Source organism: Plantibacter sp. PA-3-X8 (assembly GCF_003856975.1).
Classification (GTDB): domain Bacteria; phylum Actinomycetota; class Actinomycetes; order Actinomycetales; family Microbacteriaceae; genus Plantibacter; species Plantibacter auratus.
This window is the reverse complement of record NZ_CP033107.1, coordinates 279,348-332,942: the sequence shown is the minus strand read 5'-3', so window position 1 is coordinate 332,942 and position 53,595 is coordinate 279,348. Positions and strand designations below refer to the sequence as shown.

61 protein-coding genes and 1 tRNA gene (2 of these 62 running past the window's edge) are annotated in these 53,595 nt (G+C 69.2%); 34 read left to right on the top strand and 28 right to left on the bottom strand.

Going from position 1 to position 53,595, the window contains the following annotated elements:
* Positions 1–147 carry the 5' portion of a MarR family winged helix-turn-helix transcriptional regulator gene (locus EAO79_RS01645; RefSeq protein WP_124767545.1) on the bottom strand. The gene continues 345 nt to the left of window position 1, outside the view, so the window shows 147 of its 492 coding nt (coding positions 1–147); its start codon is at positions 145–147; the stop codon falls past the left edge of the window.
* Positions 148–185: 38 nt separating this feature from the next.
* Here EAO79_RS01645 and EAO79_RS01640 point away from each other — a divergent pair, with 38 nt between their 5' ends.
* Positions 186–428: a hypothetical protein gene (locus EAO79_RS01640; RefSeq protein ID WP_064296841.1), complete on the top strand. Its 243-nt coding sequence runs from the start codon at positions 186–188 to the stop codon at positions 426–428.
* A gap of 79 nt (positions 429–507) precedes the next feature.
* Entirely contained in the window at positions 508–1,545 is a 1,038-nt protein-coding gene (locus EAO79_RS01635; protein WP_124767544.1) for a DUF418 domain-containing protein, read from the top strand.
* Positions 1,546–1,603: 58 nt separating this feature from the next.
* On the opposite strand, the gene EAO79_RS01630 is transcribed toward EAO79_RS01635, so the two are convergent.
* A complete protein-coding gene (locus EAO79_RS01630) occupies positions 1,604–2,407 on the bottom strand; it encodes an NAD(P)H-binding protein (protein WP_124767543.1) in 804 nt (267 codons plus the stop codon).
* Between the two features lie 79 nt (positions 2,408–2,486).
* Here EAO79_RS01630 and EAO79_RS01625 point away from each other — a divergent pair, with 79 nt between their 5' ends.
* The 4 genes from EAO79_RS01625 (at position 2,487) to EAO79_RS01610 (ending at position 6,381) form a co-directional block, all read left to right on the top strand.
* Positions 2,487–2,900 carry a helix-turn-helix domain-containing protein gene (locus tag EAO79_RS01625; RefSeq protein ID WP_124767542.1) on the top strand — a complete coding sequence of 138 codons (414 nt, stop codon included), beginning with the start codon at positions 2,487–2,489 and terminating at the stop codon, positions 2,898–2,900.
* Between the two features lie 39 nt (positions 2,901–2,939).
* Complete coding sequence (locus tag EAO79_RS01620; protein ID WP_124767541.1) at positions 2,940–3,341, top strand: MmcQ/YjbR family DNA-binding protein; 402 nt, start codon at positions 2,940–2,942, stop codon at positions 3,339–3,341.
* A 95-nt stretch (positions 3,342–3,436) separates the two neighbouring features.
* The gene (locus EAO79_RS01615) at positions 3,437–4,975 is read left to right on the top strand and encodes a TMEM198/TM7SF3 family protein (protein WP_124767540.1); all 1,539 of its coding nucleotides are present in this window, start codon (positions 3,437–3,439) and stop codon (positions 4,973–4,975) included.
* A 23-nt stretch (positions 4,976–4,998) separates the two neighbouring features.
* A complete protein-coding gene (locus EAO79_RS01610; protein WP_124767539.1) occupies positions 4,999–6,381 on the top strand; it encodes an LLM class flavin-dependent oxidoreductase in 1,383 nt (460 codons plus the stop codon).
* A gap of 101 nt (positions 6,382–6,482) precedes the next feature.
* Here EAO79_RS01610 and EAO79_RS01605 read toward each other — a convergent pair whose 3' ends face one another.
* The 3 genes from EAO79_RS01605 to EAO79_RS01595 all read right to left on the bottom strand — a co-directional run bounded on the left by EAO79_RS01605 (position 6,483) and on the right by EAO79_RS01595 (position 10,635).
* A complete protein-coding gene (locus tag EAO79_RS01605) occupies positions 6,483–7,721 on the bottom strand; it encodes an acyl-CoA dehydrogenase family protein (RefSeq protein ID WP_124767538.1) in 1,239 nt (412 codons plus the stop codon).
* A gap of 185 nt (positions 7,722–7,906) precedes the next feature.
* Entirely contained in the window at positions 7,907–9,169 is a 1,263-nt protein-coding gene (locus EAO79_RS01600) for an acyl-CoA dehydrogenase family protein (protein ID WP_124767537.1), read from the bottom strand.
* Positions 9,166–10,635, bottom strand: a complete 1,470-nt coding sequence (locus tag EAO79_RS01595) for an LLM class flavin-dependent oxidoreductase (RefSeq protein ID WP_124767536.1) — start codon at positions 10,633–10,635, stop codon at positions 9,166–9,168. The genes EAO79_RS01600 and EAO79_RS01595 overlap by 4 nt, the downstream gene beginning before the upstream one ends.
* Before the next feature lie 191 nt (positions 10,636–10,826).
* Between EAO79_RS01595 and EAO79_RS01590 the strand changes: the two genes are divergently transcribed.
* From EAO79_RS01590 to EAO79_RS01570, 5 genes are all read left to right on the top strand, one after another.
* Positions 10,827–11,363: a TetR/AcrR family transcriptional regulator gene (locus tag EAO79_RS01590; protein WP_086475328.1), complete on the top strand. Its 537-nt coding sequence runs from the start codon at positions 10,827–10,829 to the stop codon at positions 11,361–11,363.
* Positions 11,360–11,722, top strand: a complete 363-nt coding sequence (locus tag EAO79_RS01585; RefSeq protein WP_124767535.1) for a multidrug efflux SMR transporter — start codon at positions 11,360–11,362, stop codon at positions 11,720–11,722. The genes EAO79_RS01590 and EAO79_RS01585 overlap by 4 nt, the downstream gene beginning before the upstream one ends.
* Positions 11,719–12,045 (top strand): multidrug efflux SMR transporter, encoded by a 327-nt coding sequence (locus EAO79_RS01580; protein WP_071260538.1) that lies wholly within the window; start codon positions 11,719–11,721, stop codon positions 12,043–12,045. The genes EAO79_RS01585 and EAO79_RS01580 overlap by 4 nt, the downstream gene beginning before the upstream one ends.
* 49 nt (positions 12,046–12,094) lie before the next feature.
* Positions 12,095–12,781, top strand: a complete 687-nt coding sequence (locus tag EAO79_RS01575) for a GNAT family N-acetyltransferase (RefSeq protein ID WP_124767534.1) — start codon at positions 12,095–12,097, stop codon at positions 12,779–12,781.
* Between the two features lie 106 nt (positions 12,782–12,887).
* Positions 12,888–13,403: a hypothetical protein gene (locus tag EAO79_RS01570; protein WP_124767533.1), complete on the top strand. Its 516-nt coding sequence runs from the start codon at positions 12,888–12,890 to the stop codon at positions 13,401–13,403.
* A 54-nt stretch (positions 13,404–13,457) separates the two neighbouring features.
* Here the strand turns inward: EAO79_RS01570 and EAO79_RS01565 are convergent, their stop codons facing one another.
* The 5 genes from EAO79_RS01565 to EAO79_RS18990 form a co-directional block, all read right to left on the bottom strand.
* Positions 13,458–14,264, bottom strand: a complete 807-nt coding sequence (locus tag EAO79_RS01565; RefSeq protein ID WP_124767532.1) for an ABC transporter permease — start codon at positions 14,262–14,264, stop codon at positions 13,458–13,460.
* Positions 14,261–15,097 carry an ABC transporter ATP-binding protein gene (locus EAO79_RS01560; protein ID WP_124767531.1) on the bottom strand — a complete coding sequence of 279 codons (837 nt, stop codon included), beginning with the start codon at positions 15,095–15,097 and terminating at the stop codon, positions 14,261–14,263. Before EAO79_RS01560 ends, EAO79_RS01565 begins: the two co-directional genes overlap by 4 nt.
* A 226-nt stretch (positions 15,098–15,323) precedes the next feature.
* Positions 15,324–15,686: a DUF1048 domain-containing protein gene (locus tag EAO79_RS01555; protein WP_124767530.1), complete on the bottom strand. Its 363-nt coding sequence runs from the start codon at positions 15,684–15,686 to the stop codon at positions 15,324–15,326.
* Between the two features lie 2 nt (positions 15,687–15,688).
* Positions 15,689–16,018, bottom strand: a complete 330-nt coding sequence (locus tag EAO79_RS01550) for a PadR family transcriptional regulator (protein WP_124767529.1) — start codon at positions 16,016–16,018, stop codon at positions 15,689–15,691.
* Between the two features lie 185 nt (positions 16,019–16,203).
* Positions 16,204–17,949, bottom strand: a complete 1,746-nt coding sequence (locus tag EAO79_RS18990) for a hypothetical protein (RefSeq protein ID WP_164486871.1) — start codon at positions 17,947–17,949, stop codon at positions 16,204–16,206.
* Positions 17,950–18,270: 321 nt separating this feature from the next.
* Between EAO79_RS18990 and EAO79_RS01540 the strand changes: the two genes are divergently transcribed.
* Positions 18,271–18,343, top strand: a tRNA-Arg gene (locus EAO79_RS01540).
* Positions 18,344–18,479: 136 nt separating this feature from the next.
* Here EAO79_RS01540 and EAO79_RS01535 read toward each other — a convergent pair.
* The 3 genes from EAO79_RS01535 to EAO79_RS01525 all read right to left on the bottom strand — a co-directional run bounded on the left by EAO79_RS01535 (position 18,480) and on the right by EAO79_RS01525 (position 19,830).
* On the bottom strand, positions 18,480–19,256 hold the full coding sequence (locus EAO79_RS01535) for an HNH endonuclease family protein (RefSeq protein WP_124767528.1): 777 nt from the start codon (positions 19,254–19,256) through the stop codon (positions 18,480–18,482).
* A gap of 68 nt (positions 19,257–19,324) precedes the next feature.
* Complete coding sequence (locus EAO79_RS01530; RefSeq protein ID WP_085513761.1) at positions 19,325–19,585, bottom strand: type II toxin-antitoxin system RelE/ParE family toxin; 261 nt, start codon at positions 19,583–19,585, stop codon at positions 19,325–19,327.
* Complete coding sequence (locus EAO79_RS01525; protein ID WP_124767527.1) at positions 19,582–19,830, bottom strand: type II toxin-antitoxin system Phd/YefM family antitoxin; 249 nt, start codon at positions 19,828–19,830, stop codon at positions 19,582–19,584. Before EAO79_RS01525 ends, EAO79_RS01530 begins: the two co-directional genes overlap by 4 nt.
* Before the next feature lie 337 nt (positions 19,831–20,167).
* On the opposite strand from EAO79_RS01525, the gene fdhA reads away from it, so the two are divergent.
* The 9 genes from fdhA to EAO79_RS01480 all read left to right on the top strand — a co-directional run bounded on the left by fdhA (position 20,168) and on the right by EAO79_RS01480 (position 26,891).
* Positions 20,168–21,388, top strand: a complete 1,221-nt coding sequence (gene fdhA, locus EAO79_RS01520; RefSeq protein ID WP_079706515.1) for a formaldehyde dehydrogenase, glutathione-independent — start codon at positions 20,168–20,170, stop codon at positions 21,386–21,388.
* A 322-nt stretch (positions 21,389–21,710) separates the two neighbouring features.
* Positions 21,711–22,745, top strand: a complete 1,035-nt coding sequence (locus EAO79_RS01515; protein WP_124767526.1) for a helix-turn-helix transcriptional regulator — start codon at positions 21,711–21,713, stop codon at positions 22,743–22,745.
* 168 nt (positions 22,746–22,913) lie between these two features.
* A complete protein-coding gene (locus EAO79_RS01510) occupies positions 22,914–23,333 on the top strand; it encodes an Asp23/Gls24 family envelope stress response protein (RefSeq protein ID WP_085513765.1) in 420 nt (139 codons plus the stop codon).
* Entirely contained in the window at positions 23,330–23,518 is a 189-nt protein-coding gene (locus EAO79_RS01505) for a DUF2273 domain-containing protein (protein WP_124767525.1), read from the top strand. Before EAO79_RS01510 ends, EAO79_RS01505 begins: the two co-directional genes overlap by 4 nt.
* Positions 23,515–23,868, top strand: a complete 354-nt coding sequence (locus EAO79_RS01500; RefSeq protein WP_064296820.1) for a hypothetical protein — start codon at positions 23,515–23,517, stop codon at positions 23,866–23,868. The genes EAO79_RS01505 and EAO79_RS01500 overlap by 4 nt, the downstream gene beginning before the upstream one ends.
* The gene (locus EAO79_RS01495) at positions 23,865–24,440 is read left to right on the top strand and encodes a DUF6286 domain-containing protein (protein WP_124767524.1); all 576 of its coding nucleotides are present in this window, start codon (positions 23,865–23,867) and stop codon (positions 24,438–24,440) included. Before EAO79_RS01500 ends, EAO79_RS01495 begins: the two co-directional genes overlap by 4 nt.
* Complete coding sequence (locus EAO79_RS01490) at positions 24,440–25,042, top strand: hypothetical protein (protein ID WP_124767523.1); 603 nt, start codon at positions 24,440–24,442, stop codon at positions 25,040–25,042. Before EAO79_RS01495 ends, EAO79_RS01490 begins: the two co-directional genes overlap by 1 nt.
* Positions 25,043–25,126: 84 nt before the next feature.
* Complete coding sequence (locus EAO79_RS01485; protein WP_124767522.1) at positions 25,127–26,476, top strand: Asp23/Gls24 family envelope stress response protein; 1,350 nt, start codon at positions 25,127–25,129, stop codon at positions 26,474–26,476.
* 1 nt (position 26,477) lies between these two features.
* On the top strand, positions 26,478–26,891 hold the full coding sequence (locus tag EAO79_RS01480; RefSeq protein ID WP_124767521.1) for a hypothetical protein: 414 nt from the start codon (positions 26,478–26,480) through the stop codon (positions 26,889–26,891).
* Between the two features lie 71 nt (positions 26,892–26,962).
* Here the strand turns inward: EAO79_RS01480 and EAO79_RS01475 are convergent, their stop codons facing one another.
* The 3 genes from EAO79_RS01475 to EAO79_RS01465 form a co-directional block, all read right to left on the bottom strand.
* Entirely contained in the window at positions 26,963–27,253 is a 291-nt protein-coding gene (locus EAO79_RS01475) for a DUF1905 domain-containing protein (protein WP_124767520.1), read from the bottom strand.
* A 163-nt stretch (positions 27,254–27,416) separates the two neighbouring features.
* Positions 27,417–28,952: a CoA-acylating methylmalonate-semialdehyde dehydrogenase gene (locus tag EAO79_RS01470; protein WP_124767519.1), complete on the bottom strand. Its 1,536-nt coding sequence runs from the start codon at positions 28,950–28,952 to the stop codon at positions 27,417–27,419.
* A 109-nt stretch (positions 28,953–29,061) separates the two neighbouring features.
* Positions 29,062–30,420 carry an aspartate aminotransferase family protein gene (locus EAO79_RS01465; protein WP_124767518.1) on the bottom strand — a complete coding sequence of 453 codons (1,359 nt, stop codon included), beginning with the start codon at positions 30,418–30,420 and terminating at the stop codon, positions 29,062–29,064.
* A gap of 26 nt (positions 30,421–30,446) precedes the next feature.
* On the opposite strand from EAO79_RS01465, the gene EAO79_RS01460 reads away from it, so the two are divergent.
* On the top strand, positions 30,447–32,009 hold the full coding sequence (locus tag EAO79_RS01460) for a PucR family transcriptional regulator (protein WP_124767517.1): 1,563 nt from the start codon (positions 30,447–30,449) through the stop codon (positions 32,007–32,009).
* Positions 32,010–32,585: 576 nt separating this feature from the next.
* On the opposite strand, the gene EAO79_RS01455 is transcribed toward EAO79_RS01460, so the two are convergent.
* From EAO79_RS01455 to EAO79_RS01445, 3 genes are all read right to left on the bottom strand, one after another.
* On the bottom strand, positions 32,586–33,965 hold the full coding sequence (locus tag EAO79_RS01455) for an NAD-dependent succinate-semialdehyde dehydrogenase (RefSeq protein ID WP_124767516.1): 1,380 nt from the start codon (positions 33,963–33,965) through the stop codon (positions 32,586–32,588).
* A 163-nt stretch (positions 33,966–34,128) separates the two neighbouring features.
* On the bottom strand, positions 34,129–35,562 hold the full coding sequence (locus tag EAO79_RS01450) for an FAD-binding oxidoreductase (RefSeq protein WP_124767515.1): 1,434 nt from the start codon (positions 35,560–35,562) through the stop codon (positions 34,129–34,131).
* A 48-nt stretch (positions 35,563–35,610) separates the two neighbouring features.
* The gene (locus EAO79_RS01445) at positions 35,611–37,086 is read right to left on the bottom strand and encodes an APC family permease (protein ID WP_124767514.1); all 1,476 of its coding nucleotides are present in this window, start codon (positions 37,084–37,086) and stop codon (positions 35,611–35,613) included.
* A gap of 243 nt (positions 37,087–37,329) precedes the next feature.
* On the opposite strand from EAO79_RS01445, the gene EAO79_RS01440 reads away from it, so the two are divergent.
* From EAO79_RS01440 to EAO79_RS01425, 4 genes are all read left to right on the top strand, one after another.
* Positions 37,330–38,787, top strand: coding sequence for an aldehyde dehydrogenase (locus EAO79_RS01440; RefSeq protein WP_124767513.1), 1,458 nt, complete (start codon positions 37,330–37,332; stop codon positions 38,785–38,787).
* 191 nt (positions 38,788–38,978) lie between these two features.
* Positions 38,979–39,431 (top strand): Lrp/AsnC family transcriptional regulator, encoded by a 453-nt coding sequence (locus EAO79_RS01435; RefSeq protein WP_056013555.1) that lies wholly within the window; start codon positions 38,979–38,981, stop codon positions 39,429–39,431.
* 54 nt (positions 39,432–39,485) lie between these two features.
* Positions 39,486–39,836: a cupin domain-containing protein gene (locus EAO79_RS01430; protein WP_124767512.1), complete on the top strand. Its 351-nt coding sequence runs from the start codon at positions 39,486–39,488 to the stop codon at positions 39,834–39,836.
* Positions 39,837–39,954: 118 nt separating this feature from the next.
* A complete protein-coding gene (locus tag EAO79_RS01425; RefSeq protein ID WP_124767511.1) occupies positions 39,955–41,220 on the top strand; it encodes a GNAT family N-acetyltransferase in 1,266 nt (421 codons plus the stop codon).
* Between the two features lie 37 nt (positions 41,221–41,257).
* Here EAO79_RS01425 and EAO79_RS01420 read toward each other — a convergent pair whose 3' ends face one another.
* Positions 41,258–41,503 carry a hypothetical protein gene (locus EAO79_RS01420; RefSeq protein ID WP_124767510.1) on the bottom strand — a complete coding sequence of 82 codons (246 nt, stop codon included), beginning with the start codon at positions 41,501–41,503 and terminating at the stop codon, positions 41,258–41,260.
* Positions 41,504–41,812: 309 nt separating this feature from the next.
* Here EAO79_RS01420 and EAO79_RS01415 point away from each other — a divergent pair, with 309 nt between their 5' ends.
* Both EAO79_RS01415 and EAO79_RS01410 read left to right on the top strand, forming a co-directional pair.
* A complete protein-coding gene (locus EAO79_RS01415; protein WP_124767509.1) occupies positions 41,813–42,457 on the top strand; it encodes a hypothetical protein in 645 nt (214 codons plus the stop codon).
* A 27-nt stretch (positions 42,458–42,484) separates the two neighbouring features.
* Entirely contained in the window at positions 42,485–43,237 is a 753-nt protein-coding gene (locus tag EAO79_RS01410; protein ID WP_124767508.1) for an SDR family oxidoreductase, read from the top strand.
* A gap of 3 nt (positions 43,238–43,240) precedes the next feature.
* On the opposite strand, the gene EAO79_RS01405 is transcribed toward EAO79_RS01410, so the two are convergent.
* Together EAO79_RS01405 and map are read right to left on the bottom strand one after the other, a co-directional pair.
* Positions 43,241–43,741, bottom strand: a complete 501-nt coding sequence (locus EAO79_RS01405) for a hypothetical protein (RefSeq protein ID WP_124767507.1) — start codon at positions 43,739–43,741, stop codon at positions 43,241–43,243.
* A 61-nt stretch (positions 43,742–43,802) separates the two neighbouring features.
* Positions 43,803–44,579, bottom strand: a complete 777-nt coding sequence (gene map / locus EAO79_RS01400; protein WP_079706538.1) for a type I methionyl aminopeptidase — start codon at positions 44,577–44,579, stop codon at positions 43,803–43,805.
* 111 nt (positions 44,580–44,690) lie between these two features.
* Here map and EAO79_RS01395 point away from each other — a divergent pair, with 111 nt between their 5' ends.
* The 3 genes from EAO79_RS01395 (at position 44,691) to EAO79_RS01385 (ending at position 47,006) form a co-directional block, all read left to right on the top strand.
* Positions 44,691–44,987: a helix-turn-helix domain-containing protein gene (locus EAO79_RS01395; protein ID WP_064296801.1), complete on the top strand. Its 297-nt coding sequence runs from the start codon at positions 44,691–44,693 to the stop codon at positions 44,985–44,987.
* Between the two features lie 286 nt (positions 44,988–45,273).
* Complete coding sequence (locus EAO79_RS01390; protein WP_124767506.1) at positions 45,274–46,434, top strand: AAA family ATPase; 1,161 nt, start codon at positions 45,274–45,276, stop codon at positions 46,432–46,434.
* Positions 46,431–47,006, top strand: coding sequence for a hypothetical protein (locus EAO79_RS01385; RefSeq protein WP_124767505.1), 576 nt, complete (start codon positions 46,431–46,433; stop codon positions 47,004–47,006). The genes EAO79_RS01390 and EAO79_RS01385 overlap by 4 nt, the downstream gene beginning before the upstream one ends.
* An 18-nt stretch (positions 47,007–47,024) precedes the next feature.
* Here the strand turns inward: EAO79_RS01385 and EAO79_RS01380 are convergent, their stop codons facing one another.
* Together EAO79_RS01380 and EAO79_RS01375 are read right to left on the bottom strand one after the other, a co-directional pair.
* Positions 47,025–47,483 carry a hypothetical protein gene (locus tag EAO79_RS01380; RefSeq protein ID WP_124767504.1) on the bottom strand — a complete coding sequence of 153 codons (459 nt, stop codon included), beginning with the start codon at positions 47,481–47,483 and terminating at the stop codon, positions 47,025–47,027.
* 30 nt (positions 47,484–47,513) lie between these two features.
* The gene (locus EAO79_RS01375; protein WP_124767503.1) at positions 47,514–48,146 is read right to left on the bottom strand and encodes a hypothetical protein; all 633 of its coding nucleotides are present in this window, start codon (positions 48,144–48,146) and stop codon (positions 47,514–47,516) included.
* A 239-nt stretch (positions 48,147–48,385) separates the two neighbouring features.
* Between EAO79_RS01375 and EAO79_RS01370 the strand changes: the two genes are divergently transcribed.
* Positions 48,386–49,342: an alpha/beta fold hydrolase gene (locus EAO79_RS01370; protein WP_124767502.1), complete on the top strand. Its 957-nt coding sequence runs from the start codon at positions 48,386–48,388 to the stop codon at positions 49,340–49,342.
* Positions 49,343–49,378: 36 nt separating this feature from the next.
* On the opposite strand, the gene EAO79_RS01365 is transcribed toward EAO79_RS01370, so the two are convergent.
* Positions 49,379–49,927 (bottom strand): hypothetical protein, encoded by a 549-nt coding sequence (locus EAO79_RS01365; protein ID WP_164486869.1) that lies wholly within the window; start codon positions 49,925–49,927, stop codon positions 49,379–49,381.
* A gap of 46 nt (positions 49,928–49,973) precedes the next feature.
* Between EAO79_RS01365 and EAO79_RS01360 the strand changes: the two genes are divergently transcribed.
* The gene (locus EAO79_RS01360) at positions 49,974–50,450 is read left to right on the top strand and encodes a GNAT family N-acetyltransferase (RefSeq protein ID WP_164486867.1); all 477 of its coding nucleotides are present in this window, start codon (positions 49,974–49,976) and stop codon (positions 50,448–50,450) included.
* A 75-nt stretch (positions 50,451–50,525) separates the two neighbouring features.
* On the opposite strand, the gene EAO79_RS01355 is transcribed toward EAO79_RS01360, so the two are convergent.
* The 3 genes from EAO79_RS01355 to EAO79_RS01345 all read right to left on the bottom strand — a co-directional run bounded on the left by EAO79_RS01355 (position 50,526) and on the right by EAO79_RS01345 (position 53,495).
* A complete protein-coding gene (locus EAO79_RS01355; RefSeq protein ID WP_124767499.1) occupies positions 50,526–51,173 on the bottom strand; it encodes an NADPH-dependent F420 reductase in 648 nt (215 codons plus the stop codon).
* A gap of 195 nt (positions 51,174–51,368) precedes the next feature.
* Positions 51,369–52,478: a DNA alkylation repair protein gene (locus EAO79_RS01350; protein ID WP_124767498.1), complete on the bottom strand. Its 1,110-nt coding sequence runs from the start codon at positions 52,476–52,478 to the stop codon at positions 51,369–51,371.
* A gap of 57 nt (positions 52,479–52,535) precedes the next feature.
* The gene (locus tag EAO79_RS01345; RefSeq protein ID WP_241160954.1) at positions 52,536–53,495 is read right to left on the bottom strand and encodes a ketopantoate reductase family protein; all 960 of its coding nucleotides are present in this window, start codon (positions 53,493–53,495) and stop codon (positions 52,536–52,538) included.
* Positions 53,496–53,546: 51 nt separating this feature from the next.
* On the opposite strand from EAO79_RS01345, the gene EAO79_RS01340 reads away from it, so the two are divergent.
* On the top strand, positions 53,547–53,595 hold the beginning of the coding sequence (locus tag EAO79_RS01340; RefSeq protein ID WP_124767497.1) for a TetR/AcrR family transcriptional regulator. Its footprint extends 500 nt past the window's final position; 49 of the gene's 549 nt are visible here — the first part of the coding sequence; the start codon lies at positions 53,547–53,549; its stop codon lies off the right edge, out of view.

Below are 53,595 nucleotides of genomic sequence, written 5' to 3'. Positions count from 1 at the left end.
CGGATGGGTGAGACCGAGCGGTTCGAGGATCGGCCTGTAGAGCGAGATGACGCTGCGCGACGCGACGGCGAGCGCGAAGCAGACCTGGTTCTCGAGCTGGAGCAGGTCGTCGGTCGTGGCGACGGTGGTGGATTCGTTGGCGGTCACGGTCCCATCGTACCCAAATGATTAGTACACTCATCAATATGAGCGAGAAACGATCCTTCCGGGAGTCCGTGCGCGAGGCCGGTGGTCTGTACGGCTGGGTGAACGGCCGCATGTGGAAGGTGCTCGGTCCGCCGCCCCTCGGTCCCTACAACGAGGAGCCGTTGCCTCCGGCCGCGCAATCGGGGTGCCCGATCTGCGGCCACGCCATGTCGGAGCACATCGTCGACCGCACGACCGGCCCGCGCACGCAGCTGCACTGCCCGAAGGCGCCGGCCGCCTGAGGGCGATCTCCATCCCGGGTGGCAGGACGTCATCCTCCAGGTGCATGCGGGCTTCCGCCACGCCTGCTGAACTGGTGATATGCCTCAGGTCAGCATTTCTTCCACGCCGCCGGTCTCGTCCACCGGCGGCGCCACCTCGCGTCGCTGGCACCTCATCGACGCCCTCCGCGGGTTCGCGCTCGTCGGCATCCTCTTCGTCAACGTCCCCGACATCACCCGGCTCGGTAGCGACATCCCGTTCGACCAGCGACAGTCCACGCTCATGGACACCGTGCTCGAGTTCGCGGTGCAGACGCGGTTCGTCCCCATCTTCGCCTTCCTCTTCGGGCTGAGCGCGATGCTCGTGATCCAGGGCGCCCGCCGTCGCGGCACCGGTGCGCTCGTCCCGATGCTGCTGCGGTTCAGTGCGCTGGCGGTGATCGGCATCGCGCACGGGTTCCTCTACCCGGGCGAGATCCTCCGCGAGTACGCGATCTGCGGGATCCTCATGCTCCCCCTCATGCTGTGGTTGCCGCGCTGGGCGCTGCTCGGGTCCGGTGTCGTGCTCACGATCGCCGCCTACGCGCTCACGGGCGGTGGGCTCGCGACCCTGCCCGGACTGTTCCTCGCCGGTGCGGGGGCGGCGGCGTACGGCTTGCCGAAGGTGCTCGACGCCGGGCGGCGGCCCGTGTGGATCACCTTCCTCGTGGCGGCGACACTCGCCGTCCCGGCCATCGTCTGGCAGACCACTGAGCCCGGCGATCCGCGGTTCACGACCGCCGGTGGGATCGCGGGCGGGATCCTCGCCGTCGTGTACGTCACCGGATTCGCGCTGCTCTGGCAGACGCCGATGCGTCGGGTGCTCGCGGCCGTCTTTGAACCTCTCGGTCGCATGGCCCTCACCAACTACCTCGCCGCGAGCGCCGTGTTCGCGGTCGTCGGGCTGGTCGTCCCCTTCCGGGAGATCGACGACTTGGCCGCGGTGAGCGTCGGGGCGCTCGCGCTCATCGCGGTGCAGTCGGTGCTCAGCCGCCTCTGGCTGCGACACTTCCGCTACGGGCCGGTCGAGTGGGTCTGGCGGATGGCCACTTGGCGTCGCGCCGTCCCGCTGCGGGGTGCTGCGCTGCCAGCCGCCTGAGCGCTGAGTCGCCCCGATCCGCACGATTTCGGCTCGGATTCGTGCAGATCCGGGCGACTCAGCGGGGCGGGAGCGAGGCGGCGGCGACCGCGACCGCGACCGTGTCCGCTGGTTCGCGTCCGAGCAGGGTTCGGAGGTCGTCACCCGTGCCGTCGAGGAATCCGTGCCGGACGCCGGTGAAGATCGACATGAGCATGGCGGGCTGGAACGGCTTGAGCGCGGCCTCGGCCAGCGTCGACCGCTGCTCGGCGAGGGAGACGCTGCGAAGCGGGACGGCCAAGCGATCGGCCACCTGCGCGGCCGTGATCGGTTCGCCCACGAGGTCGTAACTGCGACCGACGTGGTCCGACGGTGACTCTGCGACGACGGCGGCGGCCTCGGCGAGGTCGGCTCGTGCGACGGCGGCGAGCGCCCCGTCGCCGAACGCCGAACCGAGCGAGTCGCCCGACCACGCCAGGAGCGACCCGAACAGCTCGGCGTAGAGGCCGTTCCGCAGGATCGTCCAGGACAGGCTGCTGTGCTGCAGCCGACGCTCGGTCCACCGGTGCGCGAGCGCGAACGCGAGGTGGTCTCCGGCCGAGGTGAGGCTCGTGTACACGACGTGCTGTACCCCGTCCCGCTCAGCCGCGGAGATCGCCGTCTCGTGTCGGGCGATCACGACGTCGTCCTCGGCTTCACCCGCCGACACGAGGACGAGCGTGTCGACGCCGACGAAGGAGACGGTGTCGGGGTCGTCGAAGTCCATCCGTCGCGCGCCGTCCTGTCCGCTGCGGTTGCTCGCGAGCGGTGCGGGCCCACGGACGGTGAGCGCATTGAGGATCGCGCTGCCGAGTTGGCCGGTGGTTCCGGTGACGAGGATCATTTCAGGGCCTTTCGGTGTTCGGACTGATGACTCGGACGAGTCTGCGTCCCCTGTTCCGGCCCCACAAGAAGGCACTTCCATGTCACTCACGCACACCGCGGTAACCGCCGACCTCGAACCCTGCGGCAAGGAGGACCACCCGGACTGCGGCATCCGGGATGTCCTCGACCGCATCGGCGACACCTGGTCGGTCCTCGTCGTCGTCGAGCTCGCGTCGGGCGACCGCCGGTTCCGCGAGCTCCAGCGGGCGATCGACGGGATCTCCCAACGCATGCTGACGCTGACCCTCCGCCGCCTCGAACGCGACGGCCTCGTCGACCGGACCGTGTACCCGACGGTTCCCGCGCAGGTGTCCTACGCGCTCACCTCGTCCGGTGCTGGGCTCTCCCACCTGATCAAGATGCTCGCCGACTGGTCGCTCGAGCAGCGGCCGGTGATCGCGGCGTCGCGTTCGGCGTACGACGCCGCCCACCCGGGGCATACCATCCGGTGAGCACTGTCGCGTGACGCCCGCGCGGAGTAGCGTCGGCGCATGGAGCATCCGATCGTGCATGATCCCGACGATCCGTTCGTCGAACGCGTCAGGCGGTTGTGCCTCGCCTATCCGGAGGCCGTCGAGACGTTCGGCCACGGACGCCCGCGGTTCAAGGCGGGCAAGCGCGTGTTCGTGACCGTCGGGTCGGAGATGCGCATCCCGCACAGCATCACGTTCACGCCGGCCGAGGAGGAGCGCGGCGCCTGGCTCGAGGACGACCGGTTCTGGTCGCCGAAGTACGACGGCCCGTCGGGCAAGCTCGCGTTCGACGCCGGTCTCGACGGCGACGACAGCCGCACGCTCGACGACGTCGACTGGGCACTCATCGCTGAGTTGATCGACACCTCGTACCGGCAGGTCGCCCTCCAGCGGCAGCTCCGGGCGCTCGACGCGCGCTGACCCGGGACGGGCCCGGTCGCGGCAGCATCTCGAAAGGGTCGTGCCAGACTGACGACCGGGGGAGCGTCATCGAGACGCATCGGAAGTGGGGAGCCATGAGCGACGGGGGCGCAGCCGGGACATCGCCTGAGCGCGATGACGCCGAGGCCAGCGCCGCCGGATCCGTCCACGCGACCTCGACCGTGGCGACCTCGCCCGACCCCGACGACGCATCCGCGGATCCCCAGGATCCTGTCCGCCGGTCGCCCCGAGTCGCGTTCCTGATCGCGTATCTCATCCGCTCCGTCGACCTCGTCGTCTCGGCCGTCCTCATCATCGCCATCGGGGGCGTCGTCATGACGCTTTTCAACATCGTCGGCACCGCCATGCGCGTCGATCAGTCGACCGGGTCGTACGGCCCCGACGCGCCGCTCGTGCTCGGCGGGCCGTCGGGGGCGGAGCTCTGGTACCAGATGCTCGGCTCGCTCGGCGGGTGGATCCTCCTCGCCGTCGGCGTCATGCTCGTGATCGTCCAACCGGTGATGGAGGTCGTCCGTCGGAGGACCCCCTCGCGTGGGCTCGCCTACGTGAGCGGCCTGACGGCGGTCACGGTCGCCGGGATCGGCTTCGGTGTCCTGGTGGTCTTCGGGATACCGCCCGTGGGGTTGATCGCCAGCGGAGCCGCTGGTGGGCTGGTGAGCAATCTCGGATCAGCACTCGCGATACTCGTCTTCGGACTCGTCGTCTACGGAGCCCCCGTGCTGATCGTCGCCGCGCTCATCATGCTCCTCTCCTTCGCCATCGGTCGGCGACGGGTACGGGTCGTCACTGCGGTGCTCGCCGGTCTCATCGTCGTCGCCGTCATCGTGGCGTCGACCGGTGCGTTCCGCCCGCCACCCGCGCGTGAGGTCGCCGCGGCGCAACGGTCCGAAGCCGAGGACGGATTCACTCGGGCGCTCGCGGACATCGACGGGATCGCCGACATCGAGGTCGTCGGTCACGGCGCGACGGTGACGATGTCGCTCGATGCCGGCGTCGGGCAGGTGCTCGGCGCGGCCGACGCGGCGAAGCGTGCCGGGGAGGACCTCGAGGGCATCGCGATCGTCGTCATCCAGCGCGAGCCGGACCCGACGTCGGCCGCCCAGCAACAGGATCCACCACGGGGACCGTGGCGGGTGCAGCTCGTGCCGAGCGATCAGAGCATGGACGAGATCGCCGACGAACTGCAGCGGCTGATGCTGACGGAGCGGCTGCAGGTGTCGATCGCCGTCACGGAGGGGGCACCGCTCATCACCGTCTTCTCCATGGATGCCCTTCCCGCGGCGGTCCGGGAACTCCGCGGGATCTACCCGGACGGCGCGCACTACCGTGTGCCGGAACGCTTCTCCATGGCGGACGACCCGGCCGGGCTGAGCGTGCCGATGGTCGACGCCATCCTCGCCGTCGTCGAGGCCTACCCCGATGTCGAGATCGAGGTCAACGCCCAACCGAAGCTCTACGTGAACGACGTGACCCCGGAGGAGGCCGCAGCGATCGTCGCCATCCTGCAGGACCCGGCGCTCGCCGGAACGAGTCCATCGGGGTACCCCGCCGACTACCAGATCCACACCTCCGGCCCCGAGGGGGACGTCTACCTGGAGGGCACCTTCGGTTGAGCCCCTGCCGGTAGCGTGAGGGGATGACCGCCGCTCAGCCCTCCCGCCTCCAGTTCGGTGCCTTCGTGATGAACACCGGCTCCCACATGCAGCACGGCCTCTGGCGCCACCCGGAGGCGAAGCAGCACACCTTCGACGACGTGAACCTGTGGGTCGACCTCGCGAAGACGCTCGAGCGGGGTCGGTTCGACACGATCTTCTTCGCCGACGTCGTCGGGGTATACGGCGGTGCCGGGGCGTCCTGCGACGTGAACGCCCGCGAGGGCATGCAGCTGCCGAGCAACGACCCGTCGATGCTGCTGTCGGCGCTCGCGATCAGCACCGAGCACCTCGGCCTCGCGTTCACCTCGTCGATCCTGCAGGAGCACCCGTTCACCTTCGCCCGGAAGATCTCGACGATCGACCACGCGTCCGGTGGGCGGGTCGGCTGGAACATCGTCACGAGCTTCCTCGAGAACGCGGCGCGCAACTACGGGCTCGACCGCCTCGTCGAGCACGACGAGCGGTATGCGTGGGCCGAGGAGTACGTGGCGGTCGTCGGCAAGCTCTGGGAGGGGTCGTGGGACGACGGCGCGCTCCTCGCCGACAAGGCCAGCGGCGTCTTCGCCGACCCCACCAAGGTGCACCGGATCGACCACGTCGGCGAACGGTACCGCGTGGAAGGCCCGCACCTGTCGTCGCCGTCGCCGCAGCGCTCGCCGCTCCTGTTCCAGGCCGGCTCGTCCGGTGCGGGGAAGGCGTTCGCCGCGAACTACGCCGAGGTGCAGTTCATGATGGCGCCGAGCATCGAGGCCGCTCGGGCGTCCGCGGAGTCGACGCGCGCGCTCGTCGCCGAGACCGGCCGCGACCCGCGCGACGTCAAGTTCTGGCAGGCGATGTCGTTCATCGTCGGCAGCACCGAGGAGGAGGCGAAGCGCATCGAGGCCGAGTACGACGACCTCCTGTCGGCCGACGCGTTCCTCGCTCACTCGAACCTCGGCACCGACCAGGCGACCGGCAAGCCGATCGACCCGGACACCCCGCTCAAGGACGTCGAGACCCAGGGCGGGCACAGCATGCTCGAGGCGCTGCAGGCCCTCTCGCCGGACCGCGAGCCGACCGTCCGCGACCTCGCCAAGCTCACCGCGAAGCTGCGGGGTCGCGTCGTCGGCACGCCGGAGCAGATCGCCGACCACCTGGCCGAGTGGCGCGCGGCCGGGATCGACGGGATCAACGTCGCCAACTGGATGATCCCGCACTCCTACGAGGTCTTCGTCGACGAGGTCATGCCGGTGCTGCAGGAGCGCGGTCTCGCCCAGCGGGAGTACGCGCCGGGCACGCTCCGCGAGAAGCTCTTCGGTGCGGAGTCCACCCTCCCGGAGACGCACCCGCTGCGCGCCTACCGCGGCGCCTTCGCCGACCGCTGACCCGCGCCCGCTCGGCAGCAGGACATCCTCCCGAGAGCAGGACATTTCCCGTCGAAACGTCCTGCTCTCGGGCGGATGTCCTGTTCTCGTGCCGCGGCGGGCTACTCCGGCTTGGCCGTACCGACGGCCCAGACGAAGGGCGGCGGGGTGCCGTTGATGGACCAGTCGCCGACGATGCGCGTCTTGTAGATCACGGGGTTGTGCGACGCGACCGTGCGGGCGTTGCGCCAGTGGCGGTCGAGGGCGCTCGTGCGGCTGACGGCTGAGGCGCCGAGCGTGTTGAACAGCAGCGTCGCGGACCGTGGGACGAGCTCTGAGAGCACTACCTGCGCCTGGGCGGAACGGATCTCGGCCTCGATGTTCGCCTGCACGTCGTCCGCGGAATCGCGGTCGGCGGCGGTCTCCGATGCCCGCTCGATCGCAGCGGCGACCCCGAGCACGGTCTGCTTCGCGACGAACGCGATCGACGAGATCTCGCCGACCACCGCCTGGATCTGCCCGTCGTCCTTCACGAGTGGCGCGAGACCATGCGTGTAGACGCGGGTACGGGCGCGGATCTGCTCCCCGGCGTCGCGCTCGACCGCCGCCGCGATCCCCGCGTGCACGGCGATGAGCACGTGCTGGTAGAGCGCGGTCTGGTAGCGGAACCGATCGGTGAAGGGGTGCAGCTGGTCGGCGTCGACGACCGCGTCCTCGAAGACGATCGTCCCCGTGCCGGTGAGCTGCTGCCCGAAGCCGTCCCAGTCGTCGGCGATCGTCACGCCCAGCTGGTTCGTGCGGACGAGCACGGTGACCTCGGTGTCGGGCTGGCCCTCGACGACGAGTCGCGCGGTCGCGTCCGTCCAGTCGGCGTAGATGCTGCCCGTCGTGTAGAACTTGCGGCCGTTCACGACGTAGCGGCCGTCGCGCTCGGTGACGACCGTTCCGGAGACGCCGAGTGCACCGGAGCCGACCTCGCTCCAGGCGTTGCCGACGATCTCACCGGCGACGAACCGCTCGAGCCAGGCGGTGCGTCGGTCGCTCGGGGCCGCGACCAGCTGGTCCTCGACGAGGGCGATGTGCCCACGGAAGATCTGCGGGAGGTTCGAGTCCGCCGCCGCGAGCTCGATCAGGAGCTCGGTGAACTCCGGGAAGGTGAGTCCCGAACCGCCGAACTCGGCGGGGACCCGGAGCGCGCCGAAGCCGGCGGCGGCGAGCTTCCGCACCTCCTCCCGCGGGAGCCGGTGCTCGAGTTCGCGCTCCACGGCGCCGGCCTGGATCTCGGCGAACAGCGGCAGGAGCAGCTCCCGGGTGGCCGCGAAGCCGACCGGGCGGGCGGTGGTGGTGGGTGCGGAGGTCATCTGGTTCCGTTCCGGAGGCGGCGGTGGGCTGGTCGGGCGGTGGGCCCTTCGACAGGCTCAGGGACCGGTGGAGGTGCTCAGGGACCGGTGGAGGTGCTCAGGGGCCGGTGGAGGTGCTCGGCGACCGGGTTGGGCAGTCTGGGTTCGGTCCCTGAGCCTGTCGAAGGGGGGAGTGGCGTGAAGGCCTAGGTGTAGAGCGAGATCGGCTGCAGCTCGCCGTTCAGGTGGTTCGCGCCGACTTCGAGCTTCTTGTAGTCGACCGGGTCGTGGAGGGAGTGCGTGCGCACGTTCCGCCAGAACAGGTCGAGCCCCACGGAGGCCTTCGCCGAGCTGGAGCCGGTGACCTCAAAGATGCGGTTCGCGACCTCGATGCCGAGCTCGGTGGAGACGACCTTGAGCTTGGCGATCTCGATGGCGATGGCGCCGCGGTCCTCCGCGGTCACGTCCGCTCCCCGCTCGATGATGCGGTCGAAGCGGGCGTTCGTGCGGTCGGCGAGCGCCTCGACGGCGGCGATCGACGACACGAACTCGCCGACGACGCGCTGCACGAACGGGTCGTCGCGGTAGGTCTCGGCGCGGCTGAGGAACCAGGCGTTCTTCCGTGCCCGGACGAGCTCCGTGCCCTGCGCGAGCGCACCCTCCGCGATGCCGAGGTAGAGGTTGCCGAACGCGAGCTGGATGCCCGGCGTCACGAGGGAGGAGAACGGTTCGTCGCCGACGGTGCCGAGGATGTCCGCCTGCTCGACGAGCACGTCCTCGAACCGCACGGAACCCGAGGCGGAGAGCCGCTGGCCGAGCGCGTCCCAGTCGCCGAGGTAGGTGATGCCCGCGCGGTCGTGGTCGAGGACGAACTGGAAGATCGTGCCGTCGTGGTCGCCACCGCGGACGACCGCGTTGACGAGGATGACGTCGCCGGCCGAGGCGCCCGTCGAGAACCGCTTGAGTCCGTTGAGGCGGAACGCGTCGCCGTCCTGGGTGAGCGAGAGGTCGGGGTCCGTCGGGTTCACGGAGTCGCCCCAGATCCACCGGCCCTCCACGGTTTTGCGGTGCCACTCGGCCTGCGTGGCCGGGTCGGCGGTGAAGCCGATGTTGCCGGCGTTGATGTAGTGGTAGGCGAGCAGCTGGCCGATGGAGGCGTCGACGCGCGACAGGATGCGGACGACCCGGAAGGCGCTCTCCCAGTGTCCGCCACCCCCGCCGAACTCGGCGGGGTCGAGCAGGTTGACGAGGCCCGATTCGCGGAGGAGGTCGAGCTCGGTGGTGGGGTCGAGGTTCGCGCGGTCGCGTTCGAGGACGTCGACCGCGAGCTTGGTGGCGACCTCGGTGGCGACGGCGTCCCAGTGCGCGAGCTCGGCGTCGTCGGCGGTGCCGGACCAGTGCGTACGCCCTTCGGGGATCGGCTGCCCGGTCACTGAGCCTGTCGAAGTGCTGATCGTGTCGATGCTCATGCTGAGGCTCCTTCTGGGGCGTAGGCGTTGGTCTCGTCGGCGTTGTCGGTGTCGAAGAGGGAAGGCGCGGTGTCGTCGGCGGCGGACGGCTGCCCGACGTACGCACCGCGGTACCGGTGGGCCGGGTGCCACTCGGGCACGACGGGGGAGCCGGTGCCGTTCAGGCGGCCGCGGAGGGTCCCCTCCGGGTACTCGTCCCAGACTCGGCCACGGCGACGCAGCTCGGGCACGAGCAGGTCGACGACGGCCTCGAAGGTGCCGGGCGTGATGACGTAGGCGAGGTTGAAGCCGTCGGTACCGGCGACGTCGATCCAGCGCTCGATCTCGTCGGCGACCGTCGCGGCGCTGCCGACGAACACGGGCCCGATGCCGCCGATGCCGATGTAGTGGGCGATGTCGCGCGGCGTCCACTCGCGCTCCGGGTCGGCGAGCGTGAAGATCGCGAGCGCCGAGCGGGCGGAGTCGGTGTCGACGTACTTGAGCGGCTTGTCGGGGTCGAAGGAGGAGAGGTCGAGGCCGGACCAGCCGCCGTAGAGGGTGAGGGCGCCGTCGAGCGAGATGTACTGCTGGTACTCCTCGTACTTGGCCTGCGCCTCCTCGTCGGTCTCGGCGACGATCGCCGTGGCGAGGGTGAGGATCTTCACGCTGTCGCGCGGGCGTCCGAGGGCCTCGGCGCGTTCGCGGATGTCGTCGGTCGTCTTGCGGGTCAGCTCCGGGACGAGCCCGTTGATGAACACCGCCTCGCCGTGGGTGGCTGCGAACTGGCGACCGCGGGCCGAGGCGCCGGCCTGGAAGATGACCGGGGTGCGCTGCGGCGACGGTTCCGAGAGGTGGATGCCGGGCACCTGGAAGTGCTCGCCCCGGTGGTTGATCGGGTGCACCTTCGTGGGGTCGGTGTAGACGCCGTTCTCCCGGTCGATGACGACCGCGTCGTCCTCCCAGGAGCCCTCCCACAGTTTGTAGGTGACGTCGAGGAATTCCTCGCCGATGCCGTACCGGTCGTCGTGCTTGATCTGGGTGGTGAGCCCGAGGTTGCGGGCGGCGGAGTCGAGGTAGGAGGTGACGACGTTCCAGCCGACCCGACCCTTCGTGAAGTGGTCGAGCGTCGAGAAGCGGCGGGCGAGGGCGTAGGGCAGCTCGTAGGTGGACGCGACGGTGACGCCGAAGCCGAGGTGCTCGGTCGCCTTCGCCATGGCCGACACCTGGATGATCGGGTCGCCGACGGGCAGTTGCGCCGAGTCGATGAGCGCGGGTGCGGAGGAGTGACGGTAGACGTCGTAGATGCCGACGACGTCCGCGATGAACAGGGCGTCGAAGGTGCCCCGCTCGAGGAGTCTGGCGAGGTCGATCCAGTAGTCGATGTCGTTGTAACGGTGCGCCTGGTTGTCGGGGTGCTTCCACAGGCCGGGCGCCTGATGGGTCACGCAGCTCATGTCGAACGCGTTGAGGATGATGCGCTTGCTCACAGGGATACCACCGGGTCGTCTCGTCGAGGCTGGGTCCGACGGCGATCACGGCGCCGTCCAGCACGACGGTACTCGGGGGCTCGGGTGCTCGCGAGGGGCCCGAAACAGAGCGTCACATGGGCCGCTGGGCGTCCGTTCCTCACGGTACCTTCCCAGAGTTACTTTACCTTACGTAAGGTAAAGTAACTTCCATGAGACCCAGTGCGCGGAACGAGATCCTCGATGCGGCCGTCCGCGTCGTCGACGCCTCCGGAGAGGCCGACATCACCTACGAGGCGGTGGCGCAGGAGGTCGGTCTGACGAAGGCCGGCCTGCGCTACCACTTCCCCTCACGGGACGCGATGATGATCGCGGTGATCGAGCACGTGGTCGCTCGCTGGCAGCGCGAACTCGTGGAGGAGTTGGGGGCGCCGCTCGAGACGTCGACGCTCGAGGAGCGGGTGCGGGCCTTCGTCGCCTTCGCAGGGGAGGGTGGGGCGAGCCAGGGCGAGTTCGTCGTCTTCGCCGAGGCGGTCAGGCGTCCCGAACTCGCCGCTCCCTGGCTCGAGTACCTCCGGACCTGGTTCGGGTTCGGCGAGGACACCGATTCGACCTCCCTCCTGCTCGTCTGGTTGGCGGCGAACGGCCTCTGGATCGCCGAGGCGACCGGCATCCTCGACGTCGGCCGCGACCAGCGCGCCGACCTCGTCTCGCGACTCCTGGCCCTCGCTGGAGGTGAAGCCCGATGAAGAAGTGGCTGATCCTCTCCGCCGCCATCCTGTTGGAGGTCACGGCGACCCTCTCGCTCCGCGGCACCATCGAGAACCCCTGGTGGTCGATCCTCGCCGTGGTCGGGTACGCGGGTGCGTTCATCGCGCTGTCCCTGCTGCTCCGCATGGGGGTGCCGATCGGGGTGGTCTACGGCATCTGGGCCGCTGCGGGCGTCGCGCTCACCGCGGTGCTCGCGTCGCTCGTGTTCGGCGAGCAGTTCACCTTCACGATCGGGCTCGGCATCGCGATCGTGATCGCCGGCGTCGTGCTCGTGGAGACGGGCCACGCGCCGGAGTCGCCGACGCCCGCCGCGACCAACGAGGAGGTCGGCGCATGACCTGGTTGCTCCTGGCCGGCGCCATCGTCACCGAGGTCGCCGCGACGCTCTCCCTGCGCGCGTCGGAAGGCCTGCGGAAGAAGCGGTGGATCGCTCCCGTCGCCGTGTTCTACGTGACCGCCTTCGGACTGCTGACCATCGCACTCGCGAACGGGATGCCCGTCGGGATCGCCTACGGGATCTGGGCCGCCTGCGGGGTCGCCCTCACGGCCATCGGTGCGCGCGTGCTCTTCAAGGAGAAGCTGACGCCGAAGATGATCGTCGGCATCGGCCTGATCGCGGTCGGTGTCCTCGTCATCGAGCTCGGTTCCCAGGCGCACTGACCCGCGCAGGTCGTCGCCCCACACTCACTCTCCGCCCGAAAGGAAACGCGTGTTCACCATCGCTCCCGCCTCGCCCGCCGACCTCGAGGAGGCCGCGGCCGTGCTCGCGACCGCCTTCCGACAGGACACGGTCACCTCGACGCTCGTCTCCGGTTCTGACCGTGAGCGCCGGCTCGCCCTCCTCTTCGAGGCGATGCTGTGCTCGGGTGCGGCATCGAGTGGCCGCGTCGACCTCGCTCGCCGGGACAGCGACGGCGTCGTCCTCGGTGTCGCCGTCTGGGAGCCGCCGGACGCCCGCCACTCCGTGCTCGACCAGGTGCGGCAGCTGCCGAGGTTCGCCCGTGCGCTGGGGCTGCGCGGACTTCCGCGAGCCATGCGCCTGCAGCGGACCCTCGCGCTGCACCGTCCGGCCGAACCGCACTGGTACCTCGCACAGATCGGCGTCGGCGACGGCGCTCGCGGGGCCGGTGTCGGGGGTGCGCTCCTCGAGTCACGCCTGCGCGCCATCGACGCCGCCGGCCTCCCCGCGTACCTGGAGTCGTCGAACGAGCGCAATCGGGCGCTGTATCGGCGAAGCGGATTCCGGAGTATCGCCTCCATCATGGGCATCCCGGGCGTGACGCCGGCTGCGATGTGGCGGGAGGTCGCACGGTCCGCTCCTGCGTCGACCGTCTCGGCGTCGACGGACAGGCGGGGGTCGGCGGCCGTTGACGCTGGACTCCCGTCGCCGGCCTGACCGTGGCTTGACGGGGTGGGGACCGGTACCCATTGAAGGGATGTCGGGTCTGCGGCATCCTCGTCCTGGGCGAACCGCCCGGAATCGACAGCCTTGGGGGGCTCCTGTGGACAGCAACGTGCTCGCGATCATCGCCATTCTCGTCCTGCTCGCCATCGTCGGGCTGGGGGTGTTGAAGGGACTCGGTCGGCGGAAGCTGCGTGAGGCCGGCGAGAGCAAGGAGGCCAGGATCCCCGCGACCCTGCAGGAGTTCGGTCGCTCCGTCATCCTCGGGACCGACACCGCCGGTGCGGTCGCGCTCATCGAGGGCCTGCCGAAGAGTCGGTTGAAGTCACTGCGTCCGGGCGTCTGGGGCCTCAACCAGATCTCGAAGGAGGACGCGGTGATCGAGGTGTGGCCCGCGGGTTCCGGCGCTGAGGTGCTGGTCACCTCGCTGGAGGAGAACTTCGGGTTCCCGCAGGGGCTCGACGGCTGGCAGCGCTTCACCGGTCTATTGGAGGCCGCTGCGACGGCGCAGGGTGTCTCCGTCCAGCGTGGCGCGCGGGCCTTCCAGTACCAGCCGGCACCCGCGAACTCCCTCGACCGCGCGCACTGGGTGCTCGCCAAGGTCGTCGCGCAGTAGCGCTGCCGGTCGCTCGACGAGTCCGCTGAGGCGGTCGCCGACTCACCGCCGCGGTCACGCCAGGCGTCGCCGGTAGACGAGCGTCGCGAACCCGTACGCGACCACGAGCAGCCCGACGCACCACGCGAGCGCGATCCAGATCTCGCCGCCGACGGCCTCGGCTGCCAACAGTCGTCGGATGGTGTCGACGATCGAGGTGACGGGCTGGTGCTCGGCGAACCAGCGCACCGGGCCCGGCATCGTGTCGGTCGGGACGAACGCCGAGCTGATGAAGGGCAGGAAGATCAGCGGGTAGGCGAACGCACCCGCACCGTCGGGACTCTTCGCCGCGAGCCCGGCGATCACGGCGACCCAGGTCAGCGCGAGGGTGAACAGGGCCAGGATCCCGACGACGCCGAGCCAGGCGAGCGGACCGGCCGGGGATCGGAACCCCATCACCAGGGCGACTGCCACGACGATGACGAGCGACAGGCCGTTGGAGACCAGCGACGTGAGCACGTGCGCCCAGAGGATCGCCGATCGTGAGATCGGCATGGAGTGGAACCGCTGGAAGACACCGCTCTGCAGATCGGTGTACAAGCGGAGCGCCGTGTACGCGATGCCGGAGGCGATCGTGATGAGCAGGATGCCCGGGAGCAGGTAGGTGACGTAGGTGTCGGTGCCCGTCGCCAGGGCTCCGCCGAAGACGTAGGTGAACAGGAGCATCAGGGCGATCGGGGTGATCGTGACCGTGATGATCGTGTCGAGACTGCGCGTGATGTGCCGCATGGATCGACCCGTCAGGACACTCGTGTCGCTGAGGAGGTGCGAGCGTCGTCGGGCGACGGCGGGACGGGCTGTGGGTGCTGTGAACGTGGTCATGATTGCTCCCTGTCGGTGTCGGAGTGCGTCGTGGAGATGTCGTTCCGGGCGTCGCGATGGCCGATGATGGCGAGGAACACGTCCTCGAGGCTGGGCTGCTTCTCGACGTACTCGACCGCGGCCGGCGGGAGGAGCCGCTTGAGTTCAGACAGGGTCCCGTTCGCGATGATGCGGCCCTCGTGGAGGATGGCGATGCGGTCGGCGAGGTGCTCGGCCTCGTCGAGGTACTGGGTGGTCAGGAGGACGGTGGTGCCGTGTCCGGCCAGCTCCGTGATGACCTCCCAGACCTCGAGTCGTGCTTCCGGGTCGAGCCCCGTGGTGGGCTCGTCGAGGAAGACGACCGAGGGGTCACCCACGAGGCTCATGGCGATGTCGAGGCGGCGCCGCATCCCGCCCGAGTAGGTGCCCGCTCGTCTGGTGCCGGCATCGGTGAGGGAGAACCGCGCGAGGAGTTCGTCGGCGATCCGTTTCGGTTGCGGGAGGTGACGGAGCCGGGCGACGAGGACGAGGTTCTCGCGACCGGAGAGGGTGTCGTCGACGGCGGCGAACTGGCCGGTCAAGCTGATCGTCTCGCGCACCCGGGCGGCTTGCGAGACGACGTCGAACCCGCCGACCTGCGCGGTGCCGCCGTCTCCACGGAGCAGTGTCGAGAGGATGTTGACGACGGTGGTCTTGCCGGCGCCGTTGGAGCCGAGCAGGGCGAAGATGCTGCCGCGTTCGACGTCGAGGTCGACGCCGCGCAGGACGTCGAGTGTGCCGAAGGACTTGGTGAGTCCGCGGAGGTGGATCGCGGATGTCGGCGCAGTGGCGGGTGGTGCGGTGGTCGTGGGCATGGTGTCCGGCCTTTCGGGGTCGCTGATGGACGCGCTCGGAGGGGCGCGAGGTGCGGGTGGAGGAGCTGCCGAAGCGGTCGCGGATGGGCGCGACGAACAGCGCTACCCAGGCGCGGTGTCGATGGTCGATGGTTGCGGCGTCGACCTGGTACCTGTGGTGCGATCTGCAGCGGGTGGTGCGGTGTGCCCGGCTCTGCGGGTGGTCAGTGCGGTGGCGTCGGGGAGGTCAGCGAGGGTCGCTGCCGGGACCGGTGCCGTGCGCAGCGGCGTCGATCGCGCTCGTGAGGCGTGCGCGTTCCTTGAGGATCCACTCGCCCGGTGCGTAGTTGCGGATGAGTTCCTCGATGAACTCGATCGGGTCGTCGCCGACGATGCTGCGGATCGGCATGTCGTTGGCTGCGGCCTCTTCGAAGAGCTCGGTGAGGTTGTCGAGGAGCGGGAGCAGGTTCGTGCTGCGCGCGGAGGCGAAGTAGTACACGTAGTGCTCGAGTGCCTCGACGGTCGTCCGGTAGTTGGGCGGGAGCGCCCGGGTGCGTGCGCGGAACCGCTTGTAGTGCCGTTTCTCCTCGATCATGCGGCTGAGGAACATGGTCAGGACCTTTCGTCTCGGAGCTGTTCGAGTCGCTCGGACAGGAAGCTCCAGGTGTTCCAGAACTCGGCGAGGTAACGCTCGCCGTCGGGGTTGAGGGCGTACACCTTGCGGGGTGGGCCCTTCTCGGAGGGGAGCTTCTCGATGCTGACGAGCGCCTTCTGCTCGATCCGGACGAGGATCGCGTAGATGGTGCCTTCGGCGATGTCGGTGAAGCCCTTGTCGCGCAGGCGGGCGGTGATCTCGTAGCCGTAGGCGGGGGAGCCGGCGAGCAGCGCCAGGACGATGCCTTCGAGCGTCCCCTTGAGCATCTCGGTCATCTGCTTCGCCATGGCACTCCTTGCCGACTACTGAGTGATACTAGGTACTGGTAGATAGTAACACTGAGTACCGGTTGCGCAAGGGGTGTTTTCGACCCAGGTTTGCGGGATCTCGTCCGGCGCCTGAGTCTGTCGAAAGCGGTGGATCCTTGTCCGGTCCCTGAGCTTGTCGAAGGGTCCGCCGACCGCCCGCTCGCCTACAGGTTCCCGAGGTACGCCAGGCGCTCGCCGCCGAGCTCGATCGCCAGCGCCCGCTGCCGCTTGACCCGCCGCCAGCGCACGATGAACAGCACCGTCCCGACGGCCGTGAGGACGAGGCTGACGCCGAGCATGATCGGCCCGGTCGCGCCGAGCTCCTCCGGGTCGACGGACAGGAGGGCGCCCGCGAGGACACCGACACCGCCGATGCAGGTGCCGAAGTACGCCCCGGCCGCGAACAGGCGCGACGCGGGGATCGGGCCGAGGAAGTGCTGCAAGAGCACCGGCGGAAGTCCGCGGCGGCGTTGTTCCGGGCCGCGTCGGTCGAGCCAGTCAAGGGAGAACTGCTGGGCGATGTGGAGCTCGCGTGCCCGCGCGATGCCACCGACGACCCACGCGACGAACGCGAGCAGTGCCGAGCCGACCACGGCGACGGCGACGAGCGCGTTCGCGTCGGACGGCAGGAGGCGGTCGATGACCCCTTCCGCGATGGCCGCGCCGAAGATCGCGAGCAGGCCGATGCCGGCGAGCCCGATGAGGATCCGGTCGCAGACCTTCCGGAGGGTGTGCGCGCCGACCGTCTCCGGAATCGGTTGCAGGTGGACGACGTCGTCGTCGTCCGCGAGCCAGGACCGCACCCGAGCCTGGTCCTGTGGCGGAATCCACGACGGCAACTCGCGTCCGTCGTCCGGGTCGCCGCGCTCCGCGTCCCGATTGCCGAGCTCCGCATCCCGATTGCCGAGCTCCGCATCCCGATTGCCAAGCTCCGCATCCCGATTGCCAAGCGCCCCATTCCGGTCACCGAGCTTGTCGAGGTGCACTCGGCCGACGATCTGCTCCGCGGCCAGCCGGGCCGGGTCGTCCGGTCGACGGAACCGGTCGTCGTCCGTGTCGTTGTCGTCGACCGCCGTCGTCTCGTCCTCCTCCGCGACGACCGACCCGTACTGCGGCGCAGGCGGCACGAGGGGAGTAGGGTTCGGGGCTTCGGGCGCCGCTGGAGCCACGTCCTGATGCGCGCGCACGACCTCCTCCGCCGCGCCCTGGGTGGCCCGCATCGCCTCGTCCCGGATGCTTCGGCCGAGCGGCCCCGCGGCCTGGATCACCGCTTCGAGCAGCTTCACGTCGCCGGTGGATTCCGCCACGGTGATGCAGTCGCCGATGAACCCGCGTCGACCGATCATGACGTCCGAGCCCTTCCCGGCGAGGGATCGCGAGATGCGTTCCCGGCCGACGTCGAGCGGATCCTGACCGGTGTCATCGGGGATGCCGCTGCCGGCGATGAGCGCGACGAGTGGCACGAGGTCGGAGGTGGGGAGGCTCCGGAGCCAACCGCCGTTCACGATGATGCGCGCACGTGTGCCGGTGTCGGTCGTGAGTCGCAGGCTGAGGGCCGGCGTGGTCGCGGCGGGATTGCGGGTGAGGAGCTCGCCGCTCACGATCGAGCGGAGTGGGATCGTCTGGCCGCCGAGGAGGGCTGTGCCGCGGACGGTGTCGACACCGACCGGGCGGAAGGCGGTCCGGAGGTAGGACAGGCAGATGCCTGCGGTGAGGAGGAAGAAGGCCGGAATGACGATGAGCGCCGTGGGTGCGATGTCGAAGATGCCGTCGATGACGGTTCCGGTGATCCAGCCGAGGACGGTGGCGAGGATGCCCGACAGGATGAGGATGAGGACGAGGTTCGCCCTGACGGGATGGCGGCCGATCATGGTGAACCCGTCGTTCGTCGGTCCTGCTGCTGTGCTCACGTCATCCTCTCGGCAGATGGTCGCATCGACTGTTCCATGTCGGCGCCCGTCGTGTCGATGGGGAGCCCTCCCAGGTCCGCGGGCCGCACCCGCCCCTGAACCACCCCTCCGGTCCCTGAGCGACCATCCGGGTCCCTGGGCCACCTCCTCCGGTCCCTGAGCTTGTCGAAGGGCGTCACCTTCCCCGGTCCCTGAGCTTGTCGAAGGGCGTGACCCTCCCCGGCCCCGTACCCCTCGCAGCACGATTCGCGTCTTCGGCTTCCGTGTTGTAGGCTCTACTTCGGCCTGCCGAGCCGAAGTTCTCTTCTCTCAGCAAGCAATGCGCCCGTAGCTCAACGGATAGAGCATCTGACTACGGATCAGAAGGTTGGGGGTTCGAATCCCTTCGGGCGCACATTTCGGAAAGCGGTCCACTTCGGTGGGCCGCTTTTTTCGTGCCACGTGACAGCAGGATATTGGCGCGAGAACAGGATGGAATCGCGGGAAACCTCCGGTTCTCGGGCGTTTGTCCTGCTGTGGTGCCGAGGGCGCTACGCCCGGCAGCTGTCCAGCGTGCCCGTGAGCGCCTGGCGGTCGGCGTCGTCGACCGTGAGGTCGTACGCCATCAGCACGAGCACGAACCGAGCCGCGTACTCGCAGTGGGAGGCGGCCGAGGGCGGCATCCAATCGCCGGGGCCGGAGTCCGACTTCGAGGAGTTCGTCGCGCCGTCGACGGCCTGCAGGTTGATCGGGTCGTTCGCGAACTGCTCCCGCTGCTGCTCAGTCCACGTGTTCCCGCCGTGACGCCAACCCCACGCGAGCGGCACGACGTGATCGATCTGCACAAGCTGACTCGACCGCTCACCGCGCTGGAAGTCGATCGTCGACCCCGTGTAGAGGTCGTGCAGAACGCCGGTGAGGACGACGCAGTCGCGGGTCCCCGGCTTGAAAGTGACGTCGACGAGGTCGCGCGCGAGCACGTCATTGCGGGTGTCGCAGCCGTTGCGGTCGATGTCGGCCCAGCGCTGACCGAACCGGTCCCGGTCGTAGCCGGTGGCGACCCGGGTGGCGGTGTCGACGTCGGCCAGCGCGTCTTCGACGGCGGTGGCCGAGACGACCAACTGCCCAGACGCGTCCACGACAGCGAAGCCGGCGGCCTCGAGCGATGCCCGCGCGCTCGGGCTGACCGCCGCGGGCGTCGGCACGACGGATGTCGGCGTCGATGATCCTGGCTCGCCGAACACGATACCGCCGTCGACCTGCGTTGCGACGAGCACCACGATGGCTGCAAGGAGCGCGCCGAGCAACGCCAAGGGAGTCTTCTTCATGCTGGGTGCTCTCCTCGGGGTCTGCTTCACCAGCGTAGAGGTGGGCGCCGACACGAGGTCGCCGGACGTCAGCCCCGGTAGACGTCGCTCCGATGGCCGAGCGTGATGACGACCACGAGGAGCACACCGTCATCGATCGTGTACACGATCCGATACCTGCCCACCCTGACTCGGAAGCCGGGGCGCCCCTGCAACGCCGTGGCGCTCGGCGGGCGTGGGTTCTCCCCGAGCAGAGCGATCGCGGCCCGGATGCGTCGCTGGTCCTGATGGTCGATCCTGCGGAGCGCCTTGATCGCGGCCGGCCGCAGCTCGATGTCGTATCGACTCATTCCCAGCCGAGGTCGGCCTTCGCCTGTGCCCACGGGATGCTGTCGCCCTCCTCGGCCATCGCCGCGTCGAAGGCACGGGCGTCCTCGGCGTCTTCGAGCGCTTCCATCATCCGGTCGTACCGTTCGGGACTGATGATGACGGCCTCTGCGCGCCCGCGACGCTCCACGAAGACGGCTTCGGTGTGGGATCGCGCGATGAGCTCGGAGAACTTCGCTCGAGCTTCGGTGACGTTGATCCGGGACATGTCGCAAGTGTACGTTTTGAGCCTCCGTCTGTACATGTGAGACCGCAGCTTCGGACAACGGCCTCCGGGCAGCCTAGACAAGGTGGCGGACGACCGAGGGCGCTCTCCACAGGGGTGCCCTTCGACAAGCTCAGGGACCGGCGGAGGTGTTCTCAGGGACCGGCGGAGGTGTTCTCAGGGACCGGCGGAGGTGCGCTCAGGAGCCGATGGAGGTGCGCTCAGGGACCGACGGAGGTGTTCTGCGGGACCGGGGGACTGCCGCTCGCGACAGGGGCGGGATAGGGTCGAGCAGACACAGGGTGCCCCACAACGGGCGCCCGCGATCAAGGAGGATCACGTGTCAGGTAACAGAGCTGTCGCCTACAAAGCAGCGGGTGTCGTCGAGGTCATCGACATCGACTACCCCACCTTCGAACTCAAGGACGGACCGGGGGTGAACCCGGCCAACGTCGGCCGGAAAGTCCCCCACGGCGCCATCCTGAAGACCGTCGCGACCAACATTTGCGGCTCCGACCAGCACATGGTCCGCGGCCGCACCACGGCACCGCCGAACCTCGTCCTCGGACACGAGATCACCGGTGAAGTCGTCGAGGTCGGACCGGATGTCGAGTTCATCAAGGTCGGCGACATCGTCTCGGTGCCCTTCAACATCGCCTGCGGTCGCTGTCGCAACTGCAAGGAGCGCAAGACCGGCATCTGCCTCAACGTGAACCCCGACCGCCCGGGCAGTGCCTACGGCTACGTCGACATGGGTGGCTGGGTCGGCGGCCAGGCCGAGTACGTGCTCGTGCCCTACGCGGACTGGAACCTCCTGAAGTTCCCGGACCGCGACCAGGCGCTCGAGAAGATCATGGACCTCACGATGCTCTCCGACATCTTCCCGACCGGCTTCCACGGTGCGGTGACGGCGGGTGTCGGCGTCGGCTCGACCGTCTACGTGGCAGGTGCGGGACCGGTCGGACTTGCCGCAGCGACCGGGGCCATGCTCCTCGGCGCCGCTGCGGTCATCGTCGGCGACATGAACGCCGACCGGTTGGCGCAGGCGCGGAGCTTCGGCTGCGAGACGGTCGACCTCACCAAGGGCGAGCCGGCGGAGCAGATCGAACAGATCCTCGGTGTCCCGGAGGTCGACTGCGCGGTCGACGCCGTCGGGTTCGAGGCTCGTGGTCACGGCGGCGACGCGGGTCACGAAGCCCCGGCGACCGTACTCAACTCGCTCATGGACATCACCGCGGCCGGCGGAGCGCTCGGCATCCCCGGGCTCTATGTGACGGGTGACCCGGGCGGCATCGACGAGGCCGCGAAGAAGGGCGCGCTGTCGCTGAGTCTCGGCACCGGTTGGGCGAAGTCGCTGTCGTTCACCACCGGTCAGTGCCCGGTCATGAAGTACAACCACGGCCTGATGATGGCGATCCTGCACGACAAGGTCCACATCGCGAAGAACGTCAACGCCACCGCGATCACCCTCGAGGACGCCCCGCGCGGGTACGCCGAGTTCGATGCGGGGGCTGCGCAGAAGTTCGTCCTCAACCCGAACGGGTATCTGGACGCAGCGTAGGCGGCACTGCGACATCACCGAGAGCGTCCGTTGCGTCGTCTGGAGAGCTTCAGGACGACGGAACGGGCGCTTTCGGCTGCCCGCCGACAGGCTCAGGGACGGGGCGACGGGGACGGATTCATCTCCTCACCAGGAGGTCCCGACTACTGAGTTTTCACCCAAACGCGTGCGGCGAGGCATCCGGTACGGCGTTGTCTGACGAACTGCTGAGTGAACCGTGAGATTCCCTCCTCTCGGTCCGTCTCTCCAATGACGCGGGAAACCGACGGGGCCATGGGGCCCGTCCCGCGACGAAGAGACCCCCACTCGCACAAGGACGACCATGCAACACTCCTTCCTCGCATCCGAATCAGATCCGGAGAGTGACTCCGACACCGGCCCGCTGCTCGGCAGCACGAGTAGCTCGGTGTCGACGGTTCCGATCCGCAAGGTCACGGTCAGCGGCGACGACCCGGCGGTCGCCCGGCAGAACTACGAGCGCGCCTACGACGGCAGCCGCTTCACCGTCACCCGCGGTTCCGAGCCGTTCTCGTTCCAGTGGGTGTCGATCGGCGACGACCGCGTCTCGCTCCGCACCGCGACGATGACCGGGCACGTCACCGGCGAGACCCCGGGCCTCACCGACTATGTGGTCTCGTGGGTCACGACCGGCGGCGGCTGGATCGTGCGTCGCGACGGCCAACGGATGGAGATCCCGCGACACCCGTTCGTCCTCCCGTTCCACCGGCCGTACACGGTGCACCTCACCCCGCATCGGCAGAACTCCGTGCTGTTCTCCGCACCGTACCTCGAGGACATCGCGACCGAGATCCACGCCGGCCCGAGTCAAGCGGTGTCCTTCGACCTCGAGGCGACGCCGACACCCGAGGCGATCGAGCGCTGGCGCGTGGCGCTGAACGCCTCCACCCCGGTGCTCACCGACGAGATGGCCCCTCCGCTGCTCCGCATGAACGCCCAGCGACCGCTCGCCCTCGCGCTGCTGCAGCTCGCACCGTGGGCGGTGGTCGACCTGCCGGAGCCGCTCCGCGAGCCCTCGATGGCGCGCACCCGCCTCGCGGTCGAATACCTGCACCACCACGCGGCGGAGCCCATCACGCCCGCCGACGCGGCGAAGGCGGCCGGGCTGCACACGAGAACGCTGCAGCTCCACTGCCGTCGCGAGCTCGGCATGTCGCCCACCGCTTACCTGCGCGACATCCGCCTCGACCGCACCCGGCGCGAGCTCGCCGACAGCTCGCCGCAGGAGACCACGGTCGGCGAGGTCGCGAAGCGGTGGGGGTTCGTCCACCTCGGCCGCTTCGCCTCCGCCTACCGGAACCGCTTCGGCGAGGGCCCGAGCCAGACCCTCCGCGCCTGATCGACGAGTCGCGAATATCCAGAAACTGAGTGCTTCGCGACGAAAACGAGATCGACCGTGAGGATCGGGCGTGACGCGCAGTCTCATAGATGTCGCCCGGAACACGGGCACCGCGACCGGACACCCGGACCGCGAAACCGCAGTACCAGCCACCGAAGGAGCAACACCATGTCGAACACCACCGACACCGCCAACCACGCAGCCACCGCCTCCACGGGCAAGAACGTCATCGCCGACGGCGTCGTCCAGAAGGTCGCCGGCATCGCAGCCCGCGAGGTCCCCGGCGTGCACGACCTCGGCGGCGGAGCAGCTCGCGCCATCGGCGCCATCCGCAACGCCATCAACGCCCAGGACCGCGGTCAGGGCGTCTCGGTCGAGGTCGGCGAGAAGCAGGTCGCCGCTGACATCGTGATCGTCGCCGAGTACCCCGTCGACCTCCAGCGCGTCGCGGACGACGTCCGTCGCAGCGTCACCGACGCGATCTCGAACGTCGTGGGTATGGACGTCACCGAGGTCAACGTCACCGTCTCCGACGTCCACATCCCGTCGGACGACGACAACGACGCTGACGAGAGCCGCGTCCAGTGACCACGACCGATCGCGGCATCCTCGTCGGTGCCGTCCTGGCACTGGCTGCCGTCGCATTCGGGTTCTGGAGCATGATCCTCGTCGCGCTGTTCATGCTGATCGGATTCGGCGTCGGACGCGTGCTCGAGGGCAAGCTCGACCTGCGCGGTGTCGCCGACGCGCTCCGCGGGCGGCGGTCGTCGTGACCGCGGCGGTGACGGCCGAACAGGCCGTGCATGGTCGCAACACGATCAGCTCCCGCGCCGTGCGTCGCGTCGTGTCTGCCGTCACCGCGGAGGAACTCGGTGTGCGGGCGTCGGAGGTCTCGGTCGAGCTCTCCGACGCCCAGGGGGCCCTCACGGTCACCGCGAGCACGCCCATCCACGTGTCGCCGCTCGGCGCCGGATCCCGGACCTCGGGAACCGTCCTCGAACGCCTGGCACGCGCACAGACCAGCATCCGTGAGCGGTGCCTGGACCTGACCGGGTCGACGATCGGACGCGTCGACCTCCACATCACGGGCGCGAAGCTCGAAGAACGAAGGAGGGTGTTGTGAGCACCCCAGCCCTGTACCGCCGCGCGGTGCGTCGCGAGACCCACTCGCCGCGGTCGACGCTCGCGATCACGATCGCGATCATCCTCGCGCTTGTGCTCGCCTGGCTCGGCACCGAATCGGTCCTGGCCGCGATCGGGCAGCCGGCGCTCCTCGTCGCACCGAAGGACATCGTCACCGCGGTGCTCACTGCCGCGACCGCACCGGCCCCGCTGCTCGTCGCCATCGGCGCGGTCGCGGCGATCATCGGCCTCGTGCTGATCGTCCTGTCGCTGGCCCCCGCCCGCCAAGGGCGTCGCGGGTCGATCGCCGACCGCACCGCGGCCGTCGTGGACGACCGCGTGATCGCGCAGTCGCTCGCCCGCGTCGCCTCGTACGCCGGTGACATCGACCCCTCGCAGGTGAGCGTCAGCGTCGGCGCCAGGAGCGCCCGCGTCGACGTCACGCCGACGAGCGGCCGACGCGTCGACCAGCGCGAGATCCAGCAGGCCGTGGACGCGGAGGTCGCGTCCTACGACTACCGGCCGGCGCTCCGCGCCAAGGTCCGCGTGAGCAGCAAGGGAACGGTTGCCTGATGAACTCCACGAATCGATTCCTCAACCGGTTCTTCATCTTCGTCGTGGGACTCGTCGTCCTCGCGGCCGGTGCGGCCCTGTCCGCGGGCGCGCTCCTGCCGGACGTGCAGCGGACGATCAGCGAGAACGCGGAGCGAGCCGTCGGACCGACGAACGACACCATCGACGCCCAGCCGTGGATCCTGTGGGTCGCGGCGGTCGTCGCCCTGCTGCTCATCCTCGTCATCCTCTGGTTCGTGTTCCGGCAGGGCCGCGGGCACACCGGAACGCTGCTGCAGGTCGACGAGCAGCGGACGAAGGACACCCCGACCGGTGGTCGCGTCCTGCTCGACGTGAAGGTCGCCGAGCAGGTCCTCGAGGAGGCGATCGGGCGCAACCCCGACGTGGTCGCCGTCGACGTCACCGGCTTCCGGATCCGCAAGCAGTCCACGCTGCGCCTCACCGCGCACGCTCGTCGCGGCGCCTCGCCCGTCCAACTGCGGCGCGACATCGAGGCGGCCATCCACGAGTGGGACAGCGTCCTCGGGACGTCCACCCCGGTGGTCATCCAGATCGTCAGCGGACTGCGCACGCGGCTCGCCAGCACCAACCGGGTCGTCTGACCCGACACCCCGCGGTGCCGTTGCGGCACCCGAACCGACAGCAGTAGGACCGATGCACCGCCGACGCGGTGCGAGGAGGATCGCATGAGCGACGACACGAAGCACCCGGACCAGCACCACATCCCCACCCCGGCCGAGGTCCGGGCTGAGCACCCGACGGTGCTCGTGCCCGCGCATCCCGATGACGAGGTCCGTCGCATCGAGTCGCACGACGGCGAGCACGCGGGTGGGACCGCGCCCGCTCCTGTGGTCGCGCCGGCGAACGGGGCTGTCGCTGGTCCGGAGGCCGCTGAACCGGCCGTGGCCGACTCGGTCTCCGCCGAGACGCCGACGGTGACGGTGACCGTGTCGGAGCCGGTGGCTTCGCCGGAACCGGCAGACGCACCGGTGGTCGAGCTCGACGCCGGCCGCCGGCGTGAGCAGGAGGCCGACGAACTCGCCCAGGTCATCGCCTCGACGGCCGAGACGGTCCCCGGCGTGCACGCCCTCGGTTCCCCGACGGCCCGCGCCATCGACAGTGCCCGCACCCGCCTGCTCGGTCGCACCGCCGTCCCCGGCGTCAACGTCCTGGCCGACGACGACGTGCTGAACGTCGAGGTCTCACTGGTGGCCGAGTACCCGGCCAGCATCGACGAGGTCGCGGACACCGTCCGGGCCGACGTCGCGGCGGCGCTGGAGGCCCGCCACCCCGGACCGGTCGACATCGACATCACGGTCACCGACATCCACGGGCCGTTCGACCCGATCGAGCCCGACCCGGGCGAGGCGATCGACGGGGCGAAGGCCGCCATCGGTGACGCGACGTCCGCGGCGGGTGCTGCGATCGGCGATACGGCGGAGGCCGCCGGCGATGCCCTCGGCACGGCGAAGGCTGCTGCATCGGACGCGGTGGACTCGGCGCGAGCCGGAGCGGCCGACCTGGCCGACGCCGCTGGCGATGCGGTGGAGCAGCGGACCGGCCGGTCCGAGGGCGACGACGGCCGGTCACTGGAGAACGAGCAGCCAGGCGCGGCCGCCGGCGCAGACGGCGAGCTCGTGGCTGACGGCGACGCCGGCGGCGAACCGATCGATGCGGTGGTGTCGGATGCCTCCGACGACGTGTCCGAGGAACTCGCCGAGGCCGCCCACCAGCTGGCCACCGCGGCCGACTCGCTCGCGACCGTCGCTGACGAGGTGACGCACGGCGACTCGAACCTCGCCGGCGCTGAGCCCGTCGGGGCGGCTGACGCAGGCCCGACTTCCGACCTGGTTTCGGATCCCGAGCAGGACGGCGGCACCGCAGAGACCGTCGACGGAACCCCGAGCGCCCTCGAGTCCGCCGACGAGGACACGCACGACCAGCCTGCACCGAAGGTCGCTGACGTCGACGAGGTGACGGACGCTCCCGCCGAGGCCACGGCCGTCCAAGCTGCGGCGCCGACGAAGGAGCAGTGACATGCCGCTCTTCAGCCGGACCACGTCGTACGGCGCCCGCCCACGTCCGCGTGCCGTGTGGGCGGCCGCGATCACGGGGGTCGTCCTCCTCGTCCTGATCGTCGTCGGGGTGCTGATCCCGATCCTCGGGCTCATCGGTGCGGCCGACGGCGCGACGGTCGGTGCGCTCAACGTCCCGGTCGGTGGCATCGTGGTCGCGCTCCTCATCGGGTACGTCCTCGCGCTGCTGTTCCTGCTCGGGTGCGTCCGCAGCCGCAACGGCGCACTCTCCTGGGTGCTGGCCGTCGCGGCGGTGATCTCGGCGCTCCTCGTGTCGCTGTGGCCACTGCTGGCGGTCGCCTTCGCGGGCGTCGACCAGGCGTCGGACGTGGTGCCGTTCATCCAAGACCTCATCCGCCGGGTCACGGGCGGCTGAGCACAGGAGATCCGCGCGGCAGCAGGAGGTTCTCCCTCAGGATCTCCTGCTGCCGCGCGGATCTCCTGTGCTCAGCTCAGGCGGCGGGTGAGGTGGACGTCGACGGTGTCGCCGATGTCCTTGCCGAGACGCTTCCGCAGCTTCGCGCTGATGGACAGCATGTGACCACCGGAGCCGGTCGGCATGAGCCCGACGTTCGGGAGGTCGACACCGTCGACGGTCGCATCGACGCGGACGGATTTGCCGGTGCCGAAGAACTCGGCCGAGCCGGGCATCTCGACGCAGGACCAGACGTCGCCCTTCACGTCGACGCCGATCGGCGCGGTGAAGCAGTGATCGAGCTCGGTCGGTTCGATGGCCATCGGTGGTGCCCCTCGTCGGTCGTGGTCGGCGGGGCCATTGTCGCGGCTGAGTCCGACCCGTGGCAAGGGCGGGACCAGGGACCGCCCTTCGACAGGCTCAGGGACCAACACCACCCGCCGGTCCCTGAGCTTGTCGAAGGGCCAGCCCCCCGCCGCGCGAACCTCAGTTCTGGGGGAAGCCGAGGTTGATGCCGCCGTGGGAGGGGTCGAGCCAGCGGGAGGTGATGGCCTTCTGCTGGGTGAAGAAGCGGACGCCCTCGGCGCCGTGGGCCTTGGTGTCGCCGAACAGGGAGTCCTTCCACCCGCCGAAGGAGAACGTCGCGACCGGGACGGGGATGGGCACGTTGATGCCGATCATGCCGACCTGGATCTCGTTCTGGAACCGTCGGGCGGCACCGCCGTCGTTGGTGAAGATCGCGGTCCCGTTGCCGAACGCACCACCGTTGATGAGCGCGACACCCGCTTCGTAGGACTGCACGCGGACGACGGCGAGGACGGGGCCGAAGATCTCCTCCGTGTACACCTTCGACGTCGTCGGGACGTTGTCGATGAGGGTCGGGCCGAGCCAGAACCCGTTCGGGTCGCCGTCGATGGGGGTGTTGCGGCCGTCGACGACGATCGTGGCGCCGTCCTGTTCGGCGATGTCGAGGTAGGACGCGACCTTGTCGCGGTGCACCTTCGTCACGAGCGGGCCCATGTCGCAGTTCCGGCGTCCGTCACCGATCCGCAGGGTCGCTGCGCGTTCGGCGATCTTCGCGATGAGTTCGTCCGCGACGGGCTCCACGGCGACGACGACCGAGATCGCCATGCACCGCTCACCGGCGGAACCGAAACCGGCGTTGATCGCGGAGTCGGCGACGAGGTCGAGGTCGGCGTCGGGCAGCACGAGCATGTGGTTCTTCGCCCCGCCCAGCGCCTGGACGCGCTTGCCGTGTGCGGTGCCGGTCTCGTACACGTACTTCGCGATCGGAGTGGAACCCACGAAGGAGATCGCACGGACGTCGGGGTGGGTGAGGAGCCCGTCGACGGCCTCCTTGTCACCGTTCAGCACCGTGAACACGCCGTCGGGGAGCCCGGCTTCCTGCCACAGCTTCGCGAGCCAGATCGCCGCGGACGGGTCCTTCTCGCTCGGCTTCAGCACGACCGTGTTCCCGGCGGCGATCGCGATCGGGAAGAACCACATCGGCACCATCGCGGGGAAGTTGAACGGCGAGATGATGCCCACGACCCCGAGCGGCTGCTTCGTGGAGTACACGTCGACACCGGTGGAGACCTGCTCGGAGAACTCACCCTTCAGGTGGTGCGCGAGGCCGGTCGCGAACTCCACGACCTCCTGCCCGCGCGTGATCTCGCCCAGCGCGTCGGAGACGACCTTGCCGTGCTCCGCGGTGATGATCTCCGCCAGCTCGCCCTTCTTCGCCTCGAGCAGCTCACGGAACTTGAACACGATCTGCTGACGCTTCGCGAGCGGCAGGTCGCGCCAAGCCGGGAAGGCCGCGGCGGCGGATGCGACGGCGCGGTCGATCTCCGACTGGTTCGCGAGCGCGACGTGCTTCGTCGCGACACCGAGCGCGGGGTCGTAGACCGGGGCGGTCCGACCCGAGGTGGACGGGGCCTCGGCTCCGTCGATCCAGTGCGGGACGACCGGCAGCGAACCGGCGTCGGTGGTGGGGGTGGTGCTCGTGGCGGTGGTGGTCATGCGGGGGGCTCCTGGGCGTCGTGGGGTGCAGGGGTGCTGGGTGCTGGTCGTGCCGGAACTGGTGCCGGGAGTCCCGAAACCGAGTCCCAGAACGGGTCCGGGTCGCCGCTCATGCGCGCAGCTCGCCGAGGGCGGCGTCGATGATCGCGATGCCCGAGGCGACCTCGTCGGCGGTCACGACGGCGGGCGGGACGACGTGGATGCGGTTCTCGCTGATGAACGGCAGGAGCCCGGCCTCGAGCAGGGACGACTTGAACCGACCCATCGCCGCCGCATCGAGCGGTGCGCGGGTGTCGCGGTCCTCGACGAGCTCGACCGCCCAGAACACGCCGCTGCCGCGGACCTCGCCGATGAGCTCGTGACGCTCGGCGAGGGAGCGGAGCGCGGGCCCGATGTGGTCGGCGCCGATCGCCTTCGCGTGTTCGACGACACCCTCCTCGGCCATCGCGGTGAGCGTCGCGACGACACTCGCGGCGGCGAGCGGGTGGCCGGAGTACGTGAGCCCACCGGGGAACACCTGCTCGTCGAAGACGCGAGCGATGTGCTCGGAGACGATGACGCCACCGAGCGGCACGTAGCCGGAGTTGACGCCCTTCGCGAAGGTGATCAGGTCGGGGCGCACGTCGAACGCGTCGAACGCGAACCACTCACCGGTGCGGGCGAAGCCGGCCATGACCTCGTCGAGGATGAGCATGATGCCGTAGCGGTCGGCGATCGCGCGGACACCCGCGAGGTAGCCGGGCGGCGGGGTCAGGATGCCGGCGGTGCCTGGGACGGTCTCGAGGAGGATGGCGGCGATCGAGGTGGGACCCTCGGCCTGGACGGTGCGCTCGAGGTGGCGGAGGGCGCGCTCCGACTCCTCCTCCGGCGTCGTCGCCCAGAACTCGGTGCGGTAGAGGTAGGGGCCGAACACGTGCACGTGGCCGCGCGCGTACTCGTTGGGGATGCGCCGCCAGTCGCCCGTCGCGACGATGGCCGCGCCCGTGTTGCCGTGGTACGAGCGGTAGGTCGAGATGACCTTGTCGCGGCCGGTGGCGATGCGCGCCATGCGGATCGCGTTCTCGTTCGCGTCGGCGCCGCCGTTGGTGAAGAAGACCTTCTCGAAGCCTTCGGGGGCGCGGTCGAGGATGAGACGAGCCGCCTCGGCACGGGTCGCGTTCGCCGCGGCGGGCGCGATCGTGGTGAGCTGGGCCGCCTGCTCCTGGATCGCCGCGACCACCTTCGGGTGCTGGTACCCGAGGTTCACGTTGACGAGCTGGCTGGAGAAGTCGAGGTAGTGGCGTCCGTCGTGGTCCCACACGGTGCTGCCGAGGCCGCCCGCGATGGGGAGTGGCTTGAGCGTGCTCTGGGCGGACCAGGAGTGCAGGACGCGCTGGGTGTCGGCGTCGCGGACGCCGGCGTTGTCGAGGCCGGAGAGGAAGTCATTGATCACTCCTGCAGCCTGGCAATCGACGCGTCTGATGTACATGGCGGGATTGGTGATAGCTTCGGCACATGTCCACCACTTCAGTGATCGCTGGCGAGATCGGCCGTGCGTCCTCGAACGTGTCCCTGCGCACGCTCATGGCCGAGCCGGTCTTCAAGCTCGGCCTCGTCGTCGCGGGTGACGCCGACGTCCTCGATCGCGACATCGCCTGGGTGCACAGCTCGGACCTCGGCGACCCGACGCCCTGGCTGGAACCCGGCCAGCTGCTCCTCACCGACGGCATGCAGTTCACCGGCGAGATGAGCGACGAGCTCGCCGACCGCCGCGCCGACGAGTACGTCCGCCGCCTCTCCGCCCGGGGCGTGCTCGCGCTCGGGTTCGCCACCGGGATCATCCACGCCGACATCCCGCAGCGTCTCGTCGAGGCATGCGAGCGTCACGGGTTCACCCTGCTCGAGGTGGGCGAGCGGACCCCGTTCATCGGCATCATCCGGTTCGTCGCCGACGCGGTCGCAGCCGCGCGCGTGGCGTCGCTCGAATGGTCGCTCGCCGCCCAGCGTGCGGTCGCGAGGGCGGCGCTCCGACCCGACGGCCTGACGGCGATCCTCGCGGAGCTGGGGCAGCAGCTCGGCTGCTGGGTCGCGCTGTACGACGCGCTCGGCAACCGGGTCACCACGAGGACGCGCGAGCCGGTGCCGGAGGGTGTGGAGACGGCTGTCGCCGAGGTGCTGCGCCGCGGGTCGCGGGCCGGCCTGCACCTCGCGGACGGAGCCGAGGGTGCGACGCTGCTGACGCTTGGTCGCCGGGGCGAGCTGCGGGGCATCCTCGCCGTCGGGTCCAGCGTGCCGCTCGACCACGCCGAGCACGACCTCGTCTCCAGCGTCATCGGCCTCGCGAGCATCGCTCTCGAGCAGCACAGCGCCCTCGACCTCGCACGCCGGCAGCTGCGCTCCGGGCTCCTCGAACTGCTGCTCTCCGGGGACCGCGCCGTCGCCGAGCGCACCGCCCAGCGGCTCTGGGGGCCGCTGCCGCCCGACCCGATCCGCGTCGCCGTGGTCGACATCCCCGTGGGTGAGCTGGGCTTCCTCTCGGAGCTCGACGTGCAGGCCGCGGCGCACGGCGGCAAGCTGTTCTTCGCCGAGCAGGACGAGCGGATCGTCATCGTGTCGAGCGACGCGGACACCGGACTCTGGGACGCCGTCGTCGGCCGCCACGGGCTGTCGGGTGGGGTGTCGGCGAGGACGAGCTGGGAGGGCTTGCGGGACGGCTTGGCCGAGGCCGAGCGGGCGCGCGCGTCGGCCGGGGAGACGCCGAGACTCGTGCGGTATGAGGCACTCGCCGAGCAGGGGTTGCTCGGGTTGCTGAGCGCGTCGGGCGGGTCGGTGCTGGCGAACCGGTTGCTGGAGCCGCTGGGTGGGCTCGGAGCCGAGGCTCGGGCGGTCCACGTGGAGACGGCCCGGGCGTGGCTGGAAGCGAACTGCGTCACCGATCAGGCGGCTGGCCGCCTCAGGATCCACCGGCAGACCCTCCGGGCGCGCATCACCACGCTGGAGTCGCTGCTCGACCTCGACCTCTCGCGCTTCGGCGACCGCGCCGAGCTGTGGAGCGCCCTCCAGCTCACCGACGGCTGAAGGTCCTTCGGGTCCCGGTCGCTGAGCGCAACCCGGCCGCTGAGCCCACCTCGCTCACCGAGCCCACCCCGGTCACCGAGCCCACCCCGCTCCCTGAGCTTGTCGAGGTGCCTCCGTGGGCCCTTCGACAGGCTCAGGGAGCGGAGAGGGTGCACGGTTCGGGGTGACCGCCGCTTGCCGCCGAACCCCAGCAGGGGTTCCGGTGCCCAAGCCGCACCCTGCCGTGCCGGTCCCTGAGCTGCACCATCCCGGTCCGGTCCCTGAGTCGCACTCCTCTCGGTCCCTGAGCTTGTCGAAGGGCAGCGACCGCACGACGGGACCGCACTTCGACAAGCTCAGTGACCGGAAAGCGTTCCGCGGGTGAGGAGCGCGGTGAGCGGGTGCACCGTGTCCCGGTCCTCGCGCGCACCCCATCCCGGTCCCTGAGCTTGTCGAAGGGCGGTCAACGCGGGGCGGGACCGCACTTCGACAGGCTCAGTGACCGGATGGGGGCGTCAGTGACCGGTGGTGCGAGCTCAGAGACTGGATGGGGCGTCAGTGACCGTGGTGCGAGCTCGGCGACCGGGGCCGCAGCACCTAGGCGATGCGGATGAGCTTCTTGTTGACGAACTCGTCCATCGCGGGCTTGCCCATCTCACGGCCGGTGCCGGAGCGCTTCACGCCGCCGAAGGGCAACTCCGCCGCGTCGCCGAGGACGAGGTTGATCCACACCATGCCGGCGTCGATCCCGTCCGCGACCCGCAGCGCCTGCTCCTGGTCGGTCGTGTAGACGTAGGAGCCGAGGCCGAACGGGGTGTCGTTCGCGAGGCGCACCGCCTCCTCCTCCGACGCGACCCGGTACAGCGACGCGGCGGGTCCGAAGAACTCCTCGTGGAACGCGTCCATCTCAGGCGTTACGTCGGTGAGCACGGCCGGCGGGAAGAAGTTCCCATCCGGCTCGCCCGATGCCAGGATCGTCGCGCCCTGTGCCTTCGCGCGGCCGAGCTGCTCGCCGAGTCGCTCGGTCGCTGCGGCCGACGACAGCGGGCCGAGCTGCGTGCTCTCCGCCATCGGATCGGCCGGAGCGTTCGCGGTGAAGACCTCGGTGAACTTCGCGGCGAAGTCGTCGAACAGCTCGTCGATGATGATGAACCGCTTGGCGGCGTTGCACGACTGCCCGTTGTTGTCGATGCGGGCGTTGACGGCGTCCTGGACGGCGGCGTCGAGGTCGTCGGTCGACAGCAGGATGAACGGGTCGGACCCACCGAGCTCGAGCACGACCTTCTTGAGGTGCTTGCCGGCAAGCTCGGCGACGGCGGAACCCGCGCGCTCCGAACCGGTGACCGAGACGCCCTGCACGCGCGGGTCGGCGATGACCGTCGCGATCTGGTCGTTCGTGGCGAAGATGTTCACGTACACGGAGTCGTGGGCGCCCAGCTCGGCTTCGGCGTCGTCGAAGATCTGCGCGATCGCCAGCGCCGACTCGGGGCACTGCGGTGCGTGCTTGAGGAGGATCGTGTTGCCGTTCACGACGTTCGGGCCGACGAACCGCGCCACCTGGTAGTACGGGAAGTTCCACGGCATGATGCCGAGCAGCACGCCGAGCGACGCACGACGGATGAACGCGGAGCCGGTGCCGTCGGACAACTCGATCGGTTCATCGGCGGAGAAGGCCTCGCCGTTGTCGGCGTAGTACTGGTAGATCGCTGCGGCGAAGTCGACCTCGCCGAGCGCCTGCTCGTACGTCTTGCCCATCTCGCGGACGGCGATCTCGGCCAGCTGCTCACGGCGCTCCGTGTGGAGGGCGGCGACGCGGGCGACGAGCGCAGCGCGGTCGGCGACGGGAGCGCGACGCGACCACTCCTCGTGGGCGGCGGACGCGGCGGTGATCGCCTGCTGCAGCTCCTCGTCCGTGATCGTCGGGTAGTCGCGGAGAGTCTCTCCGGTCGCGGGGTTGACGACGGCGTAGTCGCTCACTGGTGTGCTCCTTTGTCTGAGGTGCTGCTGGTGCGGTGCGGTGTCCGTTGCCGGCCGATGCGAGCTGTGCGGGTTCGACGTGAGCGGGACCACCACCTGCACCGTATCGAACCAGGCTCCGCCTGTCATGGGTTGGACTGCGGCTCCTGCATCGAAACCCGGCTCAGGAGTCGAAGCCCAGACCGACGGCGTCCATCGCGCGGAGCCAGAGCCCGCGCTTGCCCTCATTGCGGTCTGCTCGGGCCATCTCCGACAGCGAGATGCGCGCACCGATGAACGCGAGCGGGTCGGGCGGGAACGGCGTCGGCTTCTTCTGGACGAAGTCCATCGTCGTGCGCTCGGTCGGCGCGCCGGCGAGGAGGTCGAGCATGACGTTCGCGCCGTACCGCGTCGCCCCGACACCGAGGCCGGTGAACCCGGCCGCGTGCGCGACCTTGCCGCCGTGCGCGGTCTCGAAGAAGGAGAAGAACCGCCCGCAGGTGTCGATCGCGCCGCCCCACTTGTGGGAGAAGCCGAGGTCGGCGAGTTGCGGGTAGGTGTGGGCGAAGTGGGCGGCGAGCTTGAGGAAGGACTCCTCGCGCTGGTCGAACCGCGGCTCGACGCGCCCGCCGTAGTTGTACACCGCGTCGTAGCCGCCGTAGAGGATGCGGGTCGACCCGTTCGCGTCGGTCGTGAGTCGCGAGTAGTGGAAGCGGTTGTCGAGGTCGGAGATGCCCTGACGGCCCTTCCATCCCAGGCTTTCGAGCTGCTCGGCGGAGAGTGGATTCGTCATCAGCGCGTAGTCGTAGACCGGCACCGTGTACTTCCGGGCACTCGGGATGAGTGCCTTGAAGACGTTGGTGCCGAGGGCGACGTGCTTCGCGACGACCGAGCCGTGCGTCGTCGTCAGGGTGACCGACGTCGCGTCCGACCGGATCGAGCGGACGTGCGTGTACTCGTGGATCTCCACACCCAGGTCGAGGCAGACGCGTCGCAGCTCCCACGCCAGCTTGGCCGGGTTGACGAGCGCCGCTCCGGTGGGCTCGAACAGGCCGGCCTGGAAGATCGGCGAGTGGACCTCCGCCTGCATCGCCTCGCGGTCGAGGAACCGGGCGCCGTGCTCCTCGGCACTCTCGCGCAACCAGTCGACGTGGTGCGGAGCCGTCGCCGCCTGCAGCAGCCCCGTCTCCTCCCAGTCGCAGTCCATTCCGTACCGGGCGATGGTCTCGCCGATCTCGCGCAGGTTCTCGCGCCCCAGCTCCTCCAGACGGTCGAACTCGTGCGGCAGGCGGCTCTTGCCGTTCGACGATCCGTGGGTGAGGCTCGGCTCGCAGAACCCGCCGTTGCGACCGGACGCGGCCCACGCGATGCGCCGGCCCTCGAGGAGCACGACCCGGCGGTCCGGGTCGCGCTCCTTCGCGAGCAGGGCGGTCCACAGGCCCGAGTACCCACCACCGACGATCGCCAGGTCCGTCTCGACGTCCGCCTCGAGGCGGGGGAGTGGAGCGGGCCGTGCCGGGTCGTCGAGCCAGTACGGCTCCGGTTCGGCCGAGTCCAGCTGGTCCCGCAGGCGTGCGGTGTCGGCGAGTTCTTCGGCCAGTTCGTAGGTGGTTCTCATGGTGGGTCCCCTGTGGTGCGTGGTTCGGTGCGGTCGCGTGGTGCGCGGTCAGTCGGTGCGGGCGGCGTCGGTGCGTTCGGCCTCGGCACGTGGGGTTCCGGCGGACGCCCCGTCGGTCCCGAGCCCCGCGTCGCGCTTGGTGCTCCGCTGCACGAACAGCCAGATCACGACGCCCAGCGCGAGCAGCCCGAGCGCGATGCCGAGCTCGAGGAACCCGCCGTAGCCCGTGGTGGAGAATCCGGTGGCACCGACGATGAGGATGATCGCGAGGAGCACCGACAGCACGACCGACAGCGGCACGAAGAAGCGCGGCAGGCGGATCGGGCGGACGGCGTCGGGGCGGTCCTTGCGCAGCAGGAAGAAGCCGGAGACGGCGAAGAAGTGCGTGAGGATGTAGCCGAGGTTGCCGGTCACGATGATCGCGAGCGGGTTCTGCAGCACGACGAGGATCACGACGTTCATGACGAGCATCACGTTGAGCGAGCGGAACGGCACACCGCGACGGTTGAGCACGCCGAGTGACGGGACGGTGACGCGCTCCTTGCCCATGTTGAACAGCACGCGTGAGGCGTCGGCCACCGAGGTGGTCATGATGAGCAGCAGCGAGGCGATGAGGCAGAGCACCATGACGTCCGCGGCGCCACCGACGAGCGAGGCGAAGCTGGCGACGAAGAAGGTCGCCGGGTTGTCGGCGATCGCCGCTTCACCCGCGTAGCCGCCGAGGGTCAGCGGGATGACGAAGAAGACGCCGAGGCAGAAGAGGACGGAGGCCTTGATCGCCTTGGTCGTGTCCTTCACCGAGTCGCGGTACTCCGGGGCGAAGGTCGCGCAGACCTCGATGCCGAAGGTGGTCCACGCCATGATGTACAGCCAGACGATCGCGGTGTGCAGGCCCTCGATGCCCTCGAGCTTCCAGGTGAGGTCGAGCGGTGCCCAGTCGGCGCTGAACAGCGGGAAGACGATGAACACGAACAGCGGGATGAGCAGGATGCCCGCCGTGATGTAGACGAACGCCATCGTGACGCGGACGCCGATCACGTTGATGAGGTACATCACGCCGATGACGCCGAGCCCGATGAGGATCGGGAAGGTGATGGAGATCGGGCCGAGCTGGATCACCCAGTCCTCGTTCGGGAACCACTGCGCCTGGATGAGTGCCCCGGTGACCGCACCGTAGGTGGCGAGGTTGGTGCCCCAGGGGAGCCAGTAGCCGACGCCCGTGATCGGTGCGACCCAGGGTGCACGCGACTTCCACGCTTCGGCCGCGTAGTGCGCGATCCCGCCGGAGGAGTTCGGGAACATGGTGGCGAGCTCGGTGTAGATCCAGTTGACGCCCATGGCGAGGATCATGGAGATCGCCCACAGGACGGCGGCCCCCCAGCCGCCGAGGCCGGTGATGGAGGCGCCGAGGGTGGCGATGAGCGCGGCGGGCATGGTCATCGCCATGGCGAAGCCGTCGAACCAGCGCATCCGTTTCGGCAGGTGCGTGGTCTCGTCGGTGCTGGTGACGTGTTCGTTCGACATGGGCTCTTCTCGATTCGTGGGGGACGGGACGTCGCTGTCTCGCTGTTGGTGCACTCAATGTGCCGAAGAATTGTTGTGACGACAAGATCGTGTCGGTCTCGTTGTTGTAATCGTAACTTTGACGAAACAATACTGCTTGTTCGAGGAATCGCAAGGTCCTAGGCTGATCCCACATTCTCCCGACGACATCCGCACGACGCTGTTCGGCGTCGTCGGCCCAGCCACGACACCAGGAGGTCCGGAATGACCACGTTGCCGACACCCACTCGCACCCAGCTCTTCATCGCCGGCGAGTTCACCGACGGAACCAGCTCGGAGCGCTCGGAGGTGATCAGCCCCGTCACCGGTGACGTCATCGCGTCGATCCCCGTGGCCGGCACCGCCGAACTCGACGAGGCGGTGCGACGTGCGCACGAGGCGCAGCGGGAGTGGCGGAAGCTCGGCGTGTTCAAGCGCGCGGAGATCTGTCACCGCGTCGGTGATGCCATCAACGCCCGCGTGGAGGAGCTCGCCCGCCTGCAGACGCTGGAGCAGGGCAAGCCGCTCGCCGAGTCGATCGCCGACATCGCCGAGGCCGCGCAGCTCTTCCACCTCCACGCCGAGGACGCCCTCCGTCTCTACGGCGAGACGCTGCCGTCGAGCGACATCGACAAGCGCATGTTCACCTGGCGCGCGCCGGTCGGTGTCTGGGGCATCATCACGCCCTGGAACTTCCCGCTCCTCATGTTCAGCGAGTTCGTCGCCCCGGGCCTCGCGACCGGCAACGCCTGCATCGTCAAACCGCCGAGCAACACGCCCCTCGCGGTCCTCGCGGCGATGGACTGCCTCGTCGAGGCCGGCGTCCCGGCCGGGCTCGTCAGCGTCCTCCCCGGCGACGGCGCGTTCGGTTCCGAGCTCGTCTCCCACGACGGCATCGACGCGATCGGCTTCATCGGCTCCTCCGCCACCGGCGCGAAGATCGTCCGCACCGCGGGCCTCAAGCGCTCGCTCATGGAGTGCTCCGGCAACGGCCCGATCGTCGTCCTCGAGGACGCGAACATCGAACGAGCCGCGAAGGCCGCCGTCGACTCCGCGTTCTACAGCGGCGGGCAGGTCTGCTGCGCGACCGAGCGGCTCATCGTCCACCACAACGTCCACGACGCCTTCGTCGAGGCCGCCCTCGCCTACGCGAAAGCCACCGTGCGACTCGGCAACCCCTTCGACGAGGGGATCAACCTCGGCCCGCTCAACAACGAGGGTGTCGCCGCGAAGATGGACCGCCACCTCGCCGAGGCCCGCTCGCTCGGCTTCGACATCCTGCTCGGCGGCGGTCGTGCCACCGGCCACCCGACGGACCTCTACTACGACTTCACGATCGTCGACGGCGTCTCCGAGGACAGCCTGCTGTCGCGCGAGGAGTCGTTCGGTCCGGTCCTCCCCATCCTCACGGCGCAGGACGACGACGACATCCTCCGTATCGCCAACGCCGACGCGCTCGGCCTGCAGTCCGCGGTGTTCACCGAGAGCCTGTCGAAGGCCTACCGCTTCATGGAGGAGCTCGAGACCGGTCAGGTCATCGTCAACGACTCCAACGGCTGGTGGGACATCAACATGCCGTTCGGTGGTGCGGGTGGCAAGGGCACCGGCTGGGGTCGGATCGGTGGCATGTACACGCTGCACGACATGACCGACCTCCGCACCGGCGCGATCCACGTCCGCTAGTCGGACCGATCCGCCGATCAGCGACCTCCCTCGGTCCGCTCGATCGGCGTCGCCTCGGCCGACCGCCCGCGTTCGGGTCGGTCGGTCGGCCGGGGCTCGTGGCTCGGGTGGGGCGGACACCGCACCCGGGCCGCACGGCTTCCCTCGCTACGCTTGCCAGATGACCATCCGCCCGCTGCCGGAGGAGCCACATGAACGACCTTGACGACATCGACCGTCGGCTGATCGCGATCCTGCAGCAGGATGGACGGAAGGCGTTCTCCGAGATCGCCACCGAGACCGGGCTGCCGGCCTCGTCCGTCCGCTACCGGATCCAGCGACTCGAGGACACCGGGATCCTGCAGATCGTCGGCATCGCGAACCCGCTGTCGATCGGCTTCGACCACCTGGCGCTCATCGGCATCCGCTGCGAGCCGGGGATGGCGCGCGGGGTGTGCCAGGAGCTGTCGAAGCACGCGGAGACGAGTTACGTGGTGCTCACGAGCGGTGGTTTCGACGTGATGGTCGAGGCCGTGTGCCGCGACATGGACCACTACAAGACGTTCCTCCTCGACACCCTGCAGCCGACGCCAGGGGTGCGGTCGACCGAGACCTTCTTCGTGCTCGAAGCCCACAAGCTCGCCTACGGCTGGGGCGTCGGGTAGGTCGTCGGGCTGCGCCGACCCCGCTCGTCTCCGTCTTGCTCAGAGAGGTACCTCATGACCGACCACCTGCTCGCTCCGAATGCGGTGCTCCAGGGTGCCGACGTGGCGCTCGCCGACAACCCGCTCGCGCCCGAGGACGTCGTCTCGGGGTCGCCGCGGAGCGGGATCGTGTCCCTCACGGCCGTCGGTGACACCGAGGTGGGCGTCTGGGAGCTGGGTGTCGGCGTCGTGCAGGACACCGAGATCGACGAGGTGTTCGTGGTCCTCTCTGGTGAGGCGACGGTCGACTTCGCCGACGGCACCCCGTCGCTGGAGCTCCGTGCCGGCTCCATCGGCCGACTCGCCGCCGGCGCCCGCACCACCTGGACCGTCCGCGAGACCCTCCGCAAGGTCTACGTCGCCTGAGCCGCGCGCCTCGCGGCGCGGCAGCAGGACATCCGCCCGACAGCAGGACGCTTCGCGCCCGCCCGTCCTGCTCTCGCGCCGATCTCCTGTGTTCCGACCACCCCAATAGGCTTGTCGCATGAACCTGCGCACCGTCGAGCTCGACCACACGGACCACGCCGCCCTCGACCTCTGGTGGGGTGCAGCGTCCCGCGGCTTCCTTTCGAAGCCCGATACCGACGTGGCGGTGCGTGCCGAGCGGCGTCAGCTCCTCGTCGGCAGCTCCATCCTCGGGGTCTACGACGACACCGCGGCCGAACCGCTCGTCCCCGTCGGCACGCTCGGTTCCTTCCCGACCGCACTGTCGATCCCCGGCGGCACCGTCCGCGCCCTGGCCATCACCGAGGTCACCGTCTCGACCTCCCACGAACGTCGAGGGATCGCCCGGTCACTGATGGAGAACCGACTCCACCACGCGAAGGCCACCGGTGCCGCAGTCGTCGCGCTCACCGCGAGCGAGGCGACCATCTACGGTCGCTACGGCTTCGCCCCGGCGACCTGGGAGTTCACGCACGAGGTCGACCCCAAGCGCGTCGCTTGGCGGGGTGCGCCGCCCGCCGGCCGCGTCCACACGCTCGACCCGCGCTCGCTCGCCACCGTCGCGCCCGGGCTGTTCGAGCGCTCCCGCGGCACCGGCGACATCGACCGCGGGGTCGCCTGGTGGAAGCAGGCCCTCCGTGAGGTGACCATCCGCCACTTCAGCCACGGTGAGGGAGACACGCTCGCCCTCCGCTACGACGACGCCGACGGCGAACCGCAGGGATACGCGCTCTACCGCGTCGGCGAGGAGTGGGGGACGATCGTCGTCGACGACCTCGTCGCCACCGCCCCGGAGGCCCGCTACGCGCTCTGGCGGCACCTGACCGGGATCAGCCTCACCACGAAGGTCACCTTCCACCAGGCTCCGACGGTCGAAGCCATCCAGTGGCGACTCGTCGACCGTCGCGCCGTCAAGACCGTCGCGCGAGCCGACTCGCTCTGGCTCCGGATCGTCGACGTGCCGACCGTGCTCGGCGCGCGCCGGTTCACCGTCCCTGCGGCGTCCGATCCTTGCGAGCACCTGCTCGATGTCGAGGACGCCCTCGGACTCGCCGGCGGTCGGTTCGCGTTCCGCATCGACGAGCACGGTGCCGCGGTCGCGGAACGCATCGGCGACGTGCCGGAATCGACCGACGACGACGCTGTGCGCCTCACCATCAACGAGCTGTCGGCCGTCCTCCTCGGCGGCCCGCGCGTGTCGGCGCTCGCCGAAGCAGGGCTCATCACCGGGTCATCGGCAGCGGTCCGAGCGCTCGACCTCGCCTTCGCGACGGAGCCGGCGCCCTTCCTGCGGACGCACTTCTGAGGGTTACCCGCCAAGGGGATGTAGCTCGGCCGATCGATCAGGGAGCGGTTGCGCCGAGGAGGATCGCCGCGGCCGGGAGTGCGAGCAGCATCATCCAGCCGGTGATGAGCGCACCGACGAGGCCTGCCAGGAGGGTGAATCCTCCGATGGTGGCGGCAAGGGTGCGGAACAGCTGGCGTTGCTCGGCCGGGATGCTGCGACGCAGGGTGCGGGGAAGTGCCGCGAGCTGCGGGCGTGGGGTGGGGATGGAGCCGGTGGTGGCTGGGTGCTGCAGGGTCGTCATCGGGGTCGGGTGGTTCCTGGTCGGGTTCGGTCGGGAGACGCGCTTCGGGAACGGCTGATCGGTCGGATCCGGATCTGTATCTCGAAGTGCAGATTTGTTATACACCGTGGTAAACATGCCTGCAACTCGTCGGCGGCGCACACGCTTGACGCCGCTCCACAGACGCCCGATCCGCGCTCGCCGCGTCATGCCCACCAACTGTCGAGCCGTCGACCGGCTCCCGATCGATACCGTCGCTGCAGCATCGCGACGGCCTTCGTCGCGACTCACGGCCAGACAGGAGTATGCGTGGACACGATCCCGGACGCAATGACCACCGATGCGCGCGCGGAGCCGCCGCCAGGGCGCCGTTCCAAGGCGCTCGGGCGGCGCTCGATCATGGCGATCGTCGTCGCAGTGGTCGCCCAGCTGAGTGTGTTCGCGCTGGTGATCGTCGCCTGCACGGGTCAGGTCGGGGAGCCGCGGGTTGATCGTGCTTCGACGGTGCCCGAGGCGCCGGTGATCGACCCGAGCGCTCCTCAGCGTGACGACGAGCTTCCCACCCGAGACGAGGTGTTCGCCGTGGCTGCAGACCTCCTCGGGCAGATGGTAAATACGGCGACGGGTGGGCAGCCGTTCGCGTTCTCGCCCCAGGCCTCGGAGGCGCCCTGCAGCAGCCTGGCGCCGTCCGGTCGGGCCACGAAGCTGGCGCGCATGGTCGTCGAGGTCGAGCTGCCGGTCGGAACGAGTCGCGCCGTGCTCGTCGACCTCATCAACGGGTACGCGCCGCCGCTCGAACTCGCGACCGACTCGGACGAGTTCCGGTCGAAGCTCATCGTGCCCTCTTATGGCGAGCTGGAGCTGTCGGAGCAGCTCCGCGACGACGCCATCATCTTCGAACGGGAGCTCCGACCCGATGCCGACGTGCTGCGGATCACGGTCGAGAACGGCTGCTTCCTCCCGCCGATAGAGTGACATCCGTCGAGCAGAGGGGAGTGTCGCATGAAGATCGTCGTCGCAGGAGGCAGCGGGATGGTCGGGCGACACGTCGTCGCGGTGGCCCAGGAGCGCGGACACCGGGTGGTCGTGCTGTCGCGTGCCACCGGCGTCGACCTCGCCACCGGAGCCGGGCTCGCGCAGCAGCTGGAGGCCGCGGACGTCGTCATCGATGTGACCTCGACGGCCACGCAGTCCGCCCAGCAGTCGCGCCAGTTCTTCGGGGCGGTCACCCGCAACCTGCTCGAGGCCGAGGGCGCCGCAGGCGTGCCCCACCACGTCGCGCTGTCGATCGTCGGAAGCGACAAGGCGCCCTTCGGCTACTACGCGGGCAAGGCGCTGCAGGACGAACTCGTCAGCACTGGGCGCATCCCGTGGACGATCCTCCGGGCGACGCAGTTCCACGAGTTCGCGCAGCAGATGGTCGAGCGGTTCCGCTTCGGGCCGGTGACGATGGTGCCGACGATGACCTCGCAGCCGATCGCCGCGCGCGAAGTCGCCGAGCGCCTGGTGGAGCTGGCGGAGGGCGAGCCGCAGGGGCGCCCGGCCGATCTCGCTGGCCCCGAGGAACTGCGGATGACCGCGATGGTCAAGGCCTACACAGCGGCCACGGGCATCCGTGGCCCGGTCGTGCAGATCCCGCTGCCCGGCGGCTTCGGCAAGGCGATGCGCGACGGCACGACCCTGGTCGGCCCGGGTGCGCAGCGCGGCGTGCAGACGTTCGCGCAGTGGATCGACGGGCTCAGCGCCGCTCGCTGACCTTCAGCCCCGCTGAGCCGCCCGGACGTCCTGCATGAGTCGAGGCGTGCGCCACTCGCCGATCCGCTTGAACCACACGGACGGTGGGTAGGCGAGCCGGACGACGAAGTAGTTCACGTACTCGATGACGCCCAGGAGCCAGACGAACGGGATGCCGATGGCCGCGAAGGGGTGGGCGGGGAACCAGACGATGATGCCGACGAATCCGGCGAGTAGCAGGACTGCGTCGAGTACGCGGAACCCGCGGTAGGTGGCGGCCAGCCCAGGAGGCATGGTGCTCTGCTTGACCCACCGCCGGGCGAGCAGCCAGTAGACGCCGGCCTGCACGAGGATCACCAGCAGCGGTACGAGGGCCGACCAGAACGCGAGCGCGTCGGTTGGCCGTTCGAACAACGGCAGCGCCGAGACGAACGCGACCCAGATGAACACGACGGCGGCGAACAGCTCGCCCAGTCCGAGGCTCAGGTACCGGCCCCGGAGGACCGTGCGGCGATCGTCGGTCATCTCACCAGCCTAGACACGGTGTGCCGGGCCGGTCGAATGTGCTCCGCAGGTCTTCGGGTGCTCAGAACGTGACGGTCGGCAGCGTCATGATCTCGGCGCCGTCCTCGGTGATCGCGATGGTGTGCTCGCTGTGGGCGGTGCGGCTGCCGGTCACGCTGCGGAGGGTCCAGCCGTCGGCGTCGGTGACGAGCTTGTCGGTGTCGGCCATGACCCACGGCTCGATCGCGAGGAGCAGGCCTGGGCGCAGCTTGTAGCCGCGGCCGGCGCGACCGTCGTTCGAGACGTGCGGGTCCTGGTGCATCGTCGTGCCGATGCCGTGGCCACCGAACTCCATGTTGACCGGGTAGCCGGCGCCACGCAGCACGGTGCCGATCGCGAAGGAGATGTCGCCGATCTTCGCACCCGGCTTGGCGGCGGCGATCCCGGCGGCGAGGGCCTCCTGGGTGGTCTCGATGAGCGCGAGGTCTTCGGGGGTCGCCGTGCCGACGACGAAGCTGATGGCCGAGTCGGCGGCGATCCCGTCGAGGAGGACGGCGAGGTCGAGGGTGAGAAGGTCGCCGTCGGCCAGCGTGTAGTCGCGGGGGAGGCCGTGGAGGACGGCGTCGTTGACGGCGGTGCAGATGTAGTGGCCGAAGGGGCCGCGACCGAAGGAGGGTGCGTAGTCGACGTAGCAGGAGACGGCGCCGGCCTCGAGGATCATCGCTTTGGCCCAGCGGTCGATCTCGAGGAGGTTGGTGCCGACCGTCACGCGGTGCTTGAGCGTGTGGAGGATGTTCGCGACGAGCTCGCCGGTGCGACGTGCCTTCGCGACCTCGGTGGGGGTGAAGATCTCGATCATGCGGGGCCCTTCCATCGGCGTGCTGCGTTCGTGGTGCGGTGGTGTTCGTGCCGCGAACGGCGCTCGTCCAATAACTATACCGGTCAAACTATCCCGTACTACACTGGGCGCATGGTCCGCCTCCCGCTCACCCCCTCCGATGTCGAACGCGGTCAGCGCCTCGGTGCGCTCCTGCGCGAGGCCCGTGGTGAGCGTTCGATGCTCGACATCGCCCTGGATGCCGGCCTCTCGCCGGAGACGCTGCGGAAGATCGAGTCGGGCCGGGTGGCGACGCCGGCGTTCTCGACGATCGCCGCCATCGCCGAGGTGCTCGGCCTCTCCCTCGACGAGGTCTGGGCGACGATCAGCCCGACCCGGCGCGACACCGCCCCGTCCGGCGAACGCCTGCGCGAGCGACTCGTCTCCTAGGTCTCGCTACAGCGACGCTGTCTTTGGATGCGTTCTGCATGGTGGTCAGGTGCGAACGTTGGGCGCTACACTGATCTGCATATATTTCACCGATGTGTGTCGTCTGAGAAGTCAGGCCGCACCTGTCGGACGAAGGTGGCCGCGTCGGTTGCATTCCGCATGAACGATTGGATGGGTTGTGAGCGCGTTAGCCGGCCTCGATGCGCGAACCCCAGCCACGCTGGCGAGAACCCAGTCCGTATCATTGGGGCTTCAGGCCCGAGCGCGACCATTGGACGGAGGCGGCATGCACATCACGCATCTGACCTCGAGCAACTGGAGAAACTTCAAGACGCTCGACGTGCCGCTCGAGAATCGTCTTTTCGTCGTCGGACCCAATGCGTCAGGCAAGTCGAATCTGCTCGATCTCTTCCGCTTCTTGGGCGATATCGCCTCCTCGGGCGGCGGCCTGGCATCTGCGATCGAGAGTCGCGGCGGACTGAGCAAGGTGAGGAGCCTGTTCGCCCGCAACCACCAAAAGGGCCGCCTGATCATCGACCTCCAGCTTGCCGATGGAAGCGACACCTGGCGCTACCGAATCGCCATCCGCGGCGAGAAAGGCGGCTTCAACCGGCCTATCGTCGACGAGGAAGTGGTGGAACACAATGGAACCGTCCTCCTCAACCGACCAGATGAGTCGGATGAGGGCGACGCGGTCCGGCTGACGCAGACCCACCTTGAGCAGATTGCCGCCAACCAGAAGTTCCGTGTTCTCGCGGACTACTTCGCCAAGGTTCAGTACTTCCATCTCGTCCCGCAGATCATTCGCGACCCGTCTCGTATTGGTGCCGGTGCCAACGACCCATTCGGGTCCAACTTCATCGCTCAGATGAACGCTGTCCCGGTGAAGACCCGCCAGGCGTGGTTCCGTCGAATGGAGACAGCTCTCCGCTCGGCCGTCCCTGAGTTCCAATCCCTCCGACTCGAGGTGGACAAGTCTGGGATGCCGCACCTGATTGCCGGCTACCAGAACTGGCGCGAGACACCCGCTCGCCAGAGTGAGGTCGATTTCTCGGATGGCACACTTCGACTTGTCGGGCTGCTCTGGACGCTTGTGAGCGCACCAGCGAACGGCGGCGTCCTACTCTTGGAGGAGCCCGAGCTTTCTCTCAACTCTGCAATCGTTCGAACGCTGCCGACCGTTCTCGCGACAGCTCAGCGAGATCGCGCACTCCAGGTGATCCTCTCCACGCATGCTCCTGAACTCTTGAATGATGAGGGTGTGCGTCCCGCCGAGGTGCTGGTGCTCCGTGTGACAGACGATGGGACGGTGGCACATATCCTTTCTGACATCGAGGAGGTCGCCGGCGAACTCGCGGCGGAGCTACCAGCTTCTGAGATCGTCGACGGCTTGATCGCCCCGCAGGACCTCTCCGGGCTGATCGCGGTCGGACGAAAACGCAGATGATCAATGTCGTGGTCGAGGGGGAATCGGATCGCGAAGCGGCGAGAGCCGTGGTCTTGGCGGCAGGCCAGCAGGTCGGAAGGATCATCGTCGCGGGAGGCAAGAGCAAGCTGGATCCGAAGATCCCAAACTATAACCGCGCAGCAGCTCAGTTTCCTTGGGTGGTGTTTCGCGACTCCGATGCGGAGTGTCCGGTCCTGCTTCGATCGCGGCTCACCTCGGGAATCGTGGACTGGCAGCCAGGTTTCAGCCTTCGGATTGCGCACTCGATGACAGAAGCGTGGCTCATGGCTGACCGCGAGTCCTTCTCGACGTTCTTCCATGTTCCGGTCAACCGCATTCCGCAGGATCCGGAGTCCTCGCCGCACGCCAAGCGCGTTCTCCTCGCACTGTGTGCCCAATCCCGTTCGCGCAATGTGAAGCGCGACATGACTGCAGCGGGAGGCGCTGCAGGCCCGTTGTATGTTTCGCAGTTGAATGAGTATGCCTCGACCGTCTGGCGCCCCACAGAGGCGGCCGCGGTGAGTCCGAGTCTCTCTCGAGTACTCGCGGAGATCGAGCTTCTGCCCAGATAGCTCGCGTCCGATGTTCCGCTACTGCGTGTCGCTCGTCGTCGGTTGGACCGGGCGGGTGAAGACGTTCTCGCTGATCTTCGTCCAGTCCTCGGCGGGGTCGAGCGCGGTGTCGACGACGGCGTCGGAGAGCACCGTGTATTCGTTGACGCTGTCGCTCATACTGACGCGGTCACCGCTGCCGCAGGCCCGGAACGGTTCGGTCTCCGCGAAGACGATGATGCAGATCCGGGACTGACCCTGCTCCGTCGCCGACGCGAGGAAGATCTCCGTGTCGCCTTGGACGGCGACGAGTCGGGTCGTGTCGGCGTCGATCGTGAGCGGGTCGTCGCTGCCGGCTCCGATGGTGCTCGCCGGGAGCCGATCCTTGTCGGCCTGGTCGCGCTCGAGGTCGGCATAGCTCGTCACTCCGCCGGAGCAGGCGCTCAGCCCGGCGGCGAGTGTGAGTGCGATGAGTCCTGCTGCGATGCGTCGATGCATGTGACGTCCCCGATGTCGATTCCCGACAGCCTACGACTCCTGCTCCCGGATGGAAGCAGCGACGGCCGACTCGCGGCTGGCGAGGGCGATGGCGACGATCCCGAGGAAGACGGGGCCGACGACACGGACCCACCCGTCGAGGATGACGATGATCGGGACGAAGAGGGACACGTTCGAACCCGCCGCCACGACGATGATCTGCTGGACGACCCACGATGCTGCTGTCACCGCCACGACCCACAGCGGCGCGAGGTTCCACGGGCGGGGCACGGTTCCGGCGCGCGCGATCTGCGTCGTCGCGATGGCCGCGAGCACGAACTGGACGAGCAGGTCGATGTAGCCGAAGCTGAGGAAGGTCTCGATGGCGGCCGGGATCGTCGCCAAACCGCGGACGAACGAGCTGATCGTCATCCAGATGCCGAGCGCGATGAGGGCGCCTGTGCCGAGCGGGCGCCTCGCGGTCACGCTGCTGGAACGGTCCGAGCCGATCGCGAACAGGGCGATCGAGAAGACGGACAAGAACGTCGCGAGGATGCCACCGGTCGGCCCGAGGAACGACCCGATCTGGACGAGTGGGCCGAGGAGCACCGACCCGACCAGGAGCGCTCCGGCGACGATCCACACCTGCTTGGACCCTGACGTGACTGCGTTCGTTTCCCCCATGGGCGCCCAGTCTACGGACGGGCCCCCTCTCGGTCCCTGAGCCTGTCGAAGGGGCGGCTGCTCCCTCCCTGGTCCCTGAGCCCGTCGAAGGCGGCGTACCTCTCCCGGTCCCTGAGCTTGTCGAAGGGCGGCGCACCTCTCCCGGTCCCTGAGCTTGTCGAAGGCCGCCGCCGCTCTCCCGGTCCCTGAGCCTGTCGAAGGGCCTGCACGCCTGGCCCGAGCTGTGTACCGTGGCACGGATGACCGAGGAGCAAGCCGACCCGCACACCACCGGTTTCGTCGACGTGGAGGGCGGTGCGTCGATCTTCGTCGAAGAGTCCGGCACCCCCGACGGTGTTCCCGCGCTCTGGCTGCACGGCGGCCCAGGCGGTTCGCTCGGCTCCGGCTGGTATCGCTCGCACTTCGACCTGTCGCGGTACCGCCTCATCGGCATCGACCAGCGCGGCAGCGGTCGCAGCCTGCCGAACATCGTGGACGCCCGCGACCAGCTCGACGAGCACACGACCCAGCGCCTCATCGCCGACATCGAGGCGGTGCGAGTCGCCTCGGGTGTCGAGCGCTGGGTGGTCGCCGGGGTCTCGTGGGGCACGACCCTCGCGCTCGCCTACGCGCAGGAGCATCCCGATCGGGTGATCGCGCTGGCGCTCGTCGCGGTGACGACCACGAGCCGCGACGAGGTCGACTGGATCACCGAGGGCGTCGGCCGAGTCTTCCCCGAGGAGTGGGCCCGGTTTGAAGCCGACAGCGACCGGCGGGACGGCGAGCGGGCCGTCGAGGCCTATGCGCGCCGCCTCCGAGAGGGCGACGCGAGGGACCGCACACACGCCGCGACCGCGTGGGACCGCTGGGAGAGCGCGCACGTGTCGCTCGACCACCCGGAGCGCGTCGGTCAGCTGTTCGCCGACGCGACCGTGCGCGAGGCGTTCGCGACGCTCGTCACCCACTACTGGAGCCACGACGGCTTCCTCACCGGCGACCGGGCGGTGCTGTCGCGGATGGACCGCATCGCGCACATCCCCGGAGCGCTGGTCCACGGCCGACGTGACATCAGCGGACCGGCCGCGACAGCCTGGCGCCTCCATCAGCTGTGGCCGGCGAGCGAGCTGACGATCGTCGAGACCGAGGGCCACGGCGGCGCCGAGGAGAGCGCCGTGCTGCGTGCGGCGCTGGACCGCTTTGCGGCGCTGGGTCCCTGAGCCTGTCGAACGGCCGCCCCATCGTGCGGCCGATAGTCAGCCGTCAAATGCCGAGAACGGCGCCACCTGCGCATCCTCGCTGAGGACATCGACGATCTCCGTCGCGCAGTGTTCGTCGGGTTGCCCCGCCTCGTGGTCGGAACTCCAGCCGACGACCACTCCTCGCTCGAACCGCACTGTCGCCTGGAAGCAGGTGTACACGGCCGGGTCGACTTCGGTGCCGGTGACGATGATCCCCTGGAAACTGGCCTCGTCTCCGGCGTCGACCAGGTTGTAGACGACCGCTCCTCCGTCCTCCAACCCGAGCGACGCCGGGTCATCGTCGCCATTCCAGTAGACGCTCGGGAAGCTGCCGTCGGTGCTGCGGAGCTCGGCGAGGAACAGGTCACGATCGGTCGCACGCGCGTCGGCCAGGGCTCTCATCAGCGGATCCTTGTGCTTCCAGATGGCGCGGGTGGCCTGTCCACCGACGTCGACCGGGGCGTTGGTCTGCGCACACGAGCTGAGCGCCGCGATCGCCGCGACAGCGATGGCGACCCGCAGCGCGCGTCGAACCGCAGGGGTGGGCGAGCTTCGCGGGTACATGCGGGCAGCCTACGCAGGACCCGTCAGCCCATGCGACACTCGACCCATGGAGCCCGAGGTCGTGATCCGCGTCGCCACGCCAGCCGACGCCACCGGGCTCGCTGAGCTGAAGCTCATGATGTCGCCGCCCGCCGCCCCGCTCGCCGACTGGGAACGGGCGCTGTTCGCCCACGACCTCGTCTCGTGGATCGCAGTCGACCCCGACTCCCGGGTATGCCTGGTCGCCGAGGTCGACGATCAGCTCGTCGGGATGGCTTGGCTCGTCGTGTTCTCCCGCGCACCCAACATCGGGGCACTCCGCCGACTGACGGGCGACGTCCAGAGTGTCTTCGTCCGCCCGGAGTTCCGCGGTCGCGGTATCGCCGGCCGTCTCGTCGACGGACTCCTCGACGCCGCCCGCGCTCGCGACATCGGCCGGGTCTCCGTCAGCTCGAACGACGCGGGTGCGCCGGTCTACCGCCGCGCCGGGTTCGAGGATGCGCCGCTGCTCCTCGAGTGGCGGGCAGACCCACCGGGCCGCTGAACGACGAATCGCCCCGAGTGGTCGCTCCAGGACCTCCTGGACGACCACTCGGGGCGATTCGTGATGCGGCGTGACTTACATGTCGCGGTAACGCTTGGCCTCGGCGACGAGTTCGCGCAGCTTGTCGGCGTCGACGTCCGGGCCGTAGCCGGGGGTGTCGCGCTGGATGCGCCATCCTTCGGAGAGCGCGCCGATGTCGAGGGGCTCGAACCCGAAGGAGTCGATGAGCGCGGCGACCGCGGCCTTCGCGTCGGCGTCGTCACCGGCGATGACGAGGGCCCGGCGGTTCGGGGTGCCGGACGGCTTGCCCTTGGTGGTGAGGTCGGCGGCGTAGATGTGGTTGAACGCCTTCACGACCTTCGATTCCGGGAGGTGCGCCTGCAGCATCTCGGCCGTGGTGGTGGTCTCCTCGTCGAGCTCGGCGATGTGGCCGTCGCGCTCGGGGTAGTAGTTGTTCGTGTCGATGACGACCTTGCCCGCGAGCGGTTCGACGGGGACGGTGTCGATCGCGTGCAACGGGATGGTGACGATGACGATGTCGCCACGCTCGGCCGCGTCGAGGGCGGTGCCGGCGGTGGCGTGCTCGCCGAGCTCCGAGACGAGGTCGGTGAGCGTCTCCGGTCCGCGCGAGTTGGACACGATGACGTCGTGACCCTGCGCCACCGTGAGGCGTGCGAGCTGAGAGCCGATGTTTCCTGAACCGATGATTCCGATGGTTGTCATGTTCAGGGGAACGGTTCCGGCAGGGTCCTGCATTCCTGCCTGGCGTGGATCCGGAGCCGCCGTTCAGGTTCGAACGTTCGCCGTGGTCCTCCGAATGCCGTCCCTCGGTCGTGCACCATCCCGGTTCGCCGAGCTCGTCCGGGTGCGGCCTTCGACAGGCTCAGGCACCGCGGCTCGGCCGTGGTGACGCCCGCCTCACTCCACCGGCGGCAGCAGTTCGAACGCCAGCGGTTCGGTCGCGACCCCGTTCACCTGCAGCGCGATCCCGTGCGCACCCGGGTGGTAGCGGCGGGTGGTGATCGCCCGGAACGAGTGCTCGCGGGAGAGCAGGATGTGCTCGCCCGGCGCCAGCTCGGTCGTCGTCAGCTTGAACGTCTTCGTCGTCTGCGAGCCGTTCGCTTTCTGGTGGTGCACGATGTAGTCGATCGCGAGGCGAGCCGTCTCGGTACCGGTGTTGCGGACGGTCGCGACGAATCGGACCGTGCCGCCGAACGGAACGTGTGCCCTCTCGAGCCCGAACCCCTCGACCTCGGTGGTCGCCGCTCCGAAGCCGAGGGCCGCCAGCGCGCCCGGGTTGCCGCGCTTTACGAGGGTGCGCAGCGCGTGCCGGACGAGCGCCGGTGTGTTCGCGTCAGGCTCGGCGAGCCAGCGGTTCGCGGTCGCGACCACGAGCTCGGGGTCGTCGCGGCTGAGGTCGTTGAGGTGGTTGGCGACCGATCGGCGGACGTACTCGCTCGGGTCGCGGTACAGAGCATCGAGAATCGGCACGGTGACGCCCGGGTTCGCGACGATCTCCCGCACGCGGACGGCCCAGGGCAGATAGGGGCGGGTGCCCTCGCTCGCGAGCCGACGGACGTGTTCGTTGTCGGATGCGGTCCAGTCGAGGACGATGGCGAGCGCGCGGTCGAGGTCGTGGCGGAGCAGGGTGCGGATGGCGAACTCGGCGCTGAGGCGGTCGGTGAGTTCGGCGAGAAGTCGCATGGCATCGTCGAAAGCGTCGGGGCCGCCCTCATTGACCGCCCGAGCCGCGACCGCACTGGTGACTGGCCAGATGAGCCAGCCGGTGAACGCAGGGTCCGAGGCCTGGGCGGTGCGGATGATGCCGGCGAGCGTCGCGTAATCGCCGGGGACGTCCGCGAGGAGAGCGTCGCGCAGGAGGTCGGCGCGCTCGCGGAGGGCGAGGCCGTCGAGTCGCTCGGCGGCATCGGCGACTGTGTCGAACGGCCGCTCCGGATCCGCCTCCTGGAGCGAGCGGGTGAGGGTGCGGGCGACGGCGGCGCCGAGGAGCTCGTCTGCGAAGGGCATACGGCGATCATGGCGTGTGCGGCTGACAGCTGTGCCCGTCGGGAAGAGTTCAGGTTGCTAGCGTTCGAGGCGAGGGGTGCTGATGTTCAGGCGACGCGTCTCGCGCAGCGTGTCTTCGAGGACTGCTGTGGCTTCCGGTGTGTGCGGATCCGTGTGTGCTGCGAGGCTCCGGCTGGCCATCGGGATCAGCCTCGTCGCCCATGCGGAGGCCGTAGCGATCAGGCCAGGCAGCCGAAACGGCAGCGTCGCGTTGCGGTGCAATCGGAGGTCGACGCCTCGGGCCTCAAGAACGGGCAGCAGCTCACGGGTCGTCAGGAAAGCGTCGCGGAATGCTCGCCGGTCGCCCGTCATGTTCGCCAGCGACCCGCTCCGGATCGCCTGATCGAACATGCCGGCGTCGGCGATGAAGTGCAACCACAGCCATCCTCGGATGTCCTTTTCCCGCCGAACGGCGAGGCCAGCTCGCCGGAAGGCTAGGAGGACTTCCTCCTCCCTCCGGTTGGGCGAGACATCCGGCGTACCGATGATGACCGAGGGCAGCATTGCGCCACTCAGCACCCCGTCGTCCCCGAAGCCGCCGCCGCTACCAGGGAACCCGAACACGACTTGCTCGGCCGGAAGCGGCGCGACTGCGGTCAGTGGCTCCTCCCAGACGTTGCCGAACACCAACACGGTCGCGTCTCCGATGCGGGGAGCCAAGAACGCGGTCGCCTCCGCGAGACGATGGTGTCCGACGCTCAGCACGATCAGGTCGAATCCATCTGCCGGGTCGAGGGCTTCCCGAAACGGCGTCCGGAACGATTCACGAACCCGTCGACCGAACGGTTTCCGGCGAGCATCGATCCAGTCCAGCTGCACCTCGTCGCCGTACTCCGCGGCGCGCCCCGGACGCACGTAGAACTCGACGTCGTGGCCGGCCGCCTGAAACACCCGACCGTACAGCGTCGCGATCACCCCTCGGCCGAACATCAAGATGCGCAATTGGTGCCTCTTCCGTAAAATGGAGCTTGTCTCCATTTTGTGAGTATATATGGAGACGATCTCCAATTGTCAATGAGAGGTGTCGCCATGGCCGAGATCCGAGCACTGAGAGCGGACGCCCGCCGCAATCGGGACG

Coding starts and splice junctions, on each gene's coding strand:
- EAO79_RS01640 (WP_064296841.1), top strand. CDS start 186: ATGAGCGAGAAACGATCCTTCCGGGAGTCCGTGCGCGAGGCCGGTGGT.
- EAO79_RS01635 (WP_124767544.1), top strand. CDS start 508: ATGCCTCAGGTCAGCATTTCTTCCACGCCGCCGGTCTCGTCCACCGGC.
- EAO79_RS01630 (WP_124767543.1), bottom strand. CDS start 2,407: ATGATCCTCGTCACCGGAACCACCGGCCAACTCGGCAGCGCGATCCTC.
- EAO79_RS01625 (WP_124767542.1), top strand. CDS start 2,487: ATGTCACTCACGCACACCGCGGTAACCGCCGACCTCGAACCCTGCGGC.
- EAO79_RS01620 (WP_124767541.1), top strand. CDS start 2,940: ATGGAGCATCCGATCGTGCATGATCCCGACGATCCGTTCGTCGAACGC.
- EAO79_RS01615 (WP_124767540.1), top strand. CDS start 3,437: ATGAGCGACGGGGGCGCAGCCGGGACATCGCCTGAGCGCGATGACGCC.
- EAO79_RS01610 (WP_124767539.1), top strand. CDS start 4,999: ATGACCGCCGCTCAGCCCTCCCGCCTCCAGTTCGGTGCCTTCGTGATG.
- EAO79_RS01605 (WP_124767538.1), bottom strand. CDS start 7,721: ATGACCTCCGCACCCACCACCACCGCCCGCCCGGTCGGCTTCGCGGCC.
- EAO79_RS01600 (WP_124767537.1), bottom strand. CDS start 9,169: ATGAGCATCGACACGATCAGCACTTCGACAGGCTCAGTGACCGGGCAG.
- EAO79_RS01590 (WP_086475328.1), top strand. CDS start 10,827: ATGAGACCCAGTGCGCGGAACGAGATCCTCGATGCGGCCGTCCGCGTC.
- EAO79_RS01585 (WP_124767535.1), top strand. CDS start 11,360: ATGAAGAAGTGGCTGATCCTCTCCGCCGCCATCCTGTTGGAGGTCACG.
- EAO79_RS01580 (WP_071260538.1), top strand. CDS start 11,719: ATGACCTGGTTGCTCCTGGCCGGCGCCATCGTCACCGAGGTCGCCGCG.
- EAO79_RS01565 (WP_124767532.1), bottom strand. CDS start 14,264: ATGACCACGTTCACAGCACCCACAGCCCGTCCCGCCGTCGCCCGACGA.
- EAO79_RS01560 (WP_124767531.1), bottom strand. CDS start 15,097: ATGCCCACGACCACCGCACCACCCGCCACTGCGCCGACATCCGCGATC.
- EAO79_RS01555 (WP_124767530.1), bottom strand. CDS start 15,686: ATGTTCCTCAGCCGCATGATCGAGGAGAAACGGCACTACAAGCGGTTC.
- EAO79_RS01550 (WP_124767529.1), bottom strand. CDS start 16,018: ATGGCGAAGCAGATGACCGAGATGCTCAAGGGGACGCTCGAAGGCATC.
- EAO79_RS01535 (WP_124767528.1), bottom strand. CDS start 19,256: ATGAAGAAGACTCCCTTGGCGTTGCTCGGCGCGCTCCTTGCAGCCATC.
- EAO79_RS01530 (WP_085513761.1), bottom strand. CDS start 19,585: ATGAGTCGATACGACATCGAGCTGCGGCCGGCCGCGATCAAGGCGCTC.
- EAO79_RS01525 (WP_124767527.1), bottom strand. CDS start 19,830: ATGTCCCGGATCAACGTCACCGAAGCTCGAGCGAAGTTCTCCGAGCTC.
- EAO79_RS01515 (WP_124767526.1), top strand. CDS start 21,711: ATGCAACACTCCTTCCTCGCATCCGAATCAGATCCGGAGAGTGACTCC.
- EAO79_RS01510 (WP_085513765.1), top strand. CDS start 22,914: ATGTCGAACACCACCGACACCGCCAACCACGCAGCCACCGCCTCCACG.
- EAO79_RS01490 (WP_124767523.1), top strand. CDS start 24,440: ATGAACTCCACGAATCGATTCCTCAACCGGTTCTTCATCTTCGTCGTG.
- EAO79_RS01485 (WP_124767522.1), top strand. CDS start 25,127: ATGAGCGACGACACGAAGCACCCGGACCAGCACCACATCCCCACCCCG.
- EAO79_RS01480 (WP_124767521.1), top strand. CDS start 26,478: ATGCCGCTCTTCAGCCGGACCACGTCGTACGGCGCCCGCCCACGTCCG.
- EAO79_RS01475 (WP_124767520.1), bottom strand. CDS start 27,253: ATGGCCATCGAACCGACCGAGCTCGATCACTGCTTCACCGCGCCGATC.
- EAO79_RS01470 (WP_124767519.1), bottom strand. CDS start 28,952: ATGACCACCACCGCCACGAGCACCACCCCCACCACCGACGCCGGTTCG.
- EAO79_RS01465 (WP_124767518.1), bottom strand. CDS start 30,420: ATGTACATCAGACGCGTCGATTGCCAGGCTGCAGGAGTGATCAATGAC.
- EAO79_RS01460 (WP_124767517.1), top strand. CDS start 30,447: ATGTCCACCACTTCAGTGATCGCTGGCGAGATCGGCCGTGCGTCCTCG.
- EAO79_RS01450 (WP_124767515.1), bottom strand. CDS start 35,562: ATGAGAACCACCTACGAACTGGCCGAAGAACTCGCCGACACCGCACGC.
- EAO79_RS01445 (WP_124767514.1), bottom strand. CDS start 37,086: ATGTCGAACGAACACGTCACCAGCACCGACGAGACCACGCACCTGCCG.
- EAO79_RS01440 (WP_124767513.1), top strand. CDS start 37,330: ATGACCACGTTGCCGACACCCACTCGCACCCAGCTCTTCATCGCCGGC.
- EAO79_RS01435 (WP_056013555.1), top strand. CDS start 38,979: ATGAACGACCTTGACGACATCGACCGTCGGCTGATCGCGATCCTGCAG.
- EAO79_RS01430 (WP_124767512.1), top strand. CDS start 39,486: ATGACCGACCACCTGCTCGCTCCGAATGCGGTGCTCCAGGGTGCCGAC.
- EAO79_RS01425 (WP_124767511.1), top strand. CDS start 39,955: ATGAACCTGCGCACCGTCGAGCTCGACCACACGGACCACGCCGCCCTC.
- EAO79_RS01420 (WP_124767510.1), bottom strand. CDS start 41,503: ATGACGACCCTGCAGCACCCAGCCACCACCGGCTCCATCCCCACCCCA.
- EAO79_RS01415 (WP_124767509.1), top strand. CDS start 41,813: ATGACCACCGATGCGCGCGCGGAGCCGCCGCCAGGGCGCCGTTCCAAG.
- EAO79_RS01410 (WP_124767508.1), top strand. CDS start 42,485: ATGAAGATCGTCGTCGCAGGAGGCAGCGGGATGGTCGGGCGACACGTC.
- EAO79_RS01405 (WP_124767507.1), bottom strand. CDS start 43,741: ATGACCGACGATCGCCGCACGGTCCTCCGGGGCCGGTACCTGAGCCTC.
- map (WP_079706538.1), bottom strand. CDS start 44,579: ATGATCGAGATCTTCACCCCCACCGAGGTCGCGAAGGCACGTCGCACC.
- EAO79_RS01395 (WP_064296801.1), top strand. CDS start 44,691: ATGGTCCGCCTCCCGCTCACCCCCTCCGATGTCGAACGCGGTCAGCGC.
- EAO79_RS01390 (WP_124767506.1), top strand. CDS start 45,274: ATGCACATCACGCATCTGACCTCGAGCAACTGGAGAAACTTCAAGACG.
- EAO79_RS01385 (WP_124767505.1), top strand. CDS start 46,431: ATGATCAATGTCGTGGTCGAGGGGGAATCGGATCGCGAAGCGGCGAGA.
- EAO79_RS01380 (WP_124767504.1), bottom strand. CDS start 47,483: ATGCATCGACGCATCGCAGCAGGACTCATCGCACTCACACTCGCCGCC.
- EAO79_RS01375 (WP_124767503.1), bottom strand. CDS start 48,146: ATGGGGGAAACGAACGCAGTCACGTCAGGGTCCAAGCAGGTGTGGATC.
- EAO79_RS01370 (WP_124767502.1), top strand. CDS start 48,386: ATGACCGAGGAGCAAGCCGACCCGCACACCACCGGTTTCGTCGACGTG.
- EAO79_RS01365 (WP_164486869.1), bottom strand. CDS start 49,927: ATGTACCCGCGAAGCTCGCCCACCCCTGCGGTTCGACGCGCGCTGCGG.
- EAO79_RS01360 (WP_164486867.1), top strand. CDS start 49,974: ATGGAGCCCGAGGTCGTGATCCGCGTCGCCACGCCAGCCGACGCCACC.
- EAO79_RS01355 (WP_124767499.1), bottom strand. CDS start 51,173: ATGACAACCATCGGAATCATCGGTTCAGGAAACATCGGCTCTCAGCTC.
- EAO79_RS01350 (WP_124767498.1), bottom strand. CDS start 52,478: ATGCCCTTCGCAGACGAGCTCCTCGGCGCCGCCGTCGCCCGCACCCTC.
- EAO79_RS01345 (WP_241160954.1), bottom strand. CDS start 53,495: ATGGAGACAAGCTCCATTTTACGGAAGAGGCACCAATTGCGCATCTTG.